Here is a 54349-nt window from a genome sequence, read left to right on the forward strand (position 1 = left end):
TCTGGACGAGGCCAGCGCAGGCAGGATCGACGACTGGCTTTCGGCCGCCGATCACGAGCGGGTCGGGGCGGTGGAAATCGTCTTGCACAGCGATGATCCCGAGGACCTTACCTTGCGCCAGGCGCGCCTCATGGGGTCGGCCGACCTGATCGCCTACGAAGCCGAAGTTCCCCGCGCGGTGCTGGACCGCGCCCGCGCCGATGCTGCGCGTGTCATGGTCGCCCCGGGAGAGAGCCCCCGTCCGGGCGAAGGGCTCACCATTCTCCTGCGCATGGCTCGCATGGCCGACTGAGTTGCCCCTCGCGCACGACGCGAGTCGCCCGGGCTCCAACCGCGTCTTTGCCCGGTCGGTAACCCGATCCTAAACATCGTGCCCGGCAGTTATCCTCGGAACGCGCAGTTCCGCGTTGTTATTACAATGTTTTAATTGCTCGCATGGCGAACGTTAAGCGTAATTTGCTAACGGCGAGGCAGTGCCTGGCCCAATGGGGGACACCACGACATGACCGAACCTGGGTTTCTGCGCTTGCCGGAAATCGATCCCGCGTCGCTGCCGGATCCGGCGCAGCCGACCGGCCTGTTCGGTAGCTATACCGATGCTGCGGGCCGTCAGGTCCATGACGCGGCAGAGGCTTCGCTGGAGGCCTATCTCTACGAACTCCACCCCGGCACCTGATCCGAACGCATATGTTTCATGACAAGGCGCTGGCGGACCTGCGCGAGAATGACGAAGGCTGGACGAAGGGGCAGCGCGATCTCGCGGTGCTTCTGGGGCAGTGGCGCGCGCGCCCCGAGGCAAGCCGGGTTCTCGCCGACTTCGAACGCTTCGGTGAAGGAGAAGCGCTGGAGGCCTGCCCTTCGCTCGCCGCTCTGTTCGAAAGCGGGAGCGGCGCGGCACGCGAACTGGTCGCCAACTTCGTAGAGCTTGGCCTGTGGGGGCTGCGCTCGCACCCGCTGGGGCACCTGCCGCTGCGCCATGGGGTAAGCCATGCCGGGCAGACCCTGCTGCTTTCGCATTGGGGCACCGCGACGCTCGCCCTTGTATCCTATGAAGGCGAGCGGCTCTGCGCGCTGCCGCAGGCGCGGGCAGTGGCCTTCACCCCGCTTCAAAGCTGGTCCTTCGTTCTGGCCGGTTCGGCTACGGCCGACCGCGTCCGCTGCGCGGCGGTGGAGGACCGCTGCGCCGAACTGCAGATCGAGACGCTGGCCTTGGAGCCGGGTGACGTGATCCACAGGGACGGCCGGCGCGAGACGATACAGGTGCGCGGCGCACGCGGTTGCCTGGTGAAACTGCGTTTGCAGCGCTTCCTTGGCGGGAGTGAACCGGTCCGCGAATTCGCGCTCGCCGATGGCGCGCTCATGCACCAGGCCGCCTCCAACCTGCACGACAGCCGCTGCGAGCTGGCCATTTCGGTGCTTTCGCGCATGGGCCGGCGTGACGCCGTGCCGGTGATCTCGCGCATCGTGATCGGCAGCGGGCATGAAGGGCTGCGTTGGCAGGCCATGCGCGAACTGCTCGCGCTCGATACCCGCGCCGGGATGATCCTGCTCGGCCAGGTCGCGGCGTCGGAAGACGATCCCCTTGCCGCATTGGCGCAGGAAACCCAGCGCCGGCTCCTGTGCACCTGGCCGGAGCTGGAAAGGATATCGCAATGGCGCAGCTGATCGAGACGCGCGATCCGACACCGGCATCGCTGTCGGAATGCATCGAGGCGCTGTCCTCGTGGGGTTTCGATCCGGGCGAGCGGGAAAGCGTCGAACATGCCGCGCACTGGCTGCGCCGTCTCGGCAACGACCGGCAGTTCCTCGGCGACCTGCTGATCGACCTGCTGGCGGGCTTTGCGCCGTCCCCGGCGGCGGTGGACGCGATCAGCAGCGGTGGTCCGCAATCGATCGTCCTGGCAACGCCGGGGCGCGGCAATTTCTGCATTCGAGCCAATATCTGGCCGGCCGCCTCGGACTACGCGATGCGGGCCAGCGGCGCGCGGGCCTTCGGCTATGGCGTCGCCCACGACCACAACTACGACTTCCTTACGCTGGGTTATTTCGGCCCGGGCTGCGAGATCGAGGACTTCGAGTACGACGGTCAGCGCGTCATCGGCAGGGCAGGGGAGGCGGTCGCGCTCAAGCGGCTGGGCGGCAGCCGGTTGCGCAAGGGCATGATCCACCATTACCGCCCGCACCGCGACATCCATCGGCTCAACCCGCCCGCTTCGCTCTCGGTCTCGCTCAAGCTGGTCCACACCCAGGCGGTGCAGGGGTGGCTCAGCCACTATGAGTTCGACACCGGCGAAGCGCGCATCACGCGCGTCATGGGCGACGGGCCGAGCGAGACCTTCCTGCGCCTTGCCGTGGCACTGGGCAGTGAGGACGCCAAGGACCTCGCGCAGCATTTCGGGCGCAGTCACGCCAGCGAGAGAATGCGCCTCAATGCCTGGGAGGCGCTGGCCGCCTGCGCCGATAGCGAGGATGCACGCGACGGGGTCTGGCGTGCGGCTGAAGCCAGCGGCAGTCGCCTCGTCGCGCAAGTGGCGAAGCACAGGCGCGGTGCGCTTTCCGGATAACGCCGGCTTCGAAGAACGGCTCTTAGATGAAGCCCCCGGCCAGTGCGTCGATTGCGCCCTGCAGGATCACGGCGGCAGCCGCGGAATCGATGCGTTCGGCGCGCTTGGCGCGGCTCATGTCCTGGGCAAGCAACCCGCGTTCGGCGCCCATGGTCGACCAGCGTTCGTCCCACAGCAGGATCGGCAGGCCCAGCGCGGAGAGATTGCGCGCGTAGGCGCGGCTCGATTGCGAGCGCGGGCCTTCCGAGCCATCCATGTTGAGCGGCAGGCCGATGACGATGCCCCTGATCGACCGTTCGCGGATCAGCCCTTCGAGCAGCGCCCTGTCGGCGCCGAACTTGCCGCGCTTGATCGTTTTCCCGGGCGAAGCGAACTGCCAGCCGGCGTCGCAGAATGCCGTGCCGATGGTCTGCGTGCCGAGGTCGAGGCCCAGCAAGGCCCCGGCGTCGGGCAGCGCGTCGCGATAGTCGAGCGCGCTGGTGGTTATGAGTGCTGTTTCTGCCATGCCGCTATCCGCCGTTCGAAGTCGGCCCTGATGTTCGCCCAGAACAGGGTGTAGTCATAGACGTGGTAATTGTTGCCCGGCAGCACATAGGGGCCGAGGTCGAGCTTGGGCGGCGGTCCGATGTGCAGGAACATGTCGCTTTCGCAGGCGGCGGGCACCACCTGTTTCACCAGTTCGCCGTTCCAGTTTGCCGGATCGGGCACCAGCGTGCCGAGATTGGCCCGCGCGTCCGCCGCGCCATTGCGGGTGCCGGTCAGTGGATTGCTGCACAGGAATGGGCTGTCGATCGCCACGCCCTGCGCCGTCGTCTGCGTAAGCGGCTGTCCGTCGAGGCCGCGGCGGCGCACGTAGGCCTTGACCAGTTGCGCGGTCTCGGCGGGGTCGGCCACGGTGAGCCAACTCATAACGCAGCCGGCCTGGTCGGGCCTGTCGCAGGGGGCGAGGCCCATCTTCGGCAGATCGTGGTCGATCGAGACCGGCCAGCCCACGATGTAGGCCGCGGCGATGCGCTCGGCCAGCGGCGTGCCGGCCACGCGGTCGCGCAGCAGGCGGCGCAGCAGGAACGCGCCCTGGCTGTGCCCGGCCAGAACGACCGGTTCGTCCTGCGGTACCGTCTTGATGAAGGCGTCGAAGGCGGCAAGGACGTCGCCATAGGCAAGGTCGATCGCCTTGTCGGCCTGCGGGTCGTCGGTCAGGAACGCGCCGACCGCGGCCTGGCGATAGCGCGGGGCCCAGAGCCGGTCGGTGGCGTTGAACGGCGTGGCCATGCCCTTCACGTAAAGGCCAGCGAGGTCGCGCGAGGCCTTGTCGTTCAGGCTCGCGTTCCACGCGTCCTTTTCGACGTAGCTCGTGGGATGAACGAAGAAGACCGCGGCGGAGAGGGGCTTTCCGGCGGGCTGGCTTGCGCCTTGAGGCAGGTAGCGGGAGGGATCGGCTTCGGGCATCATGCCGGGGCGCGAGATCCACATGTCCGACTTGTCCCAGGCGTTCATTGCCATCGCGGGCTGCGGCTGGAACGTGACGTCGGGGACGAAGGCCATCTCGGTCAGGTCTTCGGCCCAGTACAGCAGGGCAATGCGGCCCAGCGTGATCAGGACGATGATGGCGGCGATCGCATAGAGGAACTTGCGGACCATCAGGTGGCCGTCCCGCCGGGCTGGCCGGTGCTGCTGTCGGAGGGGTGCTTTTCGATCCGCGGGCGCAGGCTGGTGAAAGTGCGCCCGTCGCGCAGCGCGCTCCACCAGGTCAGCGGGTTCCAGTTCTGCGTGCCATCGAGCGAAAAGGTGATGAACTCGGCGCGTCCGCCGATGTCGGACAGCGGCACCGGTCCGCCAAGGCCGCCGCCCGGGGTGCCCCGGTAGTCGGTCTCGAAGGGAAAGCGGCTGTCGGCCGAACGGTCGCGATCGTCGCCCATCAGGAAGACATGGCCTTCAGGCACGGTGATCTCCGGATAATTGTCCATGACCTGCGTCGTATAGTCGATCACCTGATAGGTCGCACCGTTGGGCAGCGTCTCGCGATAGGCGGGCAGGTCGTAGACATCGCGGCCGCTGGGCAGGCGGCGGCGGTAAAGCTCGAAGCCCTTGTAGCAATGGCCCGGCTGGGCATCGCCCTCGCACTGCAGGGCATCGTCGGCGGCGATCTCGACCGGCGGCTCGACTTCGCGCGGGATGAACTTGCCGTTGAGGCGGATGCGCCCGTCGACCACAGCGATGCGGTCGCCGGGAAGGGCGACGACGCGCTTGATCAGGTCGGCCTTTCGGTTGCCCGGCACCACGATGACGATGTCGCCGTACTCGGGCGTCGAGCCGAACAGCCGCCACTCGGCGCGCGGCAGCATGTGAAAGCTCACCGAGGACCAGTTCCAGCCGTAGGCGTACTTGGAAACCACCAGCCGGTCGCCCACCAGCAGGTTGGGCATCATCGAGATCGACGGGATGTAGAACGGCTTGGCGATCAGCGAATGGAACGCCAGCACGCCCAGCAGCATCAGCGCCAGGCCGCGCAGTTCGTGGAACCAGTTGACCTTGGGCTTGTCCGGATTGCTAACGGGGCTCTCCTGCGCGCGAAGGGGGGAGGCGGGATCGGCGGTGTGTTCGGTCATTCTCGGTGGAGCGCTCGGAAAAGTCTAGGAACCGGAAGGGGCAGGAGCCGCCGCAAGCGGACGGGCCTCGATCACGACGAATGCCTGGGCCCATGGATGATCGTCGGTGAGCGTCAGGTGAACCACGGCCTCGTGTCCCGCGGGAACCATCAGGTCGAGCCGGGCCTTCGCGCCGCCGGTGAGGGCAAGGGTAGGGGCGCCGGATTTCGCATTGACGACGCCGATGTCCTTCATGAACACACCGGCCTTGAAGCCGGTGCCGACCGCCTTGGAATAGGCTTCCTTCGCGGCGAATCGCTTGGCGAGGGTCCCCGCCTTGGTGAACGGGCGGCGATTGGCCTTGGCCTGCTCGATCTCGGTGAAGACGCGTTTCTCGAAGCGCTCGCCGAAACGGTCCAGCGAAGCCTGGATCCGCTCGATATTGCACAAGTCGGAACCCATTCCGATGATCACGACGCATTCTCCGTCCTGCGGCCGGTTGCACAGCCGGCCTTGTGTTCCCGATGGCGAAGTGTTCCCGATGGCGAATCGGGACCTTTCGCGAAGGCGCTCGCCGAATCGCGGCGAGAGCCATCAAGTCAGCGGACTTCGTCCATCAGCGCACGCATTCTGGTCACGCTCGCCTCGAGTCCGCAAAATATTGCTTCTCCGATCAGATAGTGTCCGATGTTCAGTTCCGCGAGCTGCGGAATGGCCGCGATCGGCTGGACGTTCTCGTAGGTGAGGCCGTGTCCGGCATGGGGTTCGATGCCGTTCTTGGCAGCCAGCGCGGCCATGTCGACGATGCGCTTGAGTTCGACCGCGACCTGTTCGCCCTCGGCATGGGCATATTCGCCGGTATGGAACTCGACGACGGGCGCGCCGAGCTTCATCGCCGCCTCGATCTGCCGCGGGTCCGGGGCGATGAACAGGCTCACGCGCACGCCCGCATCCGACAGGCGCGAGACGATCGGGGCGAGCTGGTTGTGCAGCCCGGCCGCGTCGAGCCCGCCTTCGGTGGTGCGTTCCTCGCGCTTTTCCGGGACGATGCAGGCCGCATGCGGCTTGTGGCGCAGTGCGATCTCCAGCATCTCGTCGGTGGCCGCCATCTCGAGGTTGAGCGGCAGCCCGGTGGCGGCCTGCACGCGCATCAGGTCCTCGTCGCGGATGTGGCGGCGATCCTCGCGCAAGTGCACGGTGATGCCGTCACCCCCGGCCTGCGCGACGATCTGCGCCGCACGGGCCGGATCCGGATGTTCGCCGCCGCGCGCATTGCGGATCGTCGCGACGTGATCGATGTTCACGCCAAGACGCAGGCGCGAAGGTGTAAGGGCGTTCATCCGGTAATCCTAAGGTTTTTCGTCGGTTGGAAGGGTCAGGGCTGGACGCGGCTGCCCGGTTTCACCGCGGGTGTCGCCGCCAGTTCGGGCGGCAGTTCGTCGTCGGCGTAAGTCGGGAAGTTGATCTCGACCAGCGGGAAGTAGGGCACCCCAAGGTCCACGGCGCCGCCCGAGCGGTCGACCAGCGAGGCTGCCGCGATGACCCGGCCGCCAGCGGCCTCGATCGCCTTGATTGCCTCGCGTGAGGACTTGCCGGTGGTGACCACGTCCTCGACCATCAGTACCCTGTCGCCGGGTTCCAGCTCGAAGCCGCGGCGCAGCTCGAAAGTGCCTTCCGGGCGCTCGACGAACATCGCGTCGACCTGTAGCGCGCGACCCATTTCCTGGCCGATGATCACGCCGCCCATGGCGGGCGAGACGACCTTGTCGATCTGCTTGCGCACGTCGTGCGGCAGCTTGCTGGCGAGTGCGACGGCGAGTCGTCCGGCGCGGTCGGGGTTCATGAGGACACGCGCGCACTGAAGGTAATGTGCACTGTGGCGGCCGGAGGAGAGCAGGAAGTGCCCCTCAAGCAATGCCTTGCTGGCGCGGAACTCTGCGAGGACTTCTTCTTCCTGCATTACGACCTATTCCTTCGATGCATATTTCATTGATCTGGCGCATGTTCGACACGCCGTTTGCCAAAAATTCCCCTAGAGGCGCTTGAGACACGCGGCAAGCGCGCGTATAGGCCCCGCGGAAGGGGGGCCTCCGGCTCCGCATCAGGGCGCGCGTATGCGGGGTCGACTCGCGTGCGCGGATTTGGAAAACGGAAGCGCAAAAAAATATGAATTTGGGCAAAACCGCACGCGCCGCGAGCCATACCGCAAAGGCTCTGGGCCTGTCCCTTGGAAGCATCATGGCTGGTGCAGTCATGGCACCCCAGGCGGCACTGGCCGCCGCGGCATCCGAACCTGCCGCCGCCGCGACTGCGGACGCCGCCGCTTCTGCCGGCAGCTATACGCCGATGGCCCCGACTCCGGGAATCGGCATGCCCGTCGAAGGCGGCATCGGCTTCCAGCAGCAGTTCTCCAAGCTCGGTGAATACGGCGAGTGGATCCACAACTCGGTGTTGCTCCCGATCATCGCCGTGATCACCGTGTTCGTGCTGCTGCTGCTCGTCGTCATCATTGTGCGCTTCAACCGTCGCGCCAACCCGGTGCCTTCGAAGACCAGCCACAACACGCTGCTCGAAGTGGTCTGGACGCTGGTGCCCGTGCTGATCCTCATCGGCATCGCGGTTCCCTCGATCGACCTGCTGGCCAAGCAGTACAAGCCCGCCCCGAAGGGCGCGCTGACCATCAAGGTCACCGGCAACCAGTGGTTCTGGACTTATGGCTATCCCGACAATGGTGAGTTCGAGGTCGTCTCGAACATGCTCAATGTCCCGGGGCAGCCGACCATCAACAACGGCGTGCGCGAAGTCGGTTCCGAGCCCTGGGACGGCCCGTCGCACCTCGAGGTCGACAACCGCATGGTCGTTCCGGTCGGCGAACCGATCCGTCTGCAGATCACCGCTTCGGACGTGATCCACTCGTTCGCCGTGCCTTCGCTCTGGTTCAAGCTGGACGCGGTTCCGGGCCGGATCAACGAGAAGGTCCTCTTCGTCGAGAAGCCGGGCGTCTATTACGGCCAGTGCTCCGAGCTTTGCGGCGCGAAGCACGGCTACATGCCGATCGCGGTCGAGGCTCTGCCGCGCGACAAGTATGACGCCTGGGTGCTGACGCATGCCGGCGGCAAGATCGACGGTCAGGCGACCGCCGCATCCGAGACCGATTACCTGCCGGGTGAAGAGCCCGCCGGCGATGCTTCGGAGGCTCCGGCCGCCGACGCCACTGCTGCCGCCGAATAAGCCCGCATTCAAGGACAGGGTCACCAGAACATGGCAACCACAGCCCCAGAACACTTCCCGGCGCACTCCGACGATCACGCGCACGACCATGACCACAAGCCGGGCTTCTTCGCCCGCTGGTTCATGTCCACCAACCACAAGGACATCGGCACGATGTACCTGATCTTCGCGATCATCGCGGGGATCATCGGTGGTGCCTTCTCCGGCATGATGCGTGTCGAGCTGGCCCAGCCGGGCATCCAGTACCTGGACACTTTCGCCAAGTGGTTCGGCGCGGTTAACCCGGACTTCAACTCGACGCTGCACGTCTGGAACGTCCTGATCACCGCACACGGCCTGATCATGGTCTTCTTCATGGTCATGCCCGCGATCATCGGCGGCTTCGGCAACTGGTTCGTCCCGATCATGATCGGCGCGCCGGACATGGCGTTCCCGCGCATGAACAACATCTCGTTCTGGCTGACCGTCGCGGGTTTCTGCTCGCTGCTGTGCTCCGCCTTCGTGCCGGGCGGCACGGGCCTGGGCGCCGGCACCGGCTGGACCGTCTATGCGCCGCTGTCGACCACCGGCTCGCCCGGACCTGCCGTCGACTTCGGCATTTTTGCGCTGCACCTTTCCGGTGCCGGCTCGATCATGGGCGCGATCAACTTCATCACCACCATCTTCAACATGCGCGCACCTGGCATGACCATGCACAAGATGCCGCTGTTCGTGTGGTCGGTGCTCGTCACCGCGTTCCTGCTGCTGCTCGCACTGCCGGTTCTGGCCGCGGCGATCACCATGCTGCTGACCGACCGCAACTTCGGCACCACCTTCTTCGATCCTTCGGGCGGTGGCGATCCGGTCCTGTACCAGCACCTGTTCTGGTTCTTCGGTCACCCCGAAGTGTACATCATGATCCTGCCGGGCTTCGGCATCATCTCGCAGATCGTCTCGACCTTCTCGAAGAAGCCGGTGTTCGGCTACCTCGGCATGGCCTACGCCATGGTCGCGATCGGCGTGGTCGGCTTCATCGTGTGGGCGCACCACATGTACACCACCGGCCTTTCGGTTAACACGAAGATGTACTTCACCGCGGCGACCATGGTCATCGCAGTTCCGACCGGCATCAAGATCTTCTCGTGGATCGCGACGATGTGGGGTGGCTCGATCACCTTCAAGTCGCCGATGGTCTGGGCGATCGGCTTCATCTTCCTGTTCACCGTCGGCGGCGTGACCGGCGTCGTGCTCGCCAACGGCGGCATCGACGACAACCTGCACGACACCTACTACGTCGTGGCGCACTTCCACTACGTTCTCTCGCTGGGTGCAGTGACCGCGCTCTTCGCCGGGTTCTACTACTGGTTCCCGAAGATGAGCGGCCGCATGCACTCCGAGTTCCTGGCGCATGTCCACTTCTGGGTGTTCTTCGTCGGCGTGAACCTGATCTTCTTCCCGATGCACTTCCTCGGGCTGCAGGGCATGCCGCGTCGCTACCCCGACTACGCCGAGGCCTATGCGCACTGGAACCAGATCGCGACCGACGGCTACATGATCATGGCGGCTTCGCTGGTGATCTGGTTCGCCAACATTGCCTACGCGTTCGTCGCCGGCAAGAAGGCTGAAGACAACTACTGGGGCGAAGGTGCGACCACGCTCGAGTGGACCCTGTCGAGCCCGCCGCCGTTCCACCAGTTCGAGACGCTTCCGGTTATCGAGGAAGTGCATCACCACTGAGAACGCAACCGCGCGTCATTGCGGGTATGAACGAAGCAATCCAGGGCCTCCTTCGCGAGCCGCTCTGGATTGCTTCGGCGCATTGGCGCCTCGCAATGTTGGCCCTTGTGAGTGTAAGATCCTAAGATCATGTCCGTGACGAGTCCCAGTTCAGCGCAGCAGCTTCCGGCCGATTGGCGCGATCTCTTCGCGCTGACCAAGCCGCGCGTGATGAGCCTGGTGATCTTCACCGGCCTTTGCGGGCTGCTGGCCGCGCCCGAACGCATCCACCCGGTTCTCGCCTTCACCGCGATCCTGTGCATCGCGATGGGTGCAGGCGGCGCCGCCGCGCTCAACCAGTGGTGGGAAGCCGATCTCGACGCGGGCATGAAGCGCACCGCGAACCGTCCGCTGCCGCAAGGGCGGCTTGACCGCACGACCGCGCGCGATTTCGGCGGCGTGCTGTGTGCCGCTTCGGTATTCCTCATGGGTTTTGCGATCAGTTGGCTGGCTGCCGCGATCCTGGCGCTGTCGATTGCCTACTACGCCGTCGTCTACACGATGTGGCTCAAGCCGCGCACGCCGCAGAACATCGTCATCGGTGGTGGCGCCGGGGCCTTTCCGCCGCTGATCGGCTGGGTTGCGGCCACCGGGCACATCACGCTGATGCCGGTCGTGCTTTTCGCCATCATCTTCATGTGGACGCCGCCGCACTTCTGGGCGCTCGCGCTATTCGTGAAGAGCGACTACGCCAAGGTCGGCATTCCGATGATGCCGGTCGTCGCCGGTGAAAAGTCGACCCGCCGCCAGATCCTCGCCTACGCCGTCCTGCTCCTGCCGCTCAGCGTCGTCCCCTGGTGGATCGGTGGCACGCACGGGGTCTACGGCATTTCCGCCATCGTCCTGTCCACCCTGTTCCTCGCGCTCTCGGTCCGTGTCGGCCTGCGCGAAAAGGACGGGCCGGAGGACACGATGAAGCCGGAAAAGCAGCTCTTCGCCTATTCGGTAATCTATCTCTTCGCACTCTTCGCAGCGCTCGTCGTCGACCGCTTCGTGGTCATCTGAGGACCCTGCCCATGGCCGATAACGATCCTACCCCGCGCACGCCCGAGGACATCCGCAAGAGCCGCAACCGGGTTCTTGCCCTCAGCCTTGCGGCATTCGTGATCCTCGTGTTCTTCATCTCGATCGCCAAGATGAGCTGAACTGCATGACGGCCGTGACCCACCAGCAGCGCAGCAACAGGAAGACGGCCTTCATCGCGCTTGCGATTGCGCTGGGGATGCTCGGCCTGGGCTACGCTTCGGTTCCGCTCTACCGGATCTTCTGCCAGGTCACCGGCTACGGGGGCACCACCAAGCGGGTGGACGCAACGCAGGCGGCCACCGTCAAGGACAGCGGCCGGACCATCACCGTGCGCTTCGATGCCAATGTCGCGCGTGACATGCCGTGGGATTTCAAGCCCCTGCAGGTTACCGACACCGTCTCGATCGGTGCGCGCGACATGGCGCTGTTCTGGGCGAAGAACGATTCGGACCAGACCGTCACCGGCACCGCCAGCTTCAACGTGGAGCCGGAACAGGCGGCAAAATACTTCAACAAGATCCAGTGCTTCTGCTTCACCGAACAGACCCTGAAACCGGGCGAGGAAGTGCGCATGCCGGTGCTGTATTACATCGATCCGGCCATCCTCGACGATCCCGACAACAAGGACGTTGAGCTGATAACGCTCAGCTATACCTTCCACGTCACATCGATCGGGGATGCAAAGACACTGGACCGCGAACAAACTGGCGGTTAAGGGCCGCATGGGAAACCTGCGTGCCGGCCCCGCCGGATGCGCTCGTGTGACATATTCGATAAACGGGGACGAAGGCACCATGGCCGGTACCAAGCACCACGATTACCATATTCTTCCGCCGGACATCGTTCCGCTGGCGACTACGATCGGCGCCTTCACCTTCACCTCGGGCATGGTTCTGTTCATGCACGACATGCCGGGCGGCCACTTCGTGCCGTGGCTGGGCATGGCGCTGCTGTTGGCCTCGATGTTCGCCTGGTTCTCGAAGATCGTGAAGGAAGCGCATGCCGGCGATCACACGCCGGTCGTGCAGCTTCACCAGCGCTATGGCATGATCCTGTTCATCGCTTCGGAAGTGATGTTCTTCGTCGGCTGGTTCTGGGCCTTCTTCGACTTCTCGCTGTTCCCCTCGACCATTGCGGACGTGGTCGGCGGCCAGTGGCCGCCCAAGGCGATCGAAGCGGTCATGGATCCCTTCGACCTGCCGCTGCTCAACACCCTGATCCTGCTCTGCTCGGGCACGACCGTCACCTGGGCGCATCACGCGCTGATCCACGGTGACCGCGAAGGCCTGAAGAAGGGCCTCTGGGCGACCGTGCTGCTCGGCCTGCTGTTCACCTCGATCCAGGCATACGAGTACGTCCACGCGCCGTTCCCCTTCGGCCAGAACACCTACGGTTCGGCCTTCTACATGGCGACCGGGTTCCACGGCTTCCACGTCATCGTCGGCACGATCATGCTGATCGTCTGCCTGATCCGCGCCTACAAGGGTGACTTCACCCCGCGCCAGCACTTCGGCTTCGAAGCGGCGGCATGGTATTGGCACTTCGTCGACGTCGTGTGGCTGTTCCTCTTCGTTGCAGTCTACATCTGGGGTGGCTGGGGTTACCCGATCCACTGATCATGGCTGACAGCCACGAATCGAACACTGGAGGGCAGCCGGAGATCGCTTCGGCTGCCCTTTTCGGTCTTTGCCCCAAGTGCGGTGCGCGCACCCTGTTCGCCGGGTTGGCCTCGTTCGCTCCGCGGTGCCGTGCCTGTGGGCTGGATTACGCGCAGTTCAACGTCGGCGACGGGCCCGCGGCCTTTCTCACCCTGATCGTGGGGGCGGTGATCGCCATTCTCGCGATCTGGGTGCAGCTTTCGTTCGAGCCGCCGTTCTGGGTCCATGCCCTGCTGTGGATCCCCCTATCGACCGCGCTGGTCATCGGCGGGCTGCGAATCGCCAAGGCCTGGCTGCTCGGCGCCGAGTATCGCCGCCGTGCCGGTGAAGGCCGGCTCAAGGAAGACTGACGGGAGCCCTCATGCGCAAATTTCCGATATTCGCGACGCTTGTCGTGCTGGTGGCCGTTGCGATCATGATTGGCCTCGGACTGTGGCAACTCAAGCGCCTCCATCAGAAGGAAGCGCTGCTCGCGCATTACGCGCAGGCGCAGACCAACGCCGAGGAAGTCATCTGGCCGCGCGACGAAGCGGAGCAGACCGATCTGCTCTATCGCCATGCGCGGCTGACCTGCGAGGGCGTGACCGAGCATTCGAGCATGGCCGGGCGCAATGCTTCGGGCGAATCGGGCGCGGCGCAGACTGCGCGTTGCATGTTGCCCGACGGTGCCAAGGCGCTCGTCGTGCTGGGTTGGTCGCGTCAGCCCAATGCCGCGGCCAACTGGCAAGGCGGCAAGGTCCACGGCATTATCGCACCGGGCCCCCGCCTCGTTGCCAATCCGCCGCTCGATGGATTGGAGGCCAATGCGATCCCCGATCCATCGGAAATCCCGAACAACCACTTCTCCTACGCAATGCAGTGGTTCTTCTTCGCCGCGACAGCGCTCGTCATCTACGTGCTGGCATTGATGAAGCGTTCCCGGGGCTAGGGAAGGGCTCATTGCGCCTTCCCAATTCGCCGATCGGAAGGCCGTCGTCGCAGCGACAATGTCATGCGAGGATTGCGTAAGCCGCGCTCCCCCGCTAACCGCGCATTCCCATGGACTACATCAGCACTCGCGGCAGCGCTCCGGCGCTCGATTTCGAAGGCGCAACGCTCGCCGGTCTCGCTTCGGACGGCGGCCTTTATGTGCCGCGCGAATGGCCCCGCTTCTCGAAAGACGAGATCGCGGCCATGGCGGGCCTGCCCTATGCAGAGCTGGCTGCGAAGATCATGTTCCCTTTCGTCGAGGGCAGCCTCACCCATGAGCGCCTGCTCGAACTGACGACCGAAGCTTACGGCCGCTTTGCACACAAGGCGGTGACGCCGCTCAAGCAGTTCGACGAACAGCAGTGGCTGCTGGAGCTGTTCCACGGCCCGACGCTCGCGTTCAAGGACGTGGCGCTGCAGCTGCTCGGCCTGCTCTTCGAGGAATTCCTTTCGCGCTCGGAGCGCAACCTGACGATTGTCGGCGCGACTTCGGGCGACACCGGTTCGGCCGCGATCGACGCGGTTGCCGGGCGCGCCAAGGTCGACATCTTCATGCTGCACCCCAAGGGCCGCGTGTCGGACGTGCAGCGCCGCCAGATGACGACGGTGCTGGCGCCCAACGTTCACAACCTCGCGCTTGAGGATGCCAGCTTCGACGATGCCCAGGCCATCGTGAAGCGCATGTTCAACGACAGGGGCATGACCGACCGCTTCGCCATCGGCGCGGTCAACTCGATCAACTGGGCGCGCCTGATGGCGCAGGTCGTGTACTACTTCGCCGCCGGGCTCCAACTTGGCGCCCCGCATCGCAAGGTCGCCTTCTCGGTTCCGACCGGCAACTTCGGCGACGTCTTCGCCGGCTATGTCGCGGCGCAGATGGGCCTTCCGGTCGAAAAGCTGATCGTGGCGACCAACGTCAACGACATCCTCCACCGCGCTCTGGCCAATGGCGACTATTCGCAGGGCACGGTGACGCCGACTGCGGCGCCCTCGATGGACATCCAGGTCTCGTCGAACTTCGAACGCCTGCTGTTCGACCTGGGTGGCCGCGACGGCAAGGCCCTGGCCGAGCAGATGGCCGGCTTCGAAGCGACCAAGGCGATGCAGCTTACCAATGCGCAGCGCGAGGGGGCTTCTGCCCTGTTCCAGTCCGCACGCGCCGATGCCGACGAGATGGCCTCGACGATCCGCTGGGCCTGGGAGAACTGCGGCGAACTGATCGACCCGCACACCGCCTGCGGCCTTTTCGCCGCACGCAGTGCCGGGATCGACGCCTCGATTCCGGTCGTCACGCTGGCGACCGCGCATCCGGCCAAGTTCCCTGAAGCGGTCGAGCGCGCCACCGGGCACCGCCCGGGCCTGCCCGAGCGTGTGGGCGACCTGTTCGAGCGCGAGGAGCGCTTCACTTCGCTGACCGGCTCGTTCGAGGCGGTTGCCGAATTCGTCGCCCAGCACGCCGCGCCCAAGGTCTGATGGTCGAGATCGCCACCCAACCCCTGATCCTCACGGGTGAAGGCTGGGCGGACTACGGCCTTGTCGATTCGGGACAGGGCCGCAAGCTCGAGCGTTACGGCGACTATCGCTTCATTCGCCCCGAGCCGCAGGCGATGTGGACGCCGCGCCTCGCAAACTGGGACGCGCACGGCGAGTTCGTGCCCGGTTCGGACGAGGATGGCGGCGGCCGTTGGCAATTCGAAAAGTCCGTCCCGCGCGAAGGTTGGCCGCTTGCCTGGAACGAGGTGTCCTTCACCGCGCAGTGCACGCCGTTCCGCCATCTCGGCTTCTTCCCGGACATGGCCCCGGTGTGGGACTGGATGCGCACCATGCTGGCCGGTCGCGACGATGCCAGCACCCTCAACCTCTTCGGCTATACCGGGGTCGGCACGCTGGCGCTGTCCGCGCATGGCCCGGTCACCCATGTCGATGCCTCCAAGAAGTCGGTGGCGCAGGCGCGCGAGAATGCCGCGCTTGCCGGGCTGGAGGATCGCCCGGTGCGCTGGCTGGTCGACGATGCCGTCAAGTTCGCCGCACGCGAGGTGCGCCGCGAAAAGCGTTACGACGGGATCATCCTCGATCCTCCCAAGTTCGGGCGCGGACCGGGCGGCGAGACCTGGCGTCTGGAGGAGGGGCTGCCGGGTCTGCTTGGCGATTGCCGCAAGCTGCTTGATCCGGACAGCCGTTTTCTTTTCCTCACCGTCTATGCGGTGCGCATGTCCTCCCTCGCCCTTGCCGGGCTGATGGGGGAACTCTTCGCCGACTTGCCCGGGACCATCGAGCACGGCGACCTTGCGGTGCGCGAGGATGGGCAGGACGGGCGGCTGCTGCCCACTGCCATATTCGCACGCTGGTCCAATCCCGGCTAAGGGACGCCATGGCTGATTCGCTTACACTTCAGATCGATGACTTCGAGGTCGATGTCCTCACCGGCATCTATTCGGAGGAGACCGGCAAGCCGCAACCGCTGCGCTTCTCGATCATGGTGCAGATGAAGCCGGCCGATCGCTACACCCCGGACACGCCGCTCAGCGAGAGCAAGAACTACATGGACCTCAAGTTCGCGGCGTCCGAAGCGCTGCCGCCGGGGATCCATTTCAAGCTGATCGAGGCGGTTGCCGACCACGTCTGCGAAACCCTGTTCCTGCAGGATGCGCGCGTGGAGGCGGTGACGGTCAAGATCGTCAAGCTCGCGATCAGCGAGGCTGGCGAAAAGATCGGCATGACCCTGCACCGGGAGCGGCGCTGAGGTGAAGGACGTGCTGCGTGTCGGACCGCTCCCCGAGGAGCCTCTGGCAGCTGCTGCCGATTTCCATGCCCGGCTGCTGCCCGCAATCGAGGCGGCCTTGCGCGGCGGAAGCGATCCGCTGGCGGTCGTCTTCCTGCCGGCCAGCCATGAACATCGCGGATGGCGGCTTGCCGCGATCCAGTCGCTTGCCCGCACCTACGCGCCTTCGCGTGTCAATGCGCTTGAGAGCGACGATGAGGCGGCGATCGCTGCCGCGCTGGACTGGCTCTCGGGCGCGGCCAGCGTCACCGGGCAGGTCATGGCTTTGGATGGTGCCGGCGCCGGACCGGTGCTATAACCCCTTGCAATGACGAAGCGCGCGCCACTCGTTGACCAGTTCCAGAGGCGGATAACCTACCTGCGCATGTCGGTGACCGACCGCTGCGATCTGCGCTGTGCCTATTGCATGCCCGAGCGCATGACCTTCCTGCCGCGCAAGGACGTCCTCAGCCTTGAGGAACTGCACGATCTCGCACTCGGCTTCATCGACCGGGGCATCACCAAGCTGCGCCTGACCGGAGGCGAACCGCTCGTCCGGCGTGACATGATGGAACTGGTCCACGCGCTCGGCCGCAAGATCGGCGACGGGCTGGAGGAATTGACCCTTACCACCAACGGCACCCGTCTCGCCGAATTTGCCGACGATCTCTTCGCTTTCGGCGTGCGGCGCATCAACGTGTCGCTCGATACCCTCGACCGCGAGACGTTTGCGAAGCTCTCGCGCCGCGATTCGCTGCCGCAGGTGCTCGAAGGGCTGGCCGCGGCGAAAGCGGCGGGCCTCAGGGTCAAGCTCAATACCGTCGCGCTCAAGGGCGTGAACGAGGACCATATCGCCGATCTCGTCGCCTGGGCGCACGGGCAGGGCTTCGACGCTACGCTGATCGAGGTCATGCCGCTGGGCGAGGTCGAGGAAGACCGCTTCGATCACTACCTGCCGCTCGTCGCCGTGCGCGACGCGCTGGAGCGGCGCTGGACGCTCGATCCCAGCGATCACCGCAGCGGTGGCCCGGCGCGCTATTTCGACGTGGCAGAGACCGGCGGAAGGCTGGGCCTGATTACGCCGCTCACCAACAATTTTTGCGACGGGTGCAACCGGATCCGCGTGACGGCGACAGGCCAGCTCTATGCCTGCCTCGGCGGGAACGAGCGGGTCGACCTGCGCGCGGCGCTGCGTAGCGAGGACCCAGAGGCGGCGCTGTCCGATGCGCTCGACGTGGCCATGCGGATCAAGCCCGCGCGCCACCATTTCGCCATCGAGGAACCAGGCGCGGCCCCGGCACTTTCCCGTCATATGTCCATGACAGGAGGCTGACTTCGATGTCGCTCAATCTCGTTTTCCTCGGTCGGCTCGAGGATGTGGCCGGTAGTGGAAAGCTCTCGGTTCCGGTGTTGCCGTGTATCGATGCCGTGATCGATTCGCTCGATCCGTCGCTCGGGCAGGCGCTCAAGGCGCCCAGGGTGAAGCTCGCGGTCAACGGAATCCTGGTGCAGGATACCGATGCGCCGGTTCTCAAGGACGGCGACGAGATCGCCTTCCTGCCGCCGGTATCGGGCGGCTGAAGCCGTGGGCTGCGAGAGGCACTCCGACGTCCGCCTGTTGACCTCGCCCTTCGCTCCGGCGGAAGAGATCGCCTCGTTCGCCCGCGCGAAACCCGAATCGGGCGGCGTCGTCAGCTTCATCGGCCAGGTGCGCGAAGGCGATGGCGTCGAGGCGCTCGAGCTGCAGCATTACGAACCGCTGACCCTGCCGGCGATGGAGAAGCTGGCCGTGAGCGTCCATCGCCGCTGGGATCTCGACGGGGTCCTTATCGTCCACCGCAGCGGCGTCATGGTGCCTGGCGATCCGATCGTGCTGGTCGCCGCGGCGGCCCGTCACCGGCGCGATGCCTTCGCTGCAGCCGACTTCGCAATGGATCACCTCAAGAGCGAATCGTGGTTCTGGAAGCGCGAGAAGCGCGGGGGCGAATGGCACTGGATCGAACCGCGCGAGCAGGATTTCGACGATATCGCCCGCTGGGGCTGACGGGGCTGCGCGGCGCTGGCAGGCCTGCCGCAAAAAAATTTCACTCCGCTTTCGCGATTTGACCGCCGTCAAACAAATCGCCTGCATGCCGAAGCATGGTCGTCTTCGAGAAGGAGATCAGCACCATGTCGCAACGTTTGTCCCATGAACAACTCCAGCAACTTGCCAGGATCACCGATGCGCCCGTGCGCACCAAAGTGGAACGCAATTTCGGTCTTCCGACCGGGCTCTATGTTGCGACCGTAGCGCTCTATCTCGGGTTTATCGGGGTCATGGCCAGTCTGTTCATGAACCCTGAACTCGCCATTCCGATGGTCATTTTTGCGGGCTTCGTGGTCTTCGCGTTCGGCCTGGCCGGCTACTGGGCGAAGATGAAGCCCGACCATGATACCGCGTCGCTGACATGGGGGCAGTTCGGCAGCCGCGGTATCGATACTCTGAGCGGAAGGCTGACCGCAAGCGAGGCGGCGATTCAGGTCCTCATGCTGCCCGTGCTGATCCTGGGCTGGGGCCTGGCCGTCGCGGTCATCGTGGCCTTTACCTGAGCCGGGGGGCTTTCAGGTTCCATTTCGATGGACGTTCGGAGACCCCTCCCTCGCAAGAGGGAGGGGTTTTCGCATGTCCGGAAGGTCGGTTCAGCTGCGCAGGCGCGCGGCAAGGCCGGCTATGACGCTGTCCTGGCGCGCGACAATGTCGCTGACCTGCGCACGTGCCCTCTCGATCGCCTCGGCGCTGGGCGAGAGTTCGAGCGGGGCGGCATCGCGCGCCTCTGCATAGAGCGTGTCGAGTTCGGCGAGCGGGGCCACGGTTGCCCCGCGGCGCGATTCGAGGGCGGCAAGGGCGATCTGCGCGGTGGCCCAGCTGTCGCTGGTCACGGCGGCGCCGGCAGCGCCTGCAACGGCGCGCTCGGCAGAGCCCTGCTGCTCCCTGAACTGTGTGTCGGTTTCCTGCGCTGCCGCGACCAACCCGTCGAGGCGGGTGACGAGATCGGTATTGGCCGGGGGCAGGGCCGGCTCCTCAGGTGTCTGCTCAGCGGCGACCGGGGTTGCGGAGCCGCCGATTCGCTCGATGTCGCGTTGGCCGAGCGAGGGATAGCCGCTGGTGGTGGAACAGGCCGCCAGCGCGACAGGCAGGGCGGCGGACAGAAGCAGGCTTGCAGTTGCGCGGATCATGGCCCCGCCATAGCACGGCGGGGGCGTTGCGCGAGGGGGAAACGCGAGGCTGGCGGTGCGGGGGAATTGCCTTCATTCGCCAGACTCTGGTTGACACGACTCAGGGCTTGGACTAACGGCACGCACTCTTTCCGGCCCCCGCATCAGGTGGGGTGTCCGGCGCGTCGCCCGCAAGGCTCCACGGTTCTTCCTGGACCAGAGCGGCCGGGGCAAGGTTGTTTCGGCTCGTTTTCGGGCAATTTGAGATTAGGTAAGGGCACCATGTTCGCAGTTGTGCGCACGGGCGGCAAGCAGTACCGGGTTGCCGCCGGAGACAAGATCGCGGTCGAAAAGCTGGCTGGTGAAGCCGGTGAGACCATTACCCTGGGCGACGTTCTGCTCGCTGGCAAGGACGGCGAAGTTGCTGACGCCTCGAAGATCAAGGTTTCGGCCGAGATCATCGCTCAGGCCAAGAGCGAGAAGGTCGTGGTGTTCAAGAAGCGCCGTCGTCACAACTACCGTCGCAAGAACGGCCACCGCCAGCAGATGACCCTGCTGCGCATCGTGTCGGTCGGCTGAGCCCAGACTTCGGAAGGAACTGAGCAATGGCACATAAAAAAGCAGGCGGCTCGTCGCGTAACGGTCGCGACTCAGCAGGTCGCCGCCTCGGCGTGAAGAAGTTCGGCGGTCAGGAAGTGATCGGCGGCAACATCATCGTGCGTCAGCGCGGCACCCGCGTGTATCCGGGCGTGAACGTCGGCATGGGCAAGGATCACACCCTGTTCGCCACCGCCGAAGGTCGCGTGCGCTTCCACGATGGCAAGCAGGGCCGCAAATACGTCTCCGTAGACGTAATGGCAGAAGCCGCCGAATAATCGGATGGTCTTGCAAAGGGCCATCCTGATGGGATGGCCCCCGCTGGACTGCACCAGTCCGGCAGAATGAGGGAGAGGGCCCCGCCCGTCTCCCTCTTTTCGTATCTCCCTCTCCCGTTGCCCGTATCGAGCCGATGCGGATGCATGTGCCGCAATTGTCCAATCCGCGGCGGCATCCCTGTGCTTGAAGGTCCGGGCGTAACGTCAATGTCACGTGTCCGCGCTAAGGGGGACCGGGACTGATGAGTGGAGACCGAAGTGTTCATTCGCAGCGATAGGCTGTTCCTGCGCCCGGCATGGCCGGAAGACCTGCAGGAGCTGGAAACATTGATCGCGCACGACAGCGCCGCCTGCAACCTCGCCAGTGCGTGCTGGCCGTGCGCCCATGACGATGCCCGGCGCTTTGTCGCGCATGAGCAGGCCCATGCCCTGCCGCAGTTCGTCATTACCGTGCCCGGTACCGGCGGATCCCGTATCGTCGGCTGCATCGGCCTCGACCGTCGCGATGGCGAAGTCGAGCTGTGCTACTGGATTGCGCGCGACCAGCGCGGGCGGGGCTATGCCGGAGAGGCGGTCAAGGCGGTCGTCGACTTGGCATGGACGCTGGGTCATGCGCGAATCGTCGCCAATCACTTCGTCGACAGCCCGGCTTCGGGCAGGGTCCTGCACGGTGCGGGTTTCCGGCGAACCGGACGCGTTGCCGAGCGTTACAGCGTCACGCGCAAGCGGGTTTTCCCGGCCCGCGAATATGTCCTGGCGCCTGCCGGATCGGATGGCTTCGACGATGAAATGAATGGCTTGCGGGTGGACGACGAACAGAAGCGCGCCGCCTGATACGTCATGCTCGGCCGCGTCCCGCCCCGGGGCGCGGTTCCGGCAAGATTTTTGCTGAAATTCTCGCCGGAATGTTGGATAAGGGGTTGCCCTGAGGCAGATCGCAATAATTCCTTAATGCGGCAGAGTCAGGGTAAAAAAGGGAGAGAGTTCGGCCTGAACCCGATTGGGCGCGTGATCGCGTGCCGATCAGGAAAAGCTGAAATCGCGGAGCAGATAATAACGGAGAACCGTGAAATGTTCGTCCGCACTGAGAGACTGTTTTTAAGACCCGGATGGCCCGAAGACCTTGAGGATCTGCTCGAGGTGTTCGAGGACGACGACGTCCAGCAGGACGCCTTCGTCGCGCCCCTTCCGCGCACGGCCGGAGAAGTGCGCGAGTTTCTCGAACGTCCGCGCGATCCGCGCCTGCCCCATTTCGTCATGTACCTGCGTTCCGCCAAGGGCGCGGAACTGGTGGGCGGCATCGGCTTTGCCCGCGAAGGCGACCGCATCGAGATGGGCTACTGGATCGTCCCGCGCTTCCGCGGCCGCGGCTATGCGGCAGAGGCCGTGCGGGCCGTGCTCAACCAGGCGCGCACGCTCGGCTATCGCAAGGTCTATGCGAATCACTTCGTGGACAGCAGCGCTCCGGCCAAGGCTCTCGAAAGCGCCGGCTTTCACGATACCGGGCGGGTGCATTCACGCTACAGCGCCGGGCTGGGCATGGAAACGACCGCGCGGATCTATGTGGCCGAACTCGAACGCCGGACGAGCCCGCGCATCGAACCGACCCTGGCGTCACTCTGAGTCCCGGATTTCCGGGCGACTGACCGATGCCGGGCGCTGGCTCACGCCTCGAGCTTGAGCCAGCTCGGCCAACGGGCGGCAGGGACGCTTTCCGTCTTCGCATGGTCCACGGCGAGGCCAAGGTCCGGATAGGCGATCCGCTGCCGCTTCTCGTCCGATTCGGTCAGCGGCAGCACGATCAGCCGGCGATTGACCTTCTGGCGCCAGTTCATGCGCGCGGTGTTCTCCTGACCGACGTAACAGCCCTTGGCGAAACTCACACCGTGGAGTTCGGCGGCGTTGCATTCCAGCCAGAGCGTCGTGCCGTCGCCCAGTTCGGCGCGGCCTTCCGTCACCCCGAAGCGCAGGCGGTGGGCGCGCCACGCCTCGTCCGCGCTTTCCATCTCGTGCTCATCGGTCGTGTCGATGGAGGAAATCCAGCGCTCGCCCAGCGCCGACAGGCGCGGGTCGGGGGCAGCACCGTCGCCGACATGGGGGCGCCAGTGGACGGCTAGCTTCTCTTCTTGCGTGATGTCGATTGCGCGGCGCAGCCGGTACATCGACAGGCGCTTGGCAAGGGCGTCGGCGAATTCCGCTTCGCAATCGATCAGCAGGTCCGTGCCCGAAGGCCAGACGATGAAATCGAACAGGACCTTGCCCTGCGGCGAGAGCAGCCCGGCCCAGACCGGGAGCTTGCCCTTGACGTCGGAGGTGACGAGTCCTTGCAGGAAATCGGCGACATCTTCGCCTGAACCATCGCGGGGGGAGAGCCGCAGCACGGCGCGCTCGAATAAACGTGTCGCTGACATGCCCACAAGATGAGGATTTCTCTCGGGTCGGCAAGGGTGGGGCGACAGTTTTACACGCCCGGGCCGAGCCTTTCGCGCACCTCGTCGAGGACCCAGAGCGCGGCGGGGCCGGGCGGGGCGTCCTTGCGCCACAGTGCGACGAGTGAATAGTCGAGCGGGGGGCGCTCGGGCAGCTGCAGTTCGACAAGCGCCCCGCGTTCGAGGTCGGCCCGGATGGCGTGGCGCGGCATCGAGCCCCAGCCGATGCCCTCCTTGAGCAGAACGTGCTTGGCTCCAAGATCGGCTAACCGCCAGGTACGAGGACTGAACACCGAGAAATCGCGTCCCGCGGTCAGCGGCGAGCGGTCGGTCAGAACAAGCTGGAGGTGCTTGCGCGATTCGCCCGGGGCGATCGATTCGGCGTGGGCGAGGGGGTGAGTAGGGGCGGCAACCGGAACCATTTCCACCGAACCTATCATTTCGCGGTGCAGTTCCGGCAGGTCCTGGATGTCCGGGCCGGCGATCGCGAGGGTCGCCCTGCCTTCGAGAACGAGGCTGGCGACGGCGCCCAGCGCTTCGACATGCAGGCGCAGGGCCACGCTGGGGAACATCAACTGGAAAGCGCCGAGCAGCGAAGCGAGGACGGGGCCGGGAACCATGACGTCGACCGCCAGCGACAGCTCCGCTTCCAGTCCCTGGCGCAGGCTGCGCACTTTGGCGAGGAGGGCGTCCACGTCGTCGGAGATGGCGATGGCCTCGGTCAGCAGCGCCTTGCCGGCCTCGGTCAATTGCGGTTTGCGTGAACCTTCGCGGTCGAACAGCGACACGTCGAGCTGGTTTTCGAGCTGCGAGATGGCGTAGCTGACCACCGAGATGGCGCGGCCCAGCTTCTTCGCGGCGCGGTTGAAGCTGCCTTCCTCGACCACGGCAAGAAAGCAGCGCAAGTGATCGAGACTGGGTGGGGCGATGTCGGGCATGGAACCTCGTCTATTCGACTTTATCGAACATTTCAGTCGATTTTATCACAATTATCCGAGATGCCCGCAAGCTCTATCTGATGTGCGAACACTGGCCGAACCTGCAAGTGCAGCGGCACCGAACGCCTCTGGAGAAAGGAGGGCAAGCGATGATTGAACTGCGTCCCTTCGACACGATCGGAGCCGCCAACCACGGCTGGCTCGATGCGCACCATCACTTTTCTTTCGCCGATTATCACGATCCGGCGCGGACCAACTGGGGACGCCTCAGGGTCTGGAACGACGATACCGTCGCGCCAAGGTCCGGCTTCCCGCCGCATCCGCACCGCGACATGGAAATCGTCACTTATGTCCGCAAGGGCGCGATCACGCACCGGGACAGCCTCGGCAACGAGGGCCGCACCGGCGCTGGCGATGTCCAGGTCATGAGCGCGGGGTCGGGCATCGTCCACTCCGAGTTCAATCTGGAGGACGAGGACACCACCCTGTTCCAGATCTGGATCCTGCCCGACGAGCGCGGCGGCGAGCCGGGCTGGGGCGCACGTCCCTTTCCCAAGGGCGACCGCGCCGGCCGTTTCGTGACGCTTGCCAGCGGTATCGCCGGTGACGACGACGCGCTGCCGATCCGCGCCGATGCCCGCGTGCTGGGCGCGACGGTCAAGGCGGGCGACACCGTGACGTACCCGACTGCCGCAGGCCGCCATGCCTATCTGGTGCCCGCCACCGGACGCATCCGCGTCGGTGACGTCGAGGCAAATGCCCGCGACGGGGTTGCCGTGACCGGACTCGACACCATTACCGTAACTGCACTCGAGGACGCCGAACTGGTCCTCGTCGATGCAGCCTGAAGCCCCCCAATCTCTCAACACAAGGATCAAGACATGACCGGACGCATTGCCCATCCGAAGATCGAAAAGCTTATCGTCGAGCGCTGGTCCCCGCGCGCATTCGATGGCAGCGAGATTTCGCAGGAAGACCTCGAGGTCATCCTCGAAGCCGCAGGCTGGGCCCCTTCGGCCTACAACGTGCAGCCCTGGACTTTCCTCTATGCCCGCAAGGGCGACGCCAACTGGGACCTGCTGCTCTCGCAGCTCGTCGAATTCAACCAGGGCTGGGCGAAGGACGCCTCGGCGCTCGTCTTCATCGTTTCCGACAAGTACATGCGCTCGGACGAAGGCAACACCGACAACCACAGCCACAGCTTCGATGCCGGCGCCGCCTGGGCGATGGCTGCCCTGCAGGCGCAGGCCATGGGTTACCACACCCACGGCATGACCGGGATCAAGTTCGGCGAGGCCGAGGCCGCGCTGGGTGTTCCCGAAGATCATCGCCTCGAGGCCGCCTTCGTTATCGGCCGCAAGGGCCCGAAGGAAGTGCTGCCCGAATTCCTGCAGGAGCGCGAAGTTCCGGTCGGCCGCAAGCCGGTCTCCGAAATCGCCCGCGCAGGCAAGTTCGCCTGATCGTCAGGCACTGACCCTACCCCTCAGGAGCGTTCCGACCCTTCCCCCTCCCCCACATCGGAACGCTCCGACCGGCCCGGTCTGCCCCTTGCGGCAGGCCGGGCCTTTCTTTTTGCTTCGTCACCCGGGCGCCACGCGGTTCGCAGGAAAAGTCGCGGCTGGGCCTGCCAAAGAACTTCTCGCTGGCCGCCGCGCAGCGAAGCGGGCAAGGCGCGCCGCATGCTCTACTGGATCCGGAACCTTGCCGCTCCCGTTCCGCAGGCGGCAGTCGGCCATCTCGGTTGGCTGCGCGGCGCGCTGGGCGCGGCACTGGCGATTGCACTGGCCGCGGGGCTGACCGCGATGTTGCTGGGGGTGAGCGCACTTCCCTTGCCGCTGCCCTTGCTCGTCGCCCCGCTCGGCGCTTCGGCGGTCCTCGTCTTCTGCGTTCCGGCCAGCCCGCTGGCGCAGCCATGGCCGGTGATCGGCGGGGACCTCGTTTCGGCGGCAGTGGGACTGGCCGTGGGCCATGCGATCGGCGTACCATGGCTGGCCGCCAGCCTTGCCCTGGGAATCGCGATCGCGCTGATGTCGCTGCTGCGCTGCCTGCATCCGCCGGGCGGGGCCTGCGCGCTGCTCTACGCATTGGGCGCGGCCGGCGCGGAGCACTGGCAATGGGCCTGGATCGGCTCGATCGCCGCCAATGTCGCGGCGCTGACGGCGACCGGCTGGCTCTACAACAACATGACCGGGCATCCCTGGCCGCACGTTCCGGTGCGCGTCCCGCCTGCCCCGGCACCAGCCTACACCCGCGCCGACATCGAGGCGGTGCTGGCCGACTGGAACGAGGTGCTCGACGTCGACATCGACGATCTCGACGCCTTCTGCCAGGCGCTCCTGCGCAAGGGGCGGGGCGGCTAGGCGCCGAACGCCTGCACATCCTTGCGCAGTCGGCCCGGGACGCCTAGTTCCCGGCAGAGGGCCGGACCGGTGCTTGCGCCGGAATCGCCCCGAGCCAGTCCCAGTCATCAGTTAAGAGGCCCCCCCATGACCGCCAGCGCACCCGAACTCGTCCTTTCCGGCGGCACGGTCCACACGCCCAACGGCTCTGGCGTCGCCGACGTCGCCGTGCGCGATGGCAAGATCATCGGCGTGGGCAGCTATCCGGATGCCGACCGTCGGATCGACTGCACCGGGCTCGACGTACTGCCCGGCGTGATCGACAGTCAGGTCCATTTCCGCGAGCCGGGCCTAGAACACAAGGAAGACCTCGAAACCGGCAGCCGCGCCGCGGTGATGGGCGGCATTACCGCCGTTTTCGAGATGCCCAACACCTCGCCCAACACCGACAGCGTGATGCGCGTGCACGACAAGCTCGACCGGGCCCGTCACCGCATGTTCTGCGACCACGCCTTCTACGTCGGCGCGACGGCGGAGAATGCCGAGGAACTGGGCGAGCTGGAACGCATCCCGGGCACCGCGGGCGTCAAGATCTTCATGGGCGCCTCGACCGGCAGCCTGCTCGTCGCCGAGGATGAGCAGCTTGCGCGCGTGCTGGCCCATGGCCGCCGCCGCGTCGCCATCCATGCCGAGGACGAGGAGCGCATGAACGCGCGCAAGCACCTGCGCGTGGAGGGCGATCCCTCCAGCCATCCGGTCTGGCGCGATGACGAGAGCGCGATGCTGGCAACCCGTCGCATCCTGCGCCTTGCCCGCGAGGCGAAGCGCCCGATCCACATCCTGCACGTCACCACCCCGGCGGAACTGGAGCTGATCGCCCAGCACCGCGACGTGGCGACCTGCGAAGTAACGCCGCAGCACCTCACCTTGGCCGCCGAGGACGCCTACCCGCGCCTGGGCTCCTATGCCCAGATGAACCCGCCGATCCGTTCGGCCGAACATGTCGCGGGCCTGTGGCACTGGTTGCGCCAGGGCGTGCCCGACGTCATCGGTTCGGACCACGCGCCGCACACCAAGGAAGAAAAGGCCAAGTCCTATCCGAACAGCCCTTCGGGCATGCCGGGCGTGCAGACCCTGTTGCCGCTGATGCTGGACCATGTCGCCAGGGGCAACATGACGCTGGAGCGCCTGATCGACATGACCTCAAGCGGGGTGCAGCGCGTCTTCGGCCTTGTCGGCAAGGGCCGCATCGCCGCCGGTTACGACGCCGACTTCACCGTAGTCGACCGCAAGGGCAGCTTTACGATCAGCGAGGACTGGGTGGAAAGCCGCTGCGGCTGGTCGCCCTTTACCGGAATGGAACTGCAGGGCCGCGTCGTCGGCACGATCATCCGCGGCCATTCGGCGATGTGGGAAGGCCAGCTGGCCAATGCCGCGCGCGGCGAAGCACTGCGCTTTGCCGGCGCGCTCTGATCGCTAGCTGAAAGGGCGCGTTGGCGGTCAGGCCGTCGCGCGCCTTGACAGCAGGTCCCAGCAGAAGGCCGCGATGGCGGCCCAGATCAGCGCGAAGCACACCACCTGCACCGGCTTCAGAGGTTCGTTGAATACGAACAGGCTGAGCAGAAACAGGCCGGTCGGCGTCACGAACTGGATGAAGCCGAGCGTCGAGAAGTCGAGCCGACGCGCTGCCGAGGCGAACAGCAGCAGCGGCGTGCCGGTCAGGATTCCCGCCAGCGGCAGCAGCAGGTTGAGCTTGAGCGACGTGCCCATGGCCAGCCCCTCGGGCGACATCGCCTGCCATGCCAGCAGGCCGAGCGCGGGCGGCAGCAGCACCAGCGTCTCGATCGTCAGGCCGGGCAGGGCGTCCACCGGGGCCAGCTTGCGGGTCAGGCCATAGCCGCAGAAGCTCATCGCCAGCACGAGGCTGATCCACAAGGTATCCAGCGCCCCCAGCGAGAGGATGGCGACTCCGCAGGTAGCCAGGATCACCGCCACCCACTGCAGGCGCGACAGCTTCTCGCGCAGGAACAGCGTTCCGGCCAGCACGTTGAGCAGCGGGTTGATGTAGTATCCCAGGCTTGCGGCGAGCACGTGTCCGTGAAGCACGGACATGACGTAGACCAGCCAGTTGGTTCCGATCAGCAGCCCGCTCACGGTCAGCGCGCCCAGGATCCGCGGCTGGCTGAGCGCTTCGCGCAACTGCTTGCCCTGCCGCAGCAGCACCGTCACCACCACGCAGAAGGGCAGGGTGAACAGGAGGCGCCAGGCCACTACCTCGAACGGGGACACCGCCTTGAGCAGCGCGAAGTACAGCGGGAACAGGCACCAGATGCCATAGGCGGCGATCGCCTGGGGCAGGCCGCCGGTGCGGGGCGCTGGCGGGACGGTGGAAACGGTCATCGCTGGGGGAACTCGATTAGGGGGAAGCGCTGCATAAAAGCCGGAAATGCGCGCAGCAAGCGGTTCGTCGCTGCCAGGGCCTCGGCTCGTCGCTATTACGAAACCTGACAGCCGTGTTGCACGCCGTTCAGGTTCATTGCTTTAAAGATGAATGCGTACCGCGGATCGTGCCTCCCAACACGGCCCCTCCGCCATCGCAGGAGAAACGACATGAACGCATTCATCAAGGCAACCGCCATCGCTGCCGCGACCGCCAGCCTCGCCACTGCTGTGCCGGCCATGGCCGCGCCCAGCTATGCGCCGAGTTCGGTTTCGGATTTCCGCGCGCCCGGTGAGCAGACTTACGAACACAGCCGCCACTACTCGCGCGAGGATTACCGTCGCGGTTACCGTGACGACTATCGCAGCTATCGCAACTACGACGAGCGGAACTATCGCGATACCCGCGCGTGGCGCGGCGACGATGGGCGCTACTACTGCCGCAAGCAGAACGGCACCACCGGTTTGCTGATCGGCGGCGCGGCAGGTGCACTGCTCGGCCGCGAGGTCGACGGCGGTCGCGACCGCACCGCCGGCACCCTGATCGGCGGTGTCGTGGGCGCCCTGGTCGGTCGCGAAGTCGACCGTGGCGGCAGCCGCTGCCGCTGATAGCGCCGGCCCCAGCTGATTGAGACACCCCGCGCGGACGGCGACGCGCGGGGGAACCGCCCGGTCTTGTGCTTCACGTTCTGCCGGGCGGGAGGGCGCTTGCGGCTTGTCCGCGGGCGCCCTCGACATTTGTGCCCTAAACACTTGCTCAGAGACCTTTCCCGGAATGGGACGCCGCCGCGATTGGCGGGCCCGAAGCCTCGTTTTCCCTTCCTTTTCACCGTATTGAACCGCCAAGACGGCGACTTGGCACGATGCCCGGGCGCTGGCATCCTGTCCGCTTGCGGCAAGGAAGGAACGTGAAGATGAAGAATTCCGCCCGTTTCATGGTGCTGGGCCTTGCAGGTACGCTGCTGCTCGCCGGCTGCAATTCGGACAAGAAGCAGCCCGAGGGGGCTGAGACCGATCCGGCCATGAGCGGCGCGCTGGGTGACCAGATCATGGTCGATCCGGAGATGACCGGGCAGCACGGTGCGGCGCTGGGCGCCAACGGCGGCCAGATCACGCTTCCGCCGGCGGAACGTTCCCCCGAAGCGATCGCGGCGGCCAAGGCCGATGCGGCGGATGTCGCCGGCGGCAAGCTGACCGATATTCCGCAGCCGACCAGGGGCAGCGCGGCAACGCTGACCGAAACCGCCGCAACCGCGGCGCAAGTGGCCGCCGCAGCGAGGACCGCGCATACCGATTGCGCGGGCAAGGCGCAGTACTCGAACACCTGGGCGGCCCGCCTTCCGGCCGAAATCCCGGTCTATCCGCGCGGTGCGGTGCAGGAAGCGGCCGGCACCGACAGCGACGGCTGCGCCCTGCGCGTGGTCAACTACGCGACCCCGGTTTCACCCGAGGATGTCGTGAGCTTCTACTACACGATGGCCAACAAGGCCGGTTATGGCGCGGAATACCGCCTCGATGGCGACGATCACGTTGTCGGCGGGCGCAAGGGCGGCAAGGCCTATGTCGTCTATGCCCGCAAGCTGGGCTCGGGCGTGACCGAGGTCGATCTCGTCACCAGCGGGAAGTAGGCGCCGGGGGCGAGCGCTGCGCCCCTACTTCAACCCCACGCCGATCATCGCGCGCGGCTGTTCCATTTCGCCCGAGGCGACCGGATAGGCGCAGTAGTCTGCGGCGTAGTAGCCGGTCGGGCGATGATTGCCGGACAGGCCGATGCCACCCATCGGCGCGGCATGGGACGGGCCCGTGGTCGGGCGGTTCCAGTTGACGATCCCGGCGCGCACGTTGGCCCAGAAGCGGTTGTACTCCTGCGGCGTACCACCCACGAGAGACGCGGCAAGGCCGAAGCGGGTGTTGTTGGCCTCGGCAATCGCGCCGTCGAAATCGCCCACCTTGATGACCTGCAGGATCGGGCCGAACAGCTCGACGTCGGGGCGGTCGGCCATCGCCGTCGTGTCGATGATCGCCGGACTCAGGAAGGGCAGGGATTCGTCGGGGCGTACGAGGTGCTTGATTGCCCGTCCGCCGTTGCTCAACAGGTAGAGGAAGCTCTCGGTCAAGCCGTCGGCGGCGGCATTGTCGATCACCGGGCCCATGAAGGGGGCCGGGTCGTCGAACGGGGCGCCGACGATCAGGCGGTCGGCCAGGGCCTTCACTTCGACCATCAGTGCATCGTAAAGCGTATCGCGCACGATCAGGCGCCGCGCCGCGGTGCAGCGCTGCCCGGCGGTGGCGAAGGCGGACTGGACGACGATCGCGGCGGCGTCGGTCAGCTTGGGCGTGTCCCAGACCACGATCGGGTTGTTGCCGCCCATTTCGAGCGCGACGACCTTGTCCGGCCGGGTGGCCAACCTGCGGTTGATGGCAAGGCCGGTATTGGCCGAGCCGGTGAAAAGGATGCCGTCCACCCCTTCATGGGCAACGAAAGCCTGGCCTTCCTCGGGTCCGCCCACGGCAAGCTGCACCACCGAGGAAGCGATGCCGGCGCGGTGGAAGCAGCGGATCAGGATTTCGCCCGATGCCGGGGCTTTCTCGCTCGGCTTGAAGATGACCACGTTGCCCGCGATCAGCGCCGGGATGATGTGGGAATTGGGCAGGTGCGCCGGATAGTTGAACGGGCCGAGCACGACCAGCACGCCATGCGGCTTGTGGCGCACTGCCATCGTTCCCTGCAGTGCGCTGTCCAGCTTTCGTTGCGAGGTGCGTTCGGCATAGGAGCGGATCGACACCTCGACCTTGTTGATCACGCTCTCGACTTCGGCGTTGGCTTCCCACAGCGGCTTGCCGACTTCGCGGGCGATGGTGCGCGCCAGCGTATCGGCTTCCTTGCGCACTTCGTTGGCGAAGCGGCGGACCAGTTCCATGCGGTTGGCCAGGGGCTGCGCGGCCCAGCCCGGCCATGCCTGCCGGGCGCGGGTTACGACTTCGTTGATCTCGCACGGTTTGCCGCGCCAGATCTCGGCACCGGTGGCCGGTTCGCAGGAGATGATGTCCGCCTTGCTCACGTCGGTACCCGGTCTCCGTTCACTCGAAAGTGCAGCCTCTTGTGTCGCTTGCGCGGTCATTACGGCAATAGATCCGTTATCCAAGATAAATCGAAGTTCGGCTGCACCTTACACGGGCTTTCCTACCGGGGTGCTAACGACGGGCTGTTAATCATCGTGTCCGGCAGGAATCGGAGGTGTGCCGAGCTGGCGGCCCAACTCGCGGATTTCCCCGATCCTGGCGTGAAGCGGGCCCCAGTCGTCGTCCCTGTCGATGTGCGACCAGAGGCGTTCGACTTCGTCGATCAGCGTGCTGGGCGGCGCTCCGCGGGCCCAGAACGGATCGTCGGTGCCCGCCGCCGGCTTATATCCGGAGAGGATCCGGCCGAAGTCGCTGTCGTCCGCGGCGCGCCCGCCGCGGTGGTCGTAGAACAGCTGTTCGGGCGGCAGGCCGGTCTCGACCATGCGGTTCTCTGCCGCCTGGACCAGCCGGGTATCCGCCTCCAGCCCCTGCGGCCCGACGCCCAGGCGCCAGGCGAACCGGCGGGCCATCGCTTCCTGGTAGAGCGGTCCGAAGCGATTGAGCGCGGCAACCAGCGGTTCGGTTTCGGTGAGCATCCGCAGCGCCACGGCCAGCTGGCCGCAGTTCCAAAGCACCGCCTCGGGCTGGCGGCCGAAGGCGTAGAGGCCGCCCTGGTCGAAGTAGGCGGCGGTAAAGCGCGGATTCCATTGCGGCAGCCAGCGCCACGGGCCGTAGTCGAAGCTCTCGCCCGAGATGTTCATGTTGTCGGTGTTGAGCACGCCATGGACGAATCCTGCGACCATCCATGCAGCGGCGGTGTCGGCCAGCCGTTCGACCACCTGGTGCATCAGGATCACCGCGGGCTCGTCGCGTCCGGGGGCGTCCTCGGGCGGAAGGCTGCCGGGGTAGGTCTCGAGGCAATAGGCGACCAGCTCTTCCATGTGCTCGCGCTCCTCGAAGGCGAGCAGGCGCTGGAAGGTGCCGATGCGGATATGGCCGTGGCTGAGACGCAGCAGCACGGCCGAGCGCGTGGGCGAGGGCTCGTCGCCGCGCCACAGCGATTCCCCGGTCTCGATGACGGAGAAGGTCTTGGAGGTATAGACGCCCAGCGCCTCGAGCATTTCGGTGGCGAGGATCTCGCGCATCGCGCCTTTCAGCGTCAGGCGTCCATCGCCGTCGCGGCTGTACGGGGTCTGGCCCGAACCCTTGGTACCAAGGTCGAGCAACCGGCCCCCGCCGTCGCGCATCTGGGCGAAGAGGAAGCCGCGCCCGTCGCCGATGTCGGGGTTGTAGTGGCGGAACTGGTGCCCGTGATAGCGCAGCGCCAGCGGCCGGGGCAGGTTGTCGGCCAGCGGAGCGAAGCGGCCGAAGTGCTCGATCCACTGCGCATCGTCGAGATCGGCAAGGCCCACGGCGGCGGCCCAGCGGTCGTTGCGGAAGCGCAGTTCGTGTTGCGGGAAAGTGGCGGCGTCCACTTCGTCGCCCAGCCATGAGGAGATCTTCCCGATCCGGGGCTCGGGATTATAGGCACTTGCTTGCGGTTCTGTCTGCATCAGGCGATAGTGGGCGCATGACGCGCGTCGTTCAAGGCGCGCAGGCTTGGAGGACCCCACTAAGGCATGTCGGATTACGAGGATCGGTTCTGGACGAGCCGCGACGGGGTCAAGTTGCATTTTCGGGATTACGCGGGGCCGGATTCGGCGGAGGGGCCATCGCGGCTCCCGGTCGTGTGCCTGCCCGGGCTGACCCGCAATGCGCGCGATTTCGAATTGCTCGCCCTGCACATGGCGCGTTCCCGACGCGTTCTCTGCCCCGACATGCGCGGGCGCGGCGACAGCGAATATGCAAAGGATTCAGCCAGCTACAACCCGGTCCAGTACGGCGAGGACCTGCTCGTCCTGCTGGAACAGGAAGGCATCGACCGGTTCGTGGCCGTGGGCACTTCACTGGGCGGGATGATGACCATGGGCCTTGCGCTCATGATTCCCGGGCGCATCGCCGGTGCCGTGCTCAACGACATCGGCCCGGTGCTCGAGCCGGAGGGGCTGCGGCGTATTCTCGACTACGTCGGGCAGGGGCGTAATTTCCCCACCTGGGTCCACGCCGCCCGCGCGATAGAGGGTACGCAGGGCGATGCCCATCCGGGTCAGGCGCTCGATTTCTGGATCGGCCGGGCCAAGCGGCTGATGGCGCTGGGCAGCAACGGGCGCATCGTCTTCGATTACGACATGAAGATTGCCGAACCGCTTGCCGACCTCGATGTCGACAGCCAGGCGGACCTGTGGCCTGCCTGGGAAGCGCTGGCAGGGCGGCCGCTGCTGGTCGTGCGCGGGGCCCTGTCGGACCTGTTCAGCGCGCAGACCCTGGAGGAAATGCTGGTGCGTGTGCCCGAAGCGGAAGCGGTCACGCTTGCCGATGTCGGTCATGCGCCGACGCTGGACGAACCCGAAGCGGTGGCCGCGATCGATCGCCTGCTCGCCAGGGCCGACTGAGGGCGCCGGGCACATGCGGGATTCGCGGCCCTTGCGGGTGCTTCATCTCCATTCGAGCTTTTCCGCGGGCGGCAAGGAACTGCGCGCGGCCCGGCTGATGAACGCCTTCGGGCCGAAGGTCCTGCACACGGTCGTCTCGGCCCAGCCGGGCGCCTATGGCGCGGCCATTGCCGTCGATCCCTCGCTTGCGGTGACATATCCGGAGGACTTCCCGAGCCTTCAGGGCAAACCCCTGCCGCGCCGGCTCCTCGGGATCGCACGGGCGCTCAAGGATTACGACCTCGTCCTGACCTACAATTGGGGCGCGATGGACGCGGTGCTGGCCCATGCCCTGTTCAGGCGGTCCCTCGGCTTGCCGCCACTGGTCCACCATGAAGACGGTTTCAACGAGGACGAGGCGAATCGGCTCAAGCCTGCGCGCAATTGGTTCCGCCGCGTGGCCCTGACAGGGGCTTCGGCCGTCATCGTGCCATCGCAGCGGCTGGAAGCGATCGCGCTGGACGCTTGGAAGCAGCCGCGCGGCAAGGTGAAGCTGATCGTCAACGGCATCAACTGCGCGGCCTATGTCGACAAGCCGCGTCCGGACATCCTGCCGGGCCTCGTCAAGCAACCGGGAGAAAAATGGGTCGGCACGCTCGCCGGCCTGCGCCCGGTCAAGAACCTGCCCCGGCTGGTGCGCGCCTTTGCGCAGATGCCGCAGGACTGGCGGCTGGTCATCCTGGGCGAAGGGCCCGAGCGCGGTGCCATCGCCGCGCAGGCCGAGGCGAGCGGCGTGGGGAATCGGGTGCATATGCCCGGCTTCGTCGCTGATCCCTCGCACGCAGTTGGGCTGTTCGATCTCTTCGCTCTTTCCTCCGACAGCGAGCAGTTCCCGATCTCGGTGGTCGAGGCGATGGCGGCGGGCCTTGCGGTGGCTTCGCCGGCGGTGGGAGACGTCGCGTACATGGTTTCCGAGGAAAACCGGGGACATATCTCCAGCCCCGGCGATGAGGCGGGATTGGCCCGGGCGCTGGTCGAACTGGCCTGCGATCCGCAGCTACGGACCCGTATCGGCATAGCCAACCGTGCTCATGCGAATGCACTTTATGACGAAAATACAATGATTTCTCTGTATCGCACGGTCTATGGTCAGGCGGTTGGCCGAATGTCCGCGATCTAGGCCCGACGTCCATTCAGCGGTGCTTCACCACGGGACGTGCAGCGATCATCCCCGTTGAAAAGCCCCAGCCATTCGCTAAACAGCCCGCAACCATCCTGATTTCCGCAGAAAGCGCCCGAAAATTGGCTCTGCCTCCTTCTCAAAACACTCCGTCCAACGACAAGGCCGAACAGCGACTCGCCGCGCAGCAGGATGTCTTCCTGCGCGAGGTCGACGATGCCGTGCGCCAGGATCAGCTCGAAAGCTTCTTTGCCCGCTACGGCAAGCCGCTGATAGCGTTGATCGTGATCGCTCTCGCGGCCTTCGGTGGCTACCTCTACTGGGATCACAAGCAGACCCAGCAGCGTGAAGGTGACGCCGAGACTTTCGTGCAGGCGCTGGACAGCCTCAAGGCCGGCAAGCTCGACGAGGCCGATGCCAAGCTCAAGGCGCTTGCCGCTGAAGGCTCGGACGGCAGCGCCACCGCGGCCAAGCTGATGCAGGCGGGAATCGCGCTCGACCGGGGCAAGAAGGACGATGCGCTCAAGCTCTACGCCGCAGTCGCCAGGGACGAGAATGCGCCGCAGCCGATGCGCGACCTTGCCACGATCCGCGAAGTCGGTGCGAATTTCGATGCGATGAAGCCGCAGGACGTGGTCGATCGCCTCAAGCCCTACGCCGCCCCGGGCAATCCCTGGTTCGGCGTGGCCGGCGAACTGGTGGGCATGGCCTACCTGAAGATGGACAAGAAGGACCAGGCCGGTCCGCTGTTCGGTGCGATCGCCAAGGACGAAGGCGTCAGCGCCGCGCTGCGCAGCCGCGCGCGCCAGCTGGCGGCCGTGCTGGGCGTCGACGCGCTGGACGACGTGGTTGATGACAAGGGAGAGCCCATCGGCAAGGACGGCGCGAAGACTGCCGCGGATGCCGGGGCGACTGATGAGGATGCCGCCCAAGGGGCTGGCGAATGACCCATTTTCTTGAGGATCTGCGCATGAAGGCAACTGCCCCGAATATCCGACGGTCCAACGCCCGCAAGGTCGTGCCGATGATGGCCCTGGCCCTGGTGATGGGCCTTTCGGGCTGCAAGATGTTCGGAGGCAAGGACGGCCCGAAGACCCCGACCCTCGGCGAACGCGTGCCTATCCTTTCCCGGATCGAGAGCGGCGCCAAGGTCGACCCGACGCTCGGCGCGGTCTCGGTCATCTTGCCCCCCGAAACGGTGAACGCCGAATGGGCGCAGGCCGGCGGCAACGCGAGCAAGTCTTACGGCCACCTTTCGCTTTCGGCGACGCCGTCGCGCGTGTGGACCGCCAACATCGAAGGCTCCTCGCAGCGTCAGCGCCTTGCGGCCTCGCCAGTGGTCGGCGACGGGCGTCTCTACGTCATGGACACCAAGGGTGTGGTTCACGCCTTCGACGCGCAGAGCGGCGCGCAGGTCTGGACCAAGAGCTTTGCGGTATCCGGCGATGGGTCGAAGGCGATCTTCGGCGGCGGCGTCAGCTATGACAGCGGCAAGGTCTACATCACTACCGGTCTTGGCGAAGTGGCCGCGCTGACGGCGGCGACCGGTGAGCAGCTGTGGACCAAGAAGCCTGCCGGGCCGCTGCGCGGATCGCCCACGGTCGGTTTCAACTCCATCTATGTGATGACGCAGGACAACCAGATCATCGCGCTCAATGCCGCAGATGGCGAACTGGTGTGGAATGAATCCGGCTCGCTCTCGCAGGCCGGTGTCTTCGGCGTTGCTGCGCCCTCGGCAGGACAGGGCACCGTCATTGCCGGTTACTCCTCGGGCGAACTTGTAGCCTATCGCTACGAAAACGGCCGCCAGCTCTGGTCGGACGCGCTTGCGCGCACGTCGATTTCGACCGAAGTGGGCAGCCTGACCGACGTCGACGCCGATCCGATCATCGATCGCGGCAGCGTCTATGCGCTGGGCGAGGGCGGTCGCATGGCGGCCTATGAACTGGTCACCGGCCAGCGCATCTGGGAACTCAATCTGGCGGGCATCTCAACCCCGGCGGTGGCTGGCGACTGGATCTTCACGCTTGACGATCACGCGGAAATCCTCGCGATCCAGCGCAATACCGGCAAGGTGAAGTGGCTCACCGACCTGAAGCGTTACCGCAAGGCCAAGAAGAAGAAAGGCCCGATCTTCTGGGTCGGTCCGGTCCTTGCAGGCAACAAGCTGTGGGTGGCCAATTCCGAAGGCGAAGTCGGCTCGGTCGATCCCGCCAGCGGGGAATGGACGCCGTTCACCAAGCTGGGCGATTCGGTCTCGCAGGCTCCAGTCGTGGCCAACCAGACGCTTTACATCCTAGACGACTCCGGCCGCATCACCGCCTATCGCTGATCCGGCCCCGGGCGACCCGACCGGCATTCGCTGCGAATGCCGTTTCGGACGCCTTAACCATTTGCCGCTAGGCAAACGGGCATGAGCAATGCCCCCACGTTCACCGCCCGCAGGCCGGTCAGCGATGTTTCGGCTGGCGTCGGCCTCGCCGGACTGGCCGCGCTGATCGCCTGGTTGCTGGTCTGTCGCAACTGGGCGGGTCTCGCCGATGCCTTTGCCCTGCCCGGCCCGCACGAACCGCTCGCCGGACCTTATGCAGCGGTCCTGACGCTGTTCGTCACCGGGCTGGCGATGAGCTTGTGGTCGGTGCTGGTGGACAAGGTTCACCTGCGCCCCAACACCGGAATCGACTGGCGCAGTCCCCGTCCGTTGGCGCAATCGATCGACGTTTCGATCACCAAGCTGGCCGGGCTCTGGGCGACCTGGGCGGCGATCGGCATGTTCTACTGTATCGGCCGCTGGTACTGGGACGGCCAGTATCTATTCGCGATGGAAGTGATCGGCACGGCGGCAGTGCCGCTCTTCGCGCTTTCTGTGCCCTATGTGCTCTGGCTCGACCGCTACATGATCGAGCCGCGCGACCATTCCTGGCACTTCGGCGCCATGCTCATCGGGCGCGAGGCTTGGTCGGCCGAGGAAGTGAAGAAGCATGGCCGTGCCTGGGCGATCAAGGCATTCTTCGGTGCCTTCATGATCTCGATCCTGCCCGGCGGCTTCGCCCGCATCGTCGAGGCCGATTTCAGCGCCATCGCCCACGATCCTGTGGCGCTGGGGACGATGCTGATCGAAGGGCTGTTCCTCGTCGACGTGCAGATCGGCACGGTCGGCTATCTCTTCACGTTCCGCCCGCTCGACGCGCATATCCGCAGTGGCAATCCGCTGCTGGCGGGCTGGGTCGCCGCACTGATCTGCTATCCGCCCTTCGTGTGGGGCACGATGGGCCGGGCCGACGTGCTGGGCTATGAGGTCAACACCGGCGGCTGGGCCTACTGGCTGCAGGGTCACGACCTGCTGCTGTGGTCATGGGCCGCGCTGCTGGTCTGCCTTACCGCGATCTACGCCTGGGCGACCTTTGCCTTCGGCCTGCGCTTTTCCAACCTGACCTATCGCGGAGTTCTCACCAACGGGCCTTACCGCTTCACGCGCCATCCTGCCTACCTGTCGAAAAACCTGTTCTGGTGGTGCTCGACCCTGCCGTTTCTCGTCACCAGCCACGCGTTGACCGACATGGTGCGCAACACCGTGCTGCTCGGCGTGGTCAGCGCGATCTATTTCTGGCGCGCCAAGACCGAGGAAGCGCATCTGCTGGGCGAAGATGCCAAGTACCGCGAATACCACGCCTGGATGGCTCAGAATGCGCCGATCACGCGGGGCCTGGGCTGGCTTCTCGGCAGGCTGCGCCCGCGCCGCCCGGTGCTGCAAGCGGCGGAGTGAGCGGGCGGGTCAAGGTCGCGTAGCCGAATGCCGTCAACCGGGACCTGATCCGCGATTCCCGCCTGCGCGGGGATGGCGACCGAAACGCGAAGAGCCCTGCGTTCAGAAGCTCTTCTGCTTGTAGACCTCGCACAGATCGCCGCCCCATTCGCCGTGGAAGCGTTCGAGCAGGCGCTGGGCCGGAACCTTGCCCGACGACACGATCTCGGCGAGCGGTTCGAGGTAGCCGGTCTCGTTGTCGCCGCCGGCGTTGAGCTTGCCGCGCGCGGCAAGGCCCGAACGGGCGATGTCGAGCACTTCGCCGGCGATGTCGCGCAAGGTGCCGCCACCGGGAAGCGGGGCGTCGAGGCCGAGCTTCGGGACGGAGCTGCGCAGCACTTCGCGGCCTTCCATGTCCCAGTCCTTCACCACGTCCCAGGCCGCGTCGAGCGCGGTCTGGTCATAGAGCAGGCCGACCCACAGGGCGGGCAGGGCGCAAATGCGGTTCCACGGACCACCGTCGGCCCCGCGCATTTCCAGGAAGGATTTCAGGCGCACTTCGGGGAAGGCGGTGGACAGGTGATCCTGCCAGTCGCTCATGCGCGGCAGTTCGCCGGGCAGGGCGGGCAGTTCGCCCTTCAGGAAGTCGCGGAACGACTGGCCCGCGGCGTCGATGTACTTGCCGTCGCGGAACACGAAGTACATCGGCACGTCGAGCATGTAGTCGACGTAGCGCTGGTAGCCGAAGCCCTGCTCGAACACGAAGGGCAGCATGCCCGTGCGCGCCGGGTCGGTGTCCGACCAGATGTGGCTGCGGTAGGAAAGATAGCCGTTGGGCTTGCCTTCGGTGAAGGGCGAATTGGCGAAGAGCGCGGTCGCCAGCGGCTGCAGCGCCAGCGAGGTGCGGAACTTCTGCACCATGTCCGCCTCGCTGGAATAGTCGAGGTTGACCTGGATGGTGCAGGTGCGCAGCATCATGTCGAGACCCATCGAGCCCACGCGCGGCATGTGCCGCAGCATGATGTCGTAGCGGCCCTTGGGCATGACCGGCAGTTCTTCGCGGGTCTTGTCCGGCCACATGCCCAGACCGAGGAAGCCCTTGCCGATGCGGTCGCCGATGGTCTTCACCTGTGCGAGGTGGCGGCCGGTTTCGGCGCAGGTTTCGTGCAGGCTTTCCAGCGGCGCGCCGGAGAGTTCGAGCTGGCCTGCCGGTTCGAGGCTGACCGTGCCGTCGCTGCCCTTCATGGCAATGACGTTGCCGCCTTCCACGATCGGTTCCCAGCCGAATTCGGTCAGCGCCATCAACAGGTCGCGGATGCCGCCGGGCTCGTCATAGGACGGCGCGTGATGATCGGCCTTGTCGTATACGAATTTCTCGTGCTCGGTCCCGATCCGCCACGCGGCGCGCGGCTTTTCGCCCGCGGCCATCGGCTCGGCGAGTTGGTCCAGGCTCTCGATCAGCGGATCGGCGCGATCCGATATCTCGCGGGTGCTCATGGCCGGGGAGGTAGTGGCGGCAAGGCCCGGACGCCAGCACTATTTGCTGCGGTGATAGTCAATTTCCGGAAGGCGACCAATCGCCCGCCACGGCCATCCAGAGCGCGGTGGCGGCAATGCTGGCAGTCTCGCCGCGCAGGATGCGCGGGCCCAGCGTGATCGGGCGCGCTTGCGGGAGGGCGCGGATAAGCGCGCGCTCCCCTTCGTCGAAGCCGCCTTCGGGCCCGACCAGCAGGGCGGCAGGGCCGCAGTGCGCGGCGAACTGCGCGGCGGCCGGCTCTCCACCCAGCTCGTCGGCGAAGAACAGCGCGCGATCCTCGGGCCAGTCGCGCAGCAGCGCTTCCAGCCTGAGCGGCTCGGTCAGTTCGGGCAGCGCGGTGCGGGCACATTGCTCGGCCGCCTCGGTCACCATGGTGCGCGCCCGCTCGGGGTTGAGCTTGTCTGCCACGCAGCGGCGCGTCACCACCGGCTGGATGCGTCGCACGCCCAGTTCGGTCGCCTTCTCCAGCACGAGGTCGAAGTTCGGCTTTTTCAGCAGCGCGGCGCAGAGCGTGAAGTCGGGAACCTCCTCGCGCTCGCGCAGCCGCTCACGCGCTTCGAGCACGACCTCGCGCTTGCCTGCCGAGACGACGGCGCAGGCCCATTCGCCGGTTTCGTCGTCGCACAGGATCACCGCGTCTCCGTCCGAGACGCGCATGACCTTGGACAGGTAGTGTGCCTGCGTCCCCTCGATCGCGACATGCGCGTCCTGCGCGACCGGACCGGGAACGAACAGGCGCGGCGCTGAGCGCGGCGGCCAGGCGGGAGTTGCAACCATGCTTCCTCTTACTGCCCCTGTCCCGCTTCGCAAACGTGCGCAGGACCGTAACCCACTGCTCGACGCCCATCGCGTCCAGGGTGGACATTCTGCCCAAGTGAACGATCATCCATGACACGCGGCACACAATCGACTAATTACGCCCGCGTGACCGAACCCGCTTTTGTCCCCGATACGCAAAACCGCAGCCTTGTTTCGATGCTGCCGCCGTCCTTTCGCGACTATGCGATGCTGGCGCGTTTCGACCGGCCCATCGGCTGGTGGCTGCTGTTCTGGCCCTGCGCCTGGGGCGTGATGCTGGCGGGCGGCGAAGCGCGCTGGGACCTCGTGCTGTGGATGCTCGTCGGCTCGATCGCGATGCGCGGTGCGGGCTGCGTGTGGAACGATATCGTCGATGCCGATCTGGACCGCAAGGTCGCGCGCACGGCCAGCCGCCCGGTCGCGAGCGGGCGCGTCTCCCGGCAGGCCGCAACGATCTGGCTGTTCACGCTCTGCGCGGTCGGCCTCGTCGTGCTGTTCCAGCTGCGCTGGCAGGCGCAGGTCATGGCCCTGAGCAGCCTGGCCCTCGTCGCTGCCTATCCCTTCATGAAGCGGATCACCTGGTGGCCGCAGGTCTGGCTTGGCCTCGTCTTTACCTGGGGGGCACTGGTCGGCTGGGTCGAGATCCGCAGCGACCACATCGACGTTCTCGTTGCACTGTATGGCGGCTGCATTTTCTGGTGCATCGGCTACGACACGATCTACGCCCTGCAGGACCGCGAAGACGATGCCCTTGTCGGCATCCGCTCTGCTGCCTTGCGCCTGGGGAGCCACGTGCGCGCCGGAGTCGCCGGGTTCTATGCCCTTGCGATCGCCTTCTGGGCGCTGGCCTTCTGGACCCTGCGCGGCGACTGGGTCGCGCTCGTCGCATTGGTCCCGGTGGCGGCGCATCTGGGCTTTCAGGTCGTGACGCTCGATACCGATGACGGTGACAATGCGCTCGCCCGCTTCCGCTCCAACCGCGACGCCGGCATCGTCATGGCGCTGGCCTGCTGGGTGGTGGGCAACGCCGGCGTGATCTAGGACAGGTTGCCGTGTGCAACCTCTACCGGATGACCAAGGGCGTCGACGAAGTCGCCAAGCTCTTCGAAGTCCTGCCCGAACGCGGCGCCAATATCGCCGAGGAGGTCTATCCCGGCTATCCCGGCCTCGTCGTGGCCGAAGGCAAGGCGCAGGCGATGACATGGGGCTTTCCGCTGGTGCTCAAGGGCAGGCAGGGGCAGCCGCTCAAGCCCAAGCCCGTCACCAATGCCCGCGACGACAAGCTGGCCACCGCGTTCTGGCGCGACAGCTTCGAAACGCGCCGTTGCCTTGTTCCCGTCACCGCCTGGGCCGAGGCCGAGGGCAGCAGGGGGCGGATGACGCGCACGTGGTACGGCGTGGAAGGGGAAGAGACTTTCGCCGTCGCCGGGCTCTGGCGACCGACCGCCGAATGGGGGCAGGCCTATACCATGGTGATGGTCGATTCCTGCCCGCAGATGGTCGAAGTGCATGACCGCATGCCGGTTCTCCTTCCCCGCGATGCGTGGGAGCAGTGGGTCACCGGCACACCGGAGGAGGCGCTGCGCCTGTGTCGCACGCCCGACCTTCCCCTGACGGTGGACCGGACGGACGAATTGTGGAGCGGAGGGGGCAAGCCGGCCCGGGGCGGTGGGAATACCACGCCCCGGCTCTTGTGATCAGCGGCTCATTCATAACTCACCAGTTCGAATTCGATGCCGTCCCAGTCGAGGAAGTAGAACCTGCGACCGGGTTCGTAGTCGGCGTGGTTGAAGGGGACGAGACCGGCATCGGCGACGATCTTCTCGGCGGCGTCGAGGTCGTCGACGACGATGCCGACGTGGTTGAGCGGCGCGCCCTTGGCGAAGCGCTCGTGCTCCTTGCGGTCGGTATAGACGGCGATGTAGCCGAACTCCTCGCCGACATGGATCGTCTCGCCGCCGTTGAGGGCCGGACCGCGCCAGCGTTCTTCCCAGCCGAGCAGGTCCTGCAGCAGCCTGGACGAGCGCTCGATGTCGCTCACGGTGATGTTGGCGTGTTCCAGTCTTCCCTTGGGCATGTGCATTTCTCCTTGGTTTCCAGCGATCCGCGCCCGCGGCGAATCACTCGGCTTGCCCAAGGTGCAACCTCAAGTTAACTTGAGGTCAAACGTAAAATGGAGACCTTGCGATGACCGCCAAGGGCGTGACCGACCGCTTCATCTCGATCGGCGATCTCTCGCGCCGCACCGGCGTCGCGGTCTCGGCGATCCGGTTCTACGAAGAGAAGGGGCTGCTCGTCTCGCTGCGCACTTCGGGCAACCAGCGGCGCTTCCTGCGCTCGGACATCCGCCGCGTCAGCTTCATCCTGATCGCGCAGAAGCTGGGTCTGGGCCTGGCCGAGATCGAGCGCGAACTGGCGCAGCTGCCGCAGGGACGCACGCCGACGATCGAGGACTGGGAGCGCATCAGCCTGTCCATGCGCGAGGCGATCGACGCGAAGATCGCGCTGCTCGAACTCACCCGGCGCAAGCTGGACGAATGCATCGGCTGCGGCTGCCTGAGCTTGACGAAATGCCGCCTCTACAATGCTGACGATGCGGCCGGGGCAGAAGGCACCGGACCGCGTTTCGTGCTGAAATAGCTATTCGGCCGCCAGCAGTTCCTCGGCCGCGCCAAGGTCCACGCTGACGAGACGCGAGACGCCCTTTTCGACCATCGTCACGCCGAACAGGCGGTGCATGCGGCTCATCGTCACGGCATTGTGGGTGACGATCAGGTAGCGCGTCTCGGTTTCGCGGGTCATGGCTTCGAGCAGGTCGCAGAAGCGCTCGATATTGGCATCGTCGAGCGGCGCGTCGACCTCGTCCAGCACGCAGATCGGCGCCGGGTTGGTGAGGAACAGCGCAAAGATCAGGGCGACTGCGGTCAGCGCCTGTTCGCCGCCCGAGAGCAGCGTCAGCGACTGCAGGCGCTTGCCCGGCGGCTGGGCGAAGATCTCCAGGCCGGCCTCGAGCGGATCGTCGGAATCGACCAGCGCCAGATGCGCCTGTCCGCCCTGGAAGAGCTGCTGGAAGAGGCGACGGAAATGCGCGTCGACCGCCTCGAAGGCCGCGCGCAGGCGCTCGCGCCCTTCGCGGTTGAGGTTGCCGATCGAACCGCGCAGGCGGTTGACCGCTTCGGCCAGTTCGGCCTTCTCGGTGACGCTGACGCCCAGTTCCTTTTCAGCTTTGGCCAGTTCGTCGGCGGCGACGAGGTTGACCGGGCCGATGCGCTCGCGCTCGGCGACGAGCCTGTCCATCGTCGCGGTTTCCGCCTGTGCGCCGGAGACCTGCGCGGAATCGAAGGCGAAGCGCTCGGGCAGGACGGGGGGCGGGCACTGGAAGCGCTCGCCCGAAAGTCGCGTCATCTCGACCCGGCGTTCGTCCTCGTTCTCGGCCCGGGCGACGGCACCGGCGCGGTTCTCACGCGTGCTGGCGAGCTTTTCCTGCGCATCGGCCAGTTCGGCATCGGCCTTGCGCGCAGCCTCGGTCGCGGCAGCTACGGCCACTTCCGCCTTGCCCAGTTCGTCGGAGAGGCGATTGCGCACGACTTCCCCGGCTTCGATTTCGGCCATGATCGAGGCGGGCTTGGCGGCGAAGATGGCGCGCTCGGCTTCGATCTCCTCGAGCCTGCCGGCCATCTGGGCGAGGCGATTGGTGGCATCGCCGGCGCGGCCCTGCCAGTTGCGGATGTCGCTGCGCTGCGACGCAGTGCGTTCGCGCCCGACCGCCAGCGCCTGATCGTGCGCGGCAAGCGCGGCCGTGGCGGATTGCAGCCCGTTCCTGGCGGTCTCGTTCTTCCTGCGTGCGGCCTCCAGCGCGGCACGGCCGGTTTCGGGGTCGGGCAGCGCCTTGCGCTTGTCTTCGGCAGCGGCAAGGTCCTGCGCGGCGGTCTTGCGCTGTTCGGCCAGTTCGCCGACCTGCATATCGAGTTCGGCGCGGCGGGCCCGTTGGCGTTGGCGCTGGTCTTCGGCCTGATCGGCGGCGCGAAGGGCGCTGCGTTCGGCATCGGTGGCCTGCGCGATGGCGCGTTCGGCGGCGATGACCGCGGCCTGCAGCGCGGAGAGTTCCTGCTGCACCTTTGCCTGACGCGCTTCGGCAACCGCCACGGCCTCTCGCAGCGGCGGCAGCTGGGCGTCGAGTTCGGCGAAGCGGTTCTCGGCTTCGAGCCGGGCAGCTTCGGCGGCCCCTTCGCCGCGTGCGACGAAGCCGTCCCAGCGGCGCAGCACGCCCGAACGCGTGACCAGCCATTCGCCGGCCTTGAGAGCGCGGCCGTCATCCTCGCCCACGACATGGACCAGCGCGAGACGCGCCGTGAGTTCCGGCGGGCACTGGGTGACGTGCGCGGCAAGGCTGTCGACCACGGGGGCGGGCGCCTCGGCGCCGGTCCAGAAGCGACCGTCGGCGCCGTCGACCTTGCCCAGCGGCGCCTTGGCGTCGCGGCCCAGTACGGCGGCCAGCGCGCGTTCGTAGCCCGGGGCGGCGCGAACCGCGTCGATTGCGACGGGCAGGCCATGTGCGGCCTTGGCGCCCTTGGCGCGGGCCTCGCGGTCCCGGACGAGGGCGCCATGTTCGCGCTCGATTCCGGTGAGATCGGCGCGCGTGCCTGCAAGGTCCGAGGCGGCGGCATCGCGCTGGGCCTGCAGCTCTGCCTTGCGGGCCTGCTGCGCTTCAAGTCCTTCGCGCGCTTCGGCAAGGGCCTTTCCCGCAGCTTCGGCTTTCGCGCGCGCAGCGGCGACGACCGCGTCGAGGTCGCCGGCCGCTTCAAGCGCCTCGATCTGCGACTGCAGGCGTTCGGCATCGGAATCGAGGCGGGCAAGCCGGTTCCTTGCCTGCGCCAGTTCGGCTTCGGCGATGCGCCATTCGGCTTCGACGCCAGCCTGTTGGGCGGTCGCCTGCGCCAGTTCGAGTTCGGCGGCGCGGGCAGCGCGTTCGGCGCCTTCCAGGGCATTGGCCAGACGGGGGCGGTGTGCCTCGTCGGCTTCGAGCTGCTTTTCGCTCTCGGCCAGCTCGCGTTCGAGGCGCGAAAGTGCCTGTGCCGCGTCGCGGGTCACGCGGTCGGCATCGCCACGGTCTTCCTCGAGCCGGGTCTTCTGCCGTTCGAGATCGGCCAGACGCTGTTCTGCCGCTTCGAGCTGGCTGGTGAGCGTGGCCATGCGGTGCCCCTGCGCATTGGCATCGTCGCGGCGGTCGGCCAGTTCGTCGCGCGCTTCGATCAGCGCTTCGGCAGCGGCGGCCTGCCCGTCCTGCGCCAGCTTTGCGGCTTGCTGTGCCTCGTTGACGCGGGCCTCGGCGGCCTGGGCTTCCTTGCGCGCGGCCTCGGCGGCCGCGGCGGCATCGCGCCAGCGGGCAAAGACCAGCCGCGCTTCGGCCAACCGGATTTCGTCGGTCAGCGCCTTGTACTTTTCAGCCGCCTTGGCCTGACGGCGCAGTGTGGCGACCTGCTTGTCCAGCCCGGCCATGATGTCTTCGAGGCGGGCGAGGTTGGTTTCGGTCGCACGCAGTTTCTGCTCGGCGTCCTTGCGACGCACGTGGAGCCCGGCGATGCCCGCCGCTTCTTCCAGCATGGCGCGGCGTTCGGTGGGCTTGGCGGCGATGACCGCTGCGATCTTGCCCTGGCTGACCAGCGCGGGCGAATGCGCGCCGGTGGCGGCGTCGGCGAAGATCAGCGCGACGTCCTTGGCACGCACGTCGCGACCGTTGACGCGATAGGCGCTGCCCGCCCCGCGTTCGATCCGGCGCACGACTTCAAGCTCTTCGCGCTTGCCGTCGATGGGGGCGGTCTCCCCGGTCAGGACGACTTCGGCGAAGCTGCGCGGAGGGCGGCTGGAGGTGCCTGCGAAGATCACGTCTTCCATGCCGCCGCCGCGCATCGACTTGGGCGAGCTTTCGCCCATGACCCAGCGGATCGCTTCGAGAAGGTTGGACTTGCCGCAGCCGTTGGGGCCGACGACGCCGGTCAGCCCCGGTTCGATGCGCAGTTCGGAGGGCTCTACGAAGCTCTTGAATCCACTGAGCTTGAGCCGCCTTATGCGCATCGGGTCGCCCTTATCGAAGCCTGAGCCGGCGCATCAGCGCGCGCCGGCCTGCTGCAGCTTGGTCTGCAGTTCGTCCCAGCCCATCGAACCGACCGACGTGCCGTTGAGGATGAACGTCGGGGTGCCCGTGACGTTGAATTCCTTGGTCGCCTTCTCGGTCTGGTCGGCAAGGGCCTTGGCCTTGGCGCTGTCGGCAAGGCAGGCCTTCGCCTGGTCGAGCGCGATCCCGCGCGAGGCGAAGAATTCGGTCATGCCCGATGCCTGCGCGATGGCGGGGATCTGCTGCGGCGGCGACATCGCGCCGATGGCCTTGAGCTGGTCCTCGCCCAGCGCCTGCACGTTCTGGAACATGTTGGGCTGCCAGGCCCAGAACTGTTCGCTGAGCGGGATCACCGCCTCGGTCGCGCCGCAAGTGGCCAGCAGCGAGGCCGGCACGTCATAGGGGTTGAGCATGAAGTAGCGCAGTTCGTAGCTGACGCGGCCGCTGGCGACATAGTCGTCGCGCAGCTTGGCGAAGCTTTCCTTGGCGAACTCGGCGCAGTGCGAGCAGCTCAGCGCGCCGTATTCGACGAGCTTGATCGGTGCATCGGGATTGCCGAGGCGATAGCCGCCTTCGTCGGTCTTCGCGACCATGTCCGACCAGCTCTTGCCGGCAGGAGCGGCGATCGGGGCGATCGGCTCGTTCGAAACCGGTGCGGCCTCGTCCTTCTTTTCGCCGCAGGCGGCAAGGCCAAGGGCGAGCGGTGCGGCGATCAGGCCCAGCGCGACGTTACGGAAGCGAAAACGGGTCATCGAAGCGAATCCTTTGCGAATTGAAAATGGCTAACCCATGGTCCGGACAGATCAAGGGCACGTGGGGTCCGGCAAGGGACATCTCCACAGCTAACCCCCGGATTTCGGCGAAACCGCCGTTTTTGCGGCCTAGATCCGGCCGGCCTGCAGCGCCGCGGCGCGGTCGCTGAGCAGTTTCGAGAGATGCTCCCAGTCATGCACCTGCTGCACTTCGCCGTTGACGACGAAGCTTGGCGTGCCGGTCAGGCCCAGCGATCCGGCGGCCGACTGCTGCGCGCGCAGCTTGTCGAGCATGGCGCTGTCGTTCAGGCAGCGGTCCGCCTGCGCGCGGTCGATGCCCCACTGCTGCATCCTGGCATAGAAGCCCAGGTCCCCGGCGATGGCGCGCATGCGGGCCGGGATTTCTCCCTGTCCCCAGCGCGCCAACTGTTCCGGCGTCATCTTCCGCACCGTGCCGAGCCACTGGTCCTGCGAGGCGAAGAAGGCATTGTGGCGCACCCAGAAGCGCTTCGGATCGCCGCAGGAGGTCAGCATCGCGACGGTCAGGTCGATCGGGTTGCGCACCAGGTTGGTGACGGTGATCTGGATCTGGCCCTTGGGGATCAGAGTCGTGCGCAGGACCGGGTCCGATTCGCGGTGGAACACAGCGCAGTGCGGGCAGGTGTAGCTGACGAACTCGGTCATCTTGATCGGTGCTTCGGGATTGCCCAGCGTATGGCTGCCATTCGCCGTCACGCCCGTCACGCCGTTCCAGTTGCCTTTCGCGGCGGCCTGCGGCCTGGCCTTTGCGGTGGGCGCTGGCTGGGGCGGGCTGGCGGCAAGGCTCAGCGCGGCGCAGGAGGCAAGGGCGATTGTACGGGCAGCGTTGCGGGCAATGGACTTCACGAATGACGGCTTCATCACTTGTCCTTCTGGTCTTCCTTGGCGGCCATGCTCCGCGCCAGCGATTCCAGCACGGCCCGAAGTTCCGGGTCGCCGATGTCGCGCAGCGATTCGCCCAGCTCAATCGGCACCGGCTTGAGCGAAGGCGGAGCAGACCTGCGGTCTGAAGCAGGCGGTGCCTTAACCTCGCCTTGCCGGATCTTGGCTTTTGCCACCGCATTGTAGCCGAAAAAGCGGTTCACCCGGTCGATGATCTCTGGAATGACGTGCTGGATCATCGGTGCATGGGCAGGCATCACGACGAGCTGGAGAATGCCGTCGCTCTTTTCGCCGGGCGGGAAGCGGATCGATTCGGGGGAGCATACGCGGGCGTGACGGGCACCGACGATCTCGGGCCAGCGGGTCACCACGCTCGATTGCACGAAGCCGAAGCGGCGAAACGCGGTACGCCCGACTTCGGGCATCAGGTCCGATATCGCGCGCGCCTGCCCGCCGCGCGGGCGTTCGTAACGCTTGAAGCCGGGCGTGGTCTTGCCCGATTTGCTCGATTGTTTGCCGCGATCCCGTTCCATTACCGGCGCTGCAATGCCATAGCGGGCCCATGGAAGCCAGTTCCGATACGATCTCGCGCAAGCTTCTCAACTGGTATGATGCCCATGCGCGGGACCTGCCGTGGCGTGCGCGCCCGGGTGCGCCGGCTCCCGATCCCTACCGCGTCTGGCTCTCGGAGGTCATGCTGCAGCAGACCACCGTTGCCGCGGTGAAGGACTACTTTGCCGAGTTCACGAGGCGCTGGCCCGATGTGACTGCCCTGGCCGCAGCGCCGGACGAGGAGGTCATGGCCGCCTGGGCGGGCCTTGGCTACTACGCCCGGGCCCGCAACCTCTTGGCCTGCGCGCGCGAGGTTGCGGCGCGCGGCGGACGCTTTCCCGACAGCGAGGACGAACTGCGCGCGCTGCCGGGGCTGGGCGCCTATACCGCCGCCGCGGTTGCCGCCATCGCCTTCGGCCGCCGTGCGGTAGTGGTCGATGCCAACGTCGAGCGCGCCGTCGCCCGGCTCTTCGCGCTCGATACGCCGCTGCCGGGCGGACGCACCGCGATCCGCGAGAAGGCCGATGCGATCACGCCCGATCTGCGCAGCGGGGACTTTGCGCAGGCGATGATGGATCTGGGCGCAACCGTGTGCACCAGCCGCACGCCGCGCTGCCTGCTCTGCCCGCTCTCGGCCGATTGCGAGGGGCGGGCCCTTGGCGAGCCGGAGCGGTTCCCGGTGAAGGCGCCCAAAAAGGCCAAGCCGGCACGCCGCGGCCGGGCCTTCTGGATCGAGCGGGACGATCGCGTCTGGCTGGTACGTCGCCCGGGCAAGGGGATGCTCGGCGGGATGCGGGCGCTGCCCGACGACGGTTGGCATTCGCGCGGCGACGGCAGCGGCGAAGGACCGCTGGACGGTCCGTGGGAAAGCGCAGGCAAGGTCGGCCACGTCTTCACGCACTTCTCGCTAGAGCTGAACCTTGCGGTTTATCTCGGCAATCAATGCGATAGTCTCCCCGCGCAGGAGGGGGAGTGGTGGCCGCTGGACCGGATCGGGGAAGCCGGCCTGCCCACGCTATTCGCCAAGGCGGCGCAGCTCGCGCTCGCCGGGACGGGAGAGACGGCATGATTCGCACGATGGCCCGGCTCGAGGCCGCGATGGACCGGCGCGCGCTGCTGCGCATGGGGGCCTGCGCCGGCCTCGGCGCTGCACTGATGCCGCGCCTTGCGCTCGCCGCTTCCGATCCGGACCTGTTGCCGCAAGTGCGCGCGGTGGTGGAGCGCTGGGTGGGCCCCGGCAAGTTTCCCGGCATGGTCGCCTCGCTCGGCATCCCGGCGCGCGAGCCGCAATTCGTCGCACGCGGATCGGAAGGCTTTGCCGATGGCGACGCGGTAACGGCGGACAGCCTGTTTCGCATCTATTCGATGACCAAGCCGGTCACCGGCATGGCCGCCATGCAGCTTGTCAGCGAAGGCAAGCTCGGCCTCGACCAGCCGCTCTACGAGCTTCTGCCCCGGTACCGGCACATGCAGGTGCAGGACACCTACGACGGACCGATCACCGAACTGCATCCGGCCCGTTCGCCGATCACGATACGGCACCTTCTCACCCATACCTCGGGCATCGGCTACACCATCATCCAGAAAGGTCCGATCAAGGACCTGATGGAGCGCAAGGGCCTTGTCGCGGGACAGATCAGCCGCATGAAGATCCCCGGCGTGTTCGAAGGCGAGCCGGTCCACGGCCTCGATCGCTTTGCCGATCGCCTTGCCGAAGTGCCGCTGGTCGCCGATCCGGGCACGCGCTGGAGCTATTCCATGGGGCTCGACCTGATGGGCCGGGTGATCGAGGTGGCCAGCGGGCGCAGCTTTGCCGATTACCTGCGCGAGACGATCTTCGAACCGGCCGGGATGACGAGCACTTTCTTCCAGGTGCCGCAGTCCGATGCCGGTCGCCTGACCACGAACTACGGGGCGCTCGGCACGCTGCTGGTGCCCATCGATACCGGCGCGGATTCGATCTTCCTCGAAAAGCCGCCGTTCCCGTTCGGCGGCGCCGGGCTGGTCAGTTCTCCGCGCGACTACGACCGCTTCCTGCGCATGCTTGCCCAGTCTGGCATGATCGACGGGCAGCGCGTGCTGGCTGCACAGGCCGTGCATGCCGGGACCGGCGACCTGCTGCCTGCAGGCGTGACGATCCCGGCTGCGTTTGGCGGTGCCGCCGGTTTCGGTGCCGGAGGACGCGTGGGGCGCGGCGGCGAGGCCGGGATCTACGGTTGGTCGGGCGCGGCGGGGACGGTCGGCATGGTCGACACGGTCCATGCCCTGCGCTCGCAGATCTTCGTGCAGTTCATGCCGCCCAACGCGGTGGACCTGCTTCCCGAGTTCCAGGCCGCGCTCAAAGCCGATGTCATGGCCCTGCTGGAGAAACGCTGACGTGATTGCCCCCGACCTGGCCCCGATTGCCTTCTCCGGATCGCACCTCGACCGCGCCGATCACATCCGCAGCGATGCGGCCGCGCTCGATGCGCTGATGAACTGGAAAGCCCGGCTGCTGCGCATGGATGGTCTCGATCCGGTGCTTTCGCCCGAGGGCGCGCTGGAATGGGGCAGTCTTGCCGATGCCGCGCCCGACAGCGAGCTGGTGTTCCTCGGCCTCGACGGCGAGCGGGGCTGCTTTGCCGAAGTGCGTTCTTCCTATCCTGCGGGCAGTCCCCATGCCGGGCCGGCAAGCTGGAATGCGATGGCCGTGCTGGGTGCGGGCGAACTGGCGACTTACGGCGGTGCCCGCTCGTTGATCGGCTGGCATGCGCGCCACCGCTTCTGCGCCGTATGCGGGCAGCCCACGCGGCTTGCCAAGGGCGGCTGGCAGCGCTCCTGCACTTCGGAAACCTGCAGTGCCGAGCATTTCCCGCGCGTCGATCCGGTGACGATCATGCTGGTCGAGCACGAGGGCAAGGTGCTGCTGGGCCGTCAGCCGCGGTTTCCCGAGCGGCGCTATTCGACGCTGGCCGGTTTCGTCGAGCCGGGCGAGACGATCGAGGAGGCGGTCGCCCGAGAAGTGCTGGAGGAAGCCGGGATCAGGGTTCGCGACGTGACCTACATCGCCAGCCAGCCCTGGCCATTCCCGTCCTCGTTGATGATCGGCTGCCACGCCTATGCGGAGACGACCGAGATCACCATCGACGAGACCGAACTGGACGATGCCCGCTGGTTCAGCCGCGAGGATGTGGTCGAAGCCCTCGAGGCGATCGGCCGCGGCGAACTGGGCCGGGCCTTCGGTGCGCCGCCGAAGACGGCGATCGCCCATGTCCTCATGCGCTGGTGGATCGACCGCGGCTGACGCACCGTTCAGGGCGAGGGGAGGAGGAAGCCGACCCTCACACGCGCGGGCGCGAAAGTCGGATTCCTGCGAGGATTACTTGGTCTTGACGGCAACCAGCAGCGGCTGGCCGTCGTTGCGGCGGGCGAGGGCGACGGTGCGCTGCTCGGCCGCAGATGCCTGAGCGCTCGTGCGGCAGCGGGTCATGTCGCTGACTTCGTCGAGGCGGCGGACATCGGCCTTGCCGCAGACCTTGCGAACGGCCCGCTCAAGGCGCTGGTCGAGCGTGTCGAGACCGGCCTGGCTCGAAAGGTTGAGGTCGTCGTAGGCAACCGGAACGGTGCGCGCGCCGTCGGTTGCGGCGTTGGCGGACACGGCAACGGTGAGGGCCGCAACGGCGGCAAGCGAAGCGAAGGTTTTCATGTCGAATCTCCGGGCGCCGAAGCGCTGTCTAAAAAGGGCATGATGCGACCCGGATTTCTTCGATTATGCTTGCCGTCTTTGTATTTTTATCCGGCAAGACTGACGCCGGTTTCGCCGAGGCGAGTAAACCGGTTGTAAGGCTGATTTTACTCTTTCCCCCAAACGTGACTTGACGCGCCACTATTCTGCGGGCGTTCTTTTGTCTACTCTTTGTTGATTTTTTATTACGCTTTTTTGTGAAAAGGCGAAATATGCAGTTGGGAACGTCATTGTGAACGTTCTTCTCTTGCAGCCGATGCGGGGCGTTGGGGGGACGCAGGACTTCAGCCGATGGTCCGCCCCGAAAGGAAGGCGTCTCCGGACGGTTTCCCGGATGCCGGTTCAGGTGCCGATATCAGACTGCGTTTTCAGACGAGGCCGAGTTTCGCCAGCTCGCGCGCCAGCTTGGGCGGCATGACGTCGCCCGAACTTTCACCGTCACCCAGGTCGCGCGGGGCGTCTTCGTCCTTGAGATAACGCCAGCCCTGGTGCGCGCGCTTGGGCTTGGTGACGACCGGGATCAGCTTGGGGGCAAGGCGAATCCACCAGCGGCCGTCTTCGCGCTGTTCGAAGCCGAGGATCGGGGAGCGGCCGATCAGCGCGTGCTCGTAGATCCAGTAGAGCGATCCGCCGACCATCTCCTCGTGCCGCTTGGGCAGGTAGCGCGTCGTCAGGCGCGCCTCGCCGATGTCCGCATGGCTTTCCAGCCAGGCGCGCAGGTCCG

The 54349-nt window shown here is 66.3% G+C and carries 62 protein-coding genes (2 of these 62 running past the window's edge); 41 read left to right on the forward strand and 21 right to left on the reverse strand.

Annotated elements, in window-relative coordinates; translation table 11 throughout:
* The 4 genes from B5483_RS16960 to B5483_RS16970 all read left to right on the forward strand — a co-directional run.
* Positions 1-292: the end of a precorrin-2 dehydrogenase/sirohydrochlorin ferrochelatase family protein gene (locus B5483_RS16960; protein WP_079731250.1), read on the forward strand. The gene continues 506 nt to the left of window position 1, outside the view; 292 of the gene's 798 nt are visible here — the last part of the coding sequence; its start codon lies off the left edge, out of view; its stop codon occupies positions 290-292.
* A 210-nt stretch (positions 293-502) separates the two neighbouring features.
* Positions 503-676, forward strand: a complete 174-nt coding sequence (locus B5483_RS23250) for a hypothetical protein (protein ID WP_176168089.1) — start codon at positions 503-505, stop codon at positions 674-676.
* 11 nt (positions 677-687) lie between these two features.
* The gene (locus B5483_RS16965; RefSeq protein ID WP_079731251.1) at positions 688-1665 is read left to right on the forward strand and encodes a hypothetical protein; all 978 of its coding nucleotides are present in this window, start codon (positions 688-690) and stop codon (positions 1663-1665) included.
* On the forward strand, positions 1653-2564 hold the full coding sequence (locus B5483_RS16970; RefSeq protein WP_079731252.1) for a transposase: 912 nt from the start codon (positions 1653-1655) through the stop codon (positions 2562-2564). The genes B5483_RS16965 and B5483_RS16970 overlap by 13 nt, the downstream gene beginning before the upstream one ends.
* 22 nt (positions 2565-2586) lie before the next feature.
* On the opposite strand, the gene ruvX is transcribed toward B5483_RS16970, so the two are convergent.
* The 6 genes from ruvX to pyrE all read right to left on the reverse strand — a co-directional run bounded on the left by ruvX (position 2587) and on the right by pyrE (position 7112).
* On the reverse strand, positions 2587-3069 hold the full coding sequence (gene ruvX / locus B5483_RS16975) for a Holliday junction resolvase RuvX (RefSeq protein ID WP_054947099.1): 483 nt from the start codon (positions 3067-3069) through the stop codon (positions 2587-2589).
* Positions 3048-4205, reverse strand: coding sequence for a DUF3089 domain-containing protein (locus B5483_RS16980; protein ID WP_079731253.1), 1158 nt, complete (start codon positions 4203-4205; stop codon positions 3048-3050). The genes ruvX and B5483_RS16980 overlap by 22 nt, the downstream gene beginning before the upstream one ends.
* Complete coding sequence (lepB, locus tag B5483_RS16985; RefSeq protein ID WP_079731254.1) at positions 4205-5173, reverse strand: signal peptidase I; 969 nt, start codon at positions 5171-5173, stop codon at positions 4205-4207. Before lepB ends, B5483_RS16980 begins: the two co-directional genes overlap by 1 nt.
* A 24-nt stretch (positions 5174-5197) precedes the next feature.
* On the reverse strand, positions 5198-5626 hold the full coding sequence (gene acpS / locus B5483_RS16990; protein WP_054947096.1) for a holo-ACP synthase: 429 nt from the start codon (positions 5624-5626) through the stop codon (positions 5198-5200).
* Between the two features lie 125 nt (positions 5627-5751).
* On the reverse strand, positions 5752-6492 hold the full coding sequence (locus tag B5483_RS16995) for a pyridoxine 5'-phosphate synthase (RefSeq protein ID WP_079731255.1): 741 nt from the start codon (positions 6490-6492) through the stop codon (positions 5752-5754).
* Between the two features lie 35 nt (positions 6493-6527).
* Positions 6528-7112 (reverse strand): orotate phosphoribosyltransferase, encoded by a 585-nt coding sequence (gene pyrE / locus B5483_RS17000; RefSeq protein ID WP_054947094.1) that lies wholly within the window; start codon positions 7110-7112, stop codon positions 6528-6530.
* A gap of 206 nt (positions 7113-7318) precedes the next feature.
* On the opposite strand from pyrE, the gene coxB reads away from it, so the two are divergent.
* From coxB to B5483_RS17075, 16 genes are all read left to right on the forward strand, one after another.
* Complete coding sequence (gene coxB / locus B5483_RS17005) at positions 7319-8383, forward strand: cytochrome c oxidase subunit II (protein WP_079731256.1); 1065 nt, start codon at positions 7319-7321, stop codon at positions 8381-8383.
* 30 nt (positions 8384-8413) lie between these two features.
* Entirely contained in the window at positions 8414-10099 is a 1686-nt protein-coding gene (ctaD, locus tag B5483_RS17010; protein WP_054947092.1) for a cytochrome c oxidase subunit I, read from the forward strand.
* Positions 10100-10228: 129 nt separating this feature from the next.
* Positions 10229-11143 carry a heme o synthase gene (locus B5483_RS17015; protein ID WP_079731257.1) on the forward strand — a complete coding sequence of 305 codons (915 nt, stop codon included), beginning with the start codon at positions 10229-10231 and terminating at the stop codon, positions 11141-11143.
* Positions 11144-11154: 11 nt separating this feature from the next.
* Complete coding sequence (locus tag B5483_RS23700; RefSeq protein WP_255352304.1) at positions 11155-11283, forward strand: hypothetical protein; 129 nt, start codon at positions 11155-11157, stop codon at positions 11281-11283.
* A gap of 5 nt (positions 11284-11288) precedes the next feature.
* A complete protein-coding gene (locus B5483_RS17020; RefSeq protein WP_079731258.1) occupies positions 11289-11879 on the forward strand; it encodes a cytochrome c oxidase assembly protein in 591 nt (196 codons plus the stop codon).
* Positions 11880-11958: 79 nt separating this feature from the next.
* Positions 11959-12780 (forward strand): cytochrome c oxidase subunit 3, encoded by an 822-nt coding sequence (locus B5483_RS17025; RefSeq protein ID WP_054947089.1) that lies wholly within the window; start codon positions 11959-11961, stop codon positions 12778-12780.
* A 2-nt stretch (positions 12781-12782) separates the two neighbouring features.
* Positions 12783-13172, forward strand: coding sequence for a DUF983 domain-containing protein (locus B5483_RS17030; protein ID WP_054947088.1), 390 nt, complete (start codon positions 12783-12785; stop codon positions 13170-13172).
* A gap of 11 nt (positions 13173-13183) precedes the next feature.
* Entirely contained in the window at positions 13184-13750 is a 567-nt protein-coding gene (locus tag B5483_RS17035) for an SURF1 family protein (RefSeq protein ID WP_054947087.1), read from the forward strand.
* Between the two features lie 110 nt (positions 13751-13860).
* Entirely contained in the window at positions 13861-15264 is a 1404-nt protein-coding gene (gene thrC / locus B5483_RS17040) for a threonine synthase (RefSeq protein WP_054947086.1), read from the forward strand.
* The gene (locus B5483_RS17045; protein WP_079731259.1) at positions 15264-16154 is read left to right on the forward strand and encodes a class I SAM-dependent methyltransferase; all 891 of its coding nucleotides are present in this window, start codon (positions 15264-15266) and stop codon (positions 16152-16154) included. Before thrC ends, B5483_RS17045 begins: the two co-directional genes overlap by 1 nt.
* Before the next feature lie 8 nt (positions 16155-16162).
* The gene (locus B5483_RS17050) at positions 16163-16534 is read left to right on the forward strand and encodes a dihydroneopterin aldolase (RefSeq protein WP_079731260.1); all 372 of its coding nucleotides are present in this window, start codon (positions 16163-16165) and stop codon (positions 16532-16534) included.
* Position 16535: 1 nt separating this feature from the next.
* The gene (locus tag B5483_RS17055; protein ID WP_054947084.1) at positions 16536-16871 is read left to right on the forward strand and encodes a Rossmann fold domain-containing protein; all 336 of its coding nucleotides are present in this window, start codon (positions 16536-16538) and stop codon (positions 16869-16871) included.
* Between the two features lie 9 nt (positions 16872-16880).
* Positions 16881-17885, forward strand: a complete 1005-nt coding sequence (gene moaA, locus B5483_RS17060) for a GTP 3',8-cyclase MoaA (RefSeq protein WP_054947083.1) — start codon at positions 16881-16883, stop codon at positions 17883-17885.
* A 5-nt stretch (positions 17886-17890) separates the two neighbouring features.
* Positions 17891-18133: a MoaD/ThiS family protein gene (locus B5483_RS17065; protein WP_079731261.1), complete on the forward strand. Its 243-nt coding sequence runs from the start codon at positions 17891-17893 to the stop codon at positions 18131-18133.
* Between the two features lie 4 nt (positions 18134-18137).
* On the forward strand, positions 18138-18596 hold the full coding sequence (locus tag B5483_RS17070) for a molybdenum cofactor biosynthesis protein MoaE (RefSeq protein ID WP_079731262.1): 459 nt from the start codon (positions 18138-18140) through the stop codon (positions 18594-18596).
* Positions 18597-18721: 125 nt separating this feature from the next.
* Positions 18722-19141, forward strand: coding sequence for a hypothetical protein (locus B5483_RS17075; protein ID WP_054947152.1), 420 nt, complete (start codon positions 18722-18724; stop codon positions 19139-19141).
* A gap of 90 nt (positions 19142-19231) precedes the next feature.
* Here B5483_RS17075 and B5483_RS17080 read toward each other — a convergent pair whose 3' ends face one another.
* Positions 19232-19768, reverse strand: coding sequence for a hypothetical protein (locus tag B5483_RS17080; RefSeq protein ID WP_079731263.1), 537 nt, complete (start codon positions 19766-19768; stop codon positions 19232-19234).
* A gap of 261 nt (positions 19769-20029) precedes the next feature.
* On the opposite strand from B5483_RS17080, the gene rplU reads away from it, so the two are divergent.
* The 4 genes from rplU to B5483_RS17100 all read left to right on the forward strand — a co-directional run bounded on the left by rplU (position 20030) and on the right by B5483_RS17100 (position 22245).
* The gene (gene rplU / locus B5483_RS17085; RefSeq protein ID WP_054947079.1) at positions 20030-20326 is read left to right on the forward strand and encodes a 50S ribosomal protein L21; all 297 of its coding nucleotides are present in this window, start codon (positions 20030-20032) and stop codon (positions 20324-20326) included.
* Positions 20327-20352: 26 nt separating this feature from the next.
* A complete protein-coding gene (rpmA, locus tag B5483_RS17090; RefSeq protein ID WP_038575881.1) occupies positions 20353-20622 on the forward strand; it encodes a 50S ribosomal protein L27 in 270 nt (89 codons plus the stop codon).
* Between the two features lie 258 nt (positions 20623-20880).
* Complete coding sequence (locus tag B5483_RS17095) at positions 20881-21456, forward strand: GNAT family N-acetyltransferase (protein ID WP_054947151.1); 576 nt, start codon at positions 20881-20883, stop codon at positions 21454-21456.
* 237 nt (positions 21457-21693) lie between these two features.
* The gene (locus B5483_RS17100) at positions 21694-22245 is read left to right on the forward strand and encodes a GNAT family N-acetyltransferase (protein WP_054947078.1); all 552 of its coding nucleotides are present in this window, start codon (positions 21694-21696) and stop codon (positions 22243-22245) included.
* 41 nt (positions 22246-22286) lie between these two features.
* On the opposite strand, the gene ygfZ is transcribed toward B5483_RS17100, so the two are convergent.
* Together ygfZ and B5483_RS17110 are read right to left on the reverse strand one after the other, a co-directional pair.
* Complete coding sequence (gene ygfZ / locus B5483_RS17105) at positions 22287-23033, reverse strand: CAF17-like 4Fe-4S cluster assembly/insertion protein YgfZ (RefSeq protein WP_079731264.1); 747 nt, start codon at positions 23031-23033, stop codon at positions 22287-22289.
* 50 nt (positions 23034-23083) lie between these two features.
* The gene (locus B5483_RS17110) at positions 23084-23989 is read right to left on the reverse strand and encodes a LysR family transcriptional regulator (RefSeq protein WP_079731265.1); all 906 of its coding nucleotides are present in this window, start codon (positions 23987-23989) and stop codon (positions 23084-23086) included.
* 149 nt (positions 23990-24138) lie between these two features.
* Here B5483_RS17110 and B5483_RS17115 point away from each other — a divergent pair, with 149 nt between their 5' ends.
* The 4 genes from B5483_RS17115 to B5483_RS17130 all read left to right on the forward strand — a co-directional run bounded on the left by B5483_RS17115 (position 24139) and on the right by B5483_RS17130 (position 27801).
* Positions 24139-24837: a pirin family protein gene (locus B5483_RS17115; protein WP_079731266.1), complete on the forward strand. Its 699-nt coding sequence runs from the start codon at positions 24139-24141 to the stop codon at positions 24835-24837.
* Positions 24838-24870: 33 nt separating this feature from the next.
* Positions 24871-25449: a nitroreductase family protein gene (locus tag B5483_RS17120; RefSeq protein WP_054947074.1), complete on the forward strand. Its 579-nt coding sequence runs from the start codon at positions 24871-24873 to the stop codon at positions 25447-25449.
* A gap of 219 nt (positions 25450-25668) precedes the next feature.
* Entirely contained in the window at positions 25669-26349 is a 681-nt protein-coding gene (locus B5483_RS17125) for an HPP family protein (protein ID WP_054947073.1), read from the forward strand.
* A 126-nt stretch (positions 26350-26475) separates the two neighbouring features.
* On the forward strand, positions 26476-27801 hold the full coding sequence (locus B5483_RS17130; protein ID WP_054947072.1) for a dihydroorotase: 1326 nt from the start codon (positions 26476-26478) through the stop codon (positions 27799-27801).
* 27 nt (positions 27802-27828) lie between these two features.
* Here the strand turns inward: B5483_RS17130 and rarD are convergent, their stop codons facing one another.
* The gene (gene rarD / locus B5483_RS17135) at positions 27829-28728 is read right to left on the reverse strand and encodes an EamA family transporter RarD (RefSeq protein WP_079731267.1); all 900 of its coding nucleotides are present in this window, start codon (positions 28726-28728) and stop codon (positions 27829-27831) included.
* Positions 28729-28938: 210 nt separating this feature from the next.
* Between rarD and B5483_RS17140 the strand changes: the two genes are divergently transcribed.
* Positions 28939-29376, forward strand: coding sequence for a glycine zipper 2TM domain-containing protein (locus tag B5483_RS17140; protein WP_054947070.1), 438 nt, complete (start codon positions 28939-28941; stop codon positions 29374-29376).
* Between the two features lie 305 nt (positions 29377-29681).
* Positions 29682-30395 carry a hypothetical protein gene (locus B5483_RS17145; protein WP_079731268.1) on the forward strand — a complete coding sequence of 238 codons (714 nt, stop codon included), beginning with the start codon at positions 29682-29684 and terminating at the stop codon, positions 30393-30395.
* Positions 30396-30419: 24 nt separating this feature from the next.
* Here the strand turns inward: B5483_RS17145 and B5483_RS17150 are convergent, their stop codons facing one another.
* Positions 30420-31889 (reverse strand): succinylglutamate-semialdehyde dehydrogenase, encoded by a 1470-nt coding sequence (locus B5483_RS17150; RefSeq protein ID WP_054947068.1) that lies wholly within the window; start codon positions 31887-31889, stop codon positions 30420-30422.
* 87 nt (positions 31890-31976) lie between these two features.
* On the reverse strand, positions 31977-33383 hold the full coding sequence (locus B5483_RS17155) for a protein adenylyltransferase SelO family protein (RefSeq protein WP_054947067.1): 1407 nt from the start codon (positions 33381-33383) through the stop codon (positions 31977-31979).
* A gap of 66 nt (positions 33384-33449) precedes the next feature.
* On the opposite strand from B5483_RS17155, the gene B5483_RS17160 reads away from it, so the two are divergent.
* The 5 genes from B5483_RS17160 (at position 33450) to B5483_RS17180 (ending at position 39247) form a co-directional block, all read left to right on the forward strand.
* A complete protein-coding gene (locus B5483_RS17160; RefSeq protein WP_079731269.1) occupies positions 33450-34322 on the forward strand; it encodes an alpha/beta fold hydrolase in 873 nt (290 codons plus the stop codon).
* Between the two features lie 13 nt (positions 34323-34335).
* Positions 34336-35481 carry a glycosyltransferase gene (locus tag B5483_RS17165; RefSeq protein WP_079731270.1) on the forward strand — a complete coding sequence of 382 codons (1146 nt, stop codon included), beginning with the start codon at positions 34336-34338 and terminating at the stop codon, positions 35479-35481.
* Positions 35482-35603: 122 nt separating this feature from the next.
* The gene (locus B5483_RS17170) at positions 35604-36428 is read left to right on the forward strand and encodes a tetratricopeptide repeat protein (protein ID WP_079731271.1); all 825 of its coding nucleotides are present in this window, start codon (positions 35604-35606) and stop codon (positions 36426-36428) included.
* Between the two features lie 23 nt (positions 36429-36451).
* Positions 36452-37813, forward strand: a complete 1362-nt coding sequence (locus tag B5483_RS17175) for an outer membrane protein assembly factor BamB family protein (RefSeq protein WP_054947150.1) — start codon at positions 36452-36454, stop codon at positions 37811-37813.
* A gap of 81 nt (positions 37814-37894) precedes the next feature.
* Positions 37895-39247 carry a methyltransferase family protein gene (locus tag B5483_RS17180; RefSeq protein WP_079731272.1) on the forward strand — a complete coding sequence of 451 codons (1353 nt, stop codon included), beginning with the start codon at positions 37895-37897 and terminating at the stop codon, positions 39245-39247.
* Between the two features lie 102 nt (positions 39248-39349).
* On the opposite strand, the gene B5483_RS17185 is transcribed toward B5483_RS17180, so the two are convergent.
* Both B5483_RS17185 and B5483_RS17190 read right to left on the reverse strand, forming a co-directional pair.
* On the reverse strand, positions 39350-40723 hold the full coding sequence (locus tag B5483_RS17185) for a glutamate--cysteine ligase (protein WP_054947062.1): 1374 nt from the start codon (positions 40721-40723) through the stop codon (positions 39350-39352).
* 58 nt (positions 40724-40781) lie between these two features.
* Entirely contained in the window at positions 40782-41540 is a 759-nt protein-coding gene (locus B5483_RS17190) for a 16S rRNA (uracil(1498)-N(3))-methyltransferase (protein ID WP_079731273.1), read from the reverse strand.
* 111 nt (positions 41541-41651) lie between these two features.
* Here B5483_RS17190 and ubiA point away from each other — a divergent pair, with 111 nt between their 5' ends.
* Entirely contained in the window at positions 41652-42602 is a 951-nt protein-coding gene (ubiA, locus tag B5483_RS17195; protein WP_079731274.1) for a 4-hydroxybenzoate octaprenyltransferase, read from the forward strand.
* Positions 42603-42613: 11 nt separating this feature from the next.
* The gene (locus B5483_RS17200; RefSeq protein ID WP_079731275.1) at positions 42614-43258 is read left to right on the forward strand and encodes an SOS response-associated peptidase; all 645 of its coding nucleotides are present in this window, start codon (positions 42614-42616) and stop codon (positions 43256-43258) included.
* 8 nt (positions 43259-43266) lie between these two features.
* Here the strand turns inward: B5483_RS17200 and B5483_RS17205 are convergent, their stop codons facing one another.
* Positions 43267-43638, reverse strand: coding sequence for a VOC family protein (locus B5483_RS17205; RefSeq protein WP_054947058.1), 372 nt, complete (start codon positions 43636-43638; stop codon positions 43267-43269).
* A 110-nt stretch (positions 43639-43748) separates the two neighbouring features.
* Here B5483_RS17205 and soxR point away from each other — a divergent pair, with 110 nt between their 5' ends.
* Positions 43749-44201 (forward strand): redox-sensitive transcriptional activator SoxR, encoded by a 453-nt coding sequence (soxR, locus tag B5483_RS17210; RefSeq protein ID WP_054947057.1) that lies wholly within the window; start codon positions 43749-43751, stop codon positions 44199-44201.
* Here soxR and B5483_RS17215 read toward each other — a convergent pair whose 3' ends face one another.
* From B5483_RS17215 to B5483_RS17230, 4 genes are all read right to left on the reverse strand, one after another.
* Entirely contained in the window at positions 44202-47636 is a 3435-nt protein-coding gene (locus tag B5483_RS17215; protein WP_079731276.1) for an AAA family ATPase, read from the reverse strand.
* A 33-nt stretch (positions 47637-47669) separates the two neighbouring features.
* Positions 47670-48428 (reverse strand): DsbA family protein, encoded by a 759-nt coding sequence (locus tag B5483_RS17220; RefSeq protein WP_054947055.1) that lies wholly within the window; start codon positions 48426-48428, stop codon positions 47670-47672.
* A gap of 129 nt (positions 48429-48557) precedes the next feature.
* Entirely contained in the window at positions 48558-49328 is a 771-nt protein-coding gene (locus B5483_RS17225) for a DsbA family protein (protein ID WP_079731277.1), read from the reverse strand.
* Positions 49328-49882 (reverse strand): DUF721 domain-containing protein, encoded by a 555-nt coding sequence (locus B5483_RS17230; protein ID WP_054947053.1) that lies wholly within the window; start codon positions 49880-49882, stop codon positions 49328-49330. Before B5483_RS17230 ends, B5483_RS17225 begins: the two co-directional genes overlap by 1 nt.
* Positions 49883-49911: 29 nt before the next feature.
* Between B5483_RS17230 and B5483_RS17235 the strand changes: the two genes are divergently transcribed.
* Genes B5483_RS17235 through nudC form a run of 3 tightly spaced genes read left to right on the forward strand, consistent with a single transcriptional unit; the run spans position 49912 to position 53184 of the window.
* Positions 49912-50970, forward strand: coding sequence for an A/G-specific adenine glycosylase (locus B5483_RS17235; protein WP_079731278.1), 1059 nt, complete (start codon positions 49912-49914; stop codon positions 50968-50970).
* On the forward strand, positions 50967-52277 hold the full coding sequence (locus B5483_RS17240; RefSeq protein WP_079731279.1) for a serine hydrolase domain-containing protein: 1311 nt from the start codon (positions 50967-50969) through the stop codon (positions 52275-52277). Before B5483_RS17235 ends, B5483_RS17240 begins: the two co-directional genes overlap by 4 nt.
* Entirely contained in the window at positions 52249-53184 is a 936-nt protein-coding gene (gene nudC / locus B5483_RS17245) for an NAD(+) diphosphatase (RefSeq protein WP_079731280.1), read from the forward strand. The genes B5483_RS17240 and nudC overlap by 29 nt, the downstream gene beginning before the upstream one ends.
* Before the next feature lie 75 nt (positions 53185-53259).
* Here nudC and B5483_RS17250 read toward each other — a convergent pair whose 3' ends face one another.
* Together B5483_RS17250 and B5483_RS17255 are read right to left on the reverse strand one after the other, a co-directional pair.
* Entirely contained in the window at positions 53260-53586 is a 327-nt protein-coding gene (locus B5483_RS17250; protein WP_079731281.1) for a UrcA family protein, read from the reverse strand.
* Between the two features lie 407 nt (positions 53587-53993).
* Positions 53994-54349, reverse strand: partial view of a DUF1489 family protein gene (locus tag B5483_RS17255; RefSeq protein ID WP_054947048.1) — the 3' portion only. Its footprint extends 46 nt past the window's final position; only the last 356 of its 402 coding nucleotides appear in the window; its start codon lies beyond the right edge, outside the window; its stop codon occupies positions 53994-53996.

Origin of the sequence: Novosphingobium mathurense (genome assembly GCF_900168325.1) — a bacterium.
In the GTDB taxonomy this organism is placed as follows: domain Bacteria; phylum Pseudomonadota; class Alphaproteobacteria; order Sphingomonadales; family Sphingomonadaceae; genus Novosphingobium; species Novosphingobium mathurense.

Coding starts and splice junctions, on each gene's coding strand:
- B5483_RS17030 (WP_054947088.1), top strand. CDS start 12,783: ATGGCTGACAGCCACGAATCGAACACTGGAGGGCAGCCGGAGATCGCT.
- B5483_RS17110 (WP_079731265.1), bottom strand. CDS start 23,989: ATGCCCGACATCGCCCCACCCAGTCTCGATCACTTGCGCTGCTTTCTT.
- B5483_RS16965 (WP_079731251.1), top strand. CDS start 688: ATGTTTCATGACAAGGCGCTGGCGGACCTGCGCGAGAATGACGAAGGC.
- B5483_RS17155 (WP_054947067.1), bottom strand. CDS start 33,383: ATGCAGACAGAACCGCAAGCAAGTGCCTATAATCCCGAGCCCCGGATC.
- B5483_RS23250 (WP_176168089.1), top strand. CDS start 503: ATGACCGAACCTGGGTTTCTGCGCTTGCCGGAAATCGATCCCGCGTCG.
- moaA (WP_054947083.1), top strand. CDS start 16,881: ATGACGAAGCGCGCGCCACTCGTTGACCAGTTCCAGAGGCGGATAACC.
- B5483_RS16970 (WP_079731252.1), top strand. CDS start 1,653: ATGGCGCAGCTGATCGAGACGCGCGATCCGACACCGGCATCGCTGTCG.
- pyrE (WP_054947094.1), bottom strand. CDS start 7,112: ATGCAGGAAGAAGAAGTCCTCGCAGAGTTCCGCGCCAGCAAGGCATTG.
- rpmA (WP_038575881.1), top strand. CDS start 20,353: ATGGCACATAAAAAAGCAGGCGGCTCGTCGCGTAACGGTCGCGACTCA.
- B5483_RS17115 (WP_079731266.1), top strand. CDS start 24,139: ATGATTGAACTGCGTCCCTTCGACACGATCGGAGCCGCCAACCACGGC.
- B5483_RS17120 (WP_054947074.1), top strand. CDS start 24,871: ATGACCGGACGCATTGCCCATCCGAAGATCGAAAAGCTTATCGTCGAG.
- B5483_RS17185 (WP_054947062.1), bottom strand. CDS start 40,723: ATGAGCACCCGCGAGATATCGGATCGCGCCGATCCGCTGATCGAGAGC.
- B5483_RS17190 (WP_079731273.1), bottom strand. CDS start 41,540: ATGGTTGCAACTCCCGCCTGGCCGCCGCGCTCAGCGCCGCGCCTGTTC.
- B5483_RS17240 (WP_079731279.1), top strand. CDS start 50,967: ATGATTCGCACGATGGCCCGGCTCGAGGCCGCGATGGACCGGCGCGCG.
- B5483_RS17230 (WP_054947053.1), bottom strand. CDS start 49,882: ATGGAACGGGATCGCGGCAAACAATCGAGCAAATCGGGCAAGACCACG.
- B5483_RS17205 (WP_054947058.1), bottom strand. CDS start 43,638: ATGCCCAAGGGAAGACTGGAACACGCCAACATCACCGTGAGCGACATC.
- rplU (WP_054947079.1), top strand. CDS start 20,030: ATGTTCGCAGTTGTGCGCACGGGCGGCAAGCAGTACCGGGTTGCCGCC.
- B5483_RS17165 (WP_079731270.1), top strand. CDS start 34,336: ATGCGGGATTCGCGGCCCTTGCGGGTGCTTCATCTCCATTCGAGCTTT.
- nudC (WP_079731280.1), top strand. CDS start 52,249: ATGTCATGGCCCTGCTGGAGAAACGCTGACGTGATTGCCCCCGACCTG.
- B5483_RS17250 (WP_079731281.1), bottom strand. CDS start 53,586: ATGAAAACCTTCGCTTCGCTTGCCGCCGTTGCGGCCCTCACCGTTGCC.
- B5483_RS16980 (WP_079731253.1), bottom strand. CDS start 4,205: ATGGTCCGCAAGTTCCTCTATGCGATCGCCGCCATCATCGTCCTGATC.
- B5483_RS17130 (WP_054947072.1), top strand. CDS start 26,476: ATGACCGCCAGCGCACCCGAACTCGTCCTTTCCGGCGGCACGGTCCAC.
- B5483_RS17125 (WP_054947073.1), top strand. CDS start 25,669: ATGCTCTACTGGATCCGGAACCTTGCCGCTCCCGTTCCGCAGGCGGCA.
- B5483_RS17175 (WP_054947150.1), top strand. CDS start 36,452: ATGAAGGCAACTGCCCCGAATATCCGACGGTCCAACGCCCGCAAGGTC.
- B5483_RS17020 (WP_079731258.1), top strand. CDS start 11,289: ATGACGGCCGTGACCCACCAGCAGCGCAGCAACAGGAAGACGGCCTTC.
- B5483_RS17050 (WP_079731260.1), top strand. CDS start 16,163: ATGGCTGATTCGCTTACACTTCAGATCGATGACTTCGAGGTCGATGTC.
- B5483_RS17235 (WP_079731278.1), top strand. CDS start 49,912: ATGGAAGCCAGTTCCGATACGATCTCGCGCAAGCTTCTCAACTGGTAT.
- B5483_RS23700 (WP_255352304.1), top strand. CDS start 11,155: ATGGCCGATAACGATCCTACCCCGCGCACGCCCGAGGACATCCGCAAG.
- B5483_RS17045 (WP_079731259.1), top strand. CDS start 15,264: ATGGTCGAGATCGCCACCCAACCCCTGATCCTCACGGGTGAAGGCTGG.
- thrC (WP_054947086.1), top strand. CDS start 13,861: ATGGACTACATCAGCACTCGCGGCAGCGCTCCGGCGCTCGATTTCGAA.
- B5483_RS17215 (WP_079731276.1), bottom strand. CDS start 47,636: ATGCGCATAAGGCGGCTCAAGCTCAGTGGATTCAAGAGCTTCGTAGAG.
- B5483_RS17220 (WP_054947055.1), bottom strand. CDS start 48,428: ATGACCCGTTTTCGCTTCCGTAACGTCGCGCTGGGCCTGATCGCCGCA.
- B5483_RS17180 (WP_079731272.1), top strand. CDS start 37,895: ATGAGCAATGCCCCCACGTTCACCGCCCGCAGGCCGGTCAGCGATGTT.
- coxB (WP_079731256.1), top strand. CDS start 7,319: ATGAATTTGGGCAAAACCGCACGCGCCGCGAGCCATACCGCAAAGGCT.
- B5483_RS17145 (WP_079731268.1), top strand. CDS start 29,682: ATGAAGAATTCCGCCCGTTTCATGGTGCTGGGCCTTGCAGGTACGCTG.
- B5483_RS17140 (WP_054947070.1), top strand. CDS start 28,939: ATGAACGCATTCATCAAGGCAACCGCCATCGCTGCCGCGACCGCCAGC.
- ctaD (WP_054947092.1), top strand. CDS start 8,414: ATGGCAACCACAGCCCCAGAACACTTCCCGGCGCACTCCGACGATCAC.
- B5483_RS17080 (WP_079731263.1), bottom strand. CDS start 19,768: ATGATCCGCGCAACTGCAAGCCTGCTTCTGTCCGCCGCCCTGCCTGTC.
- rarD (WP_079731267.1), bottom strand. CDS start 28,728: ATGACCGTTTCCACCGTCCCGCCAGCGCCCCGCACCGGCGGCCTGCCC.
- B5483_RS17065 (WP_079731261.1), top strand. CDS start 17,891: ATGTCGCTCAATCTCGTTTTCCTCGGTCGGCTCGAGGATGTGGCCGGT.
- B5483_RS17035 (WP_054947087.1), top strand. CDS start 13,184: ATGCGCAAATTTCCGATATTCGCGACGCTTGTCGTGCTGGTGGCCGTT.
- ubiA (WP_079731274.1), top strand. CDS start 41,652: ATGACACGCGGCACACAATCGACTAATTACGCCCGCGTGACCGAACCC.
- B5483_RS17160 (WP_079731269.1), top strand. CDS start 33,450: ATGTCGGATTACGAGGATCGGTTCTGGACGAGCCGCGACGGGGTCAAG.
- ruvX (WP_054947099.1), bottom strand. CDS start 3,069: ATGGCAGAAACAGCACTCATAACCACCAGCGCGCTCGACTATCGCGAC.
- B5483_RS17015 (WP_079731257.1), top strand. CDS start 10,229: ATGTCCGTGACGAGTCCCAGTTCAGCGCAGCAGCTTCCGGCCGATTGG.
- B5483_RS17075 (WP_054947152.1), top strand. CDS start 18,722: ATGTCGCAACGTTTGTCCCATGAACAACTCCAGCAACTTGCCAGGATC.
- B5483_RS16995 (WP_079731255.1), bottom strand. CDS start 6,492: ATGAACGCCCTTACACCTTCGCGCCTGCGTCTTGGCGTGAACATCGAT.
- lepB (WP_079731254.1), bottom strand. CDS start 5,173: ATGACCGAACACACCGCCGATCCCGCCTCCCCCCTTCGCGCGCAGGAG.
- ygfZ (WP_079731264.1), bottom strand. CDS start 23,033: ATGTCAGCGACACGTTTATTCGAGCGCGCCGTGCTGCGGCTCTCCCCC.
- B5483_RS17025 (WP_054947089.1), top strand. CDS start 11,959: ATGGCCGGTACCAAGCACCACGATTACCATATTCTTCCGCCGGACATC.
- B5483_RS17225 (WP_079731277.1), bottom strand. CDS start 49,328: ATGAAGCCGTCATTCGTGAAGTCCATTGCCCGCAACGCTGCCCGTACA.
- B5483_RS17150 (WP_054947068.1), bottom strand. CDS start 31,889: ATGACCGCGCAAGCGACACAAGAGGCTGCACTTTCGAGTGAACGGAGA.
- soxR (WP_054947057.1), top strand. CDS start 43,749: ATGACCGCCAAGGGCGTGACCGACCGCTTCATCTCGATCGGCGATCTC.
- B5483_RS17100 (WP_054947078.1), top strand. CDS start 21,694: ATGTTCGTCCGCACTGAGAGACTGTTTTTAAGACCCGGATGGCCCGAA.